Here is a 57,671-nt window from a genome sequence, read left to right on the forward strand (position 1 = left end):
CCCCACCTACTAGCTAATCCCATCTGGGTTCATCCGATAGTGAGAGGCCCGAAGGTCCCCCTCTTTGGTCTTGCGACGTTATGCGGTATTAGCCACCGTTTCCAGTGGTTATCCCCCTCTATCGGGCAGATCCCCAGACATTACTCACCCGTCCGCCACTCGCCACCCAAAGAGCAAGCTCTTTTGTGCTGCCGTTCGACTTGCATGTGTTAGGCCTGCCGCCAGCGTTCAATCTGAGCCATGATCAAACTCTTCAATTTAAGTTTGATGCTCAAAGAATTAAACTTCGTAATGAATTACGTGTTCACTCTTGAGACTTGATATTTTTAAAGTCCGTGGACTTTTTGATATCTGTCCTGCGAGTGCCCACACAGATTGTCTGATAAATTGTTAAAGAGCGGTGCAGTCAGCGGCCGAGCCTGCTGCTGCGAGGTGGCGTATATTACGCTTTCCTCCGTGTCAGTCAAGCGTTTATTTTCGCTTTAACCGACGGTGATTTTCATCACCTCAACACCGCATTCCGTAAGCCGTTGTGCCGTGTCGATGGAGGCGCATTATAGGGAGTCGTTCAGAGAGCGCAAGGGGCTTTTTTAAAGTTTTGTGTCGTTCGTCTGAATAATGCGCAAAACGCACGTTTTTAACGCTTCTTAATTGCCTGCGGCAGATCGGCGAGGCTGTTAATCACCCAGTCTGCTGCTGCTTCCCCTTCCGGCGTGACCGGTTTGCCGCTACGTACCAGCACACTCGTGCCTACGCCTGCCGCTTTGCCTGCCAGTACATCTTCGGTTTTATCGCCCACCATATAAGAAGCAGCCATATCGATATTGAGATGCTTCTGCGCAGAGAGCAGCATACCGGGATGAGGTTTACGGCAGTCGCACTGCTGACGATAGGCCTCAACCGGCGCGTCCGGCAGATGCGGACAGAAATAGATGCCGTCGAGATCCACGTCGCGGTCCGCCAGCGACCAGTCCATCCATTCCGTCAGCTGCATAAACTGATCTTCGGTGAACATGCCGCGGGCAATGCCGGACTGATTGGTAATCAGCACCAGCGCGAACCCCATCTTCTTCAGCTCCTGCAGCGCCTCGATAGTGCCGTCAATAAACTGGAAGTTGTCGATTTCATGGACATAGCCATGATCGATGTTCAGGGTGCCATCACGATCAAGAAATACAGCCGGGACTTTATTCGCCACTGGGAAAACTCCTGCTACTAAAGATGCTACTAAAATTGCCGCCTAGTATTGCATGATTGCAATAAAAGAGAGAATGGCAGATAAGAGGACTTTCATTGATTTAGACGTCTGGATGCCTTACCATCCACTCAGCTTTCGCACCGGGGTTCGGCGCGAAAGGTTCCACACCACGGACAACGCAAGACGATAATAAATAACCTAATGATTAAACTTGAAAATATTACCAAAGTGTTCCAGCAAGGCTCACGGACTATTCAGGCGCTCTCTGACGTTAGCCTGCACGTGCCTGCGGGACAAATTTATGGCGTTATCGGCTCGTCCGGCGCTGGTAAAAGTACGCTTATCCGCTGCGTTAACTTACTTGAACGTCCAACATCAGGCCGCGTGCTGGTCGACGGCCAGGATTTAACCGCCCTGAGCGAGCGTCAGCTGACCCAGGCGCGTCGTCAGATTGGCATGATCTTCCAGCACTTTAACTTGATGAACTCACGTACCGTATTCGGCAACGTGGCGCTGCCGCTTGAGCTGGGCAGCCTGTCGCGTGAAGAGATTAAGAAACGCGTAACGGAATTACTGGAGCTGGTCGGCCTGGCCGATAAGCGTGACGCCTGGCCCGCCAACCTCTCCGGCGGACAGAAACAGCGCGTCGCTATCGCGCGTGCGCTGGCCAGCAATCCCAAAGTGCTGCTGTGCGACGAAGCCACCAGCGCGCTCGATCCGGCAACAACCCGCTCCATTCTTGAGCTGCTGAAAGATATCAACCGCCGCCTCGGCCTGACCATTCTGCTGATTACGCATGAGATGGACGTTGTGAAGCGCATCTGCGATCAGGTTGCGGTTATCAGCCAGGGCGAACTGATTGAAAAAGACAGCGTCAGCGAAGTCTTCTCTCATCCGAAAACGCCGCTGGCGCAGCAGTTTATCCAGTCGACGCTGCACCTCGATATTCCTGAAGATTATCAGCAGCGCCTGTTGCCGCAGCCCGCAGCCGATCGCGTGCCGCTGCTGCGTCTTGAGTTCACCGGCAAATCCGTTGACGCGCCGCTGCTCTCTGAAGCCGCGCGCCGCTTCAATGTGAATAACAATATTATCAGCGCGCAGATGGATTACGCCGGTGGCGTGAAGTTCGGCATTATGCTGGCCGAAATGGACGGCGCTGAAAGCGATGCCAAAGCCGCCATCGCGTGGCTGCAGGAAAATCATGTAAAAGTAGAGGTGTTAGGTTATGTCTGAGGCGATGATGGCTTTACTGGCGCGCGGCGTCTGGGAAACGCTGATGATGACCTTTGTCTCTGGCTTCTTTGGTTTCGTGCTGGGCCTGCCAGTAGGCGTTTTGCTCTACGTCACCCGTCCGGGACAGATTCGGGAAAACCGCACCCTCTATCGCATCCTTTCTGCGCTGGTGAATATTTTCCGCTCTATTCCTTTTATCATTCTGCTGGTCTGGATGATTCCCTTCACCCGCGCCATCGTCGGCACCTCTATCGGGCTGCAGGCGGCTATCGTGCCGCTGACCGTCGGCGCCGCGCCTTTTATTGCGCGTATGGTGGAAAATGCGCTGCTTGAGCTGCCGACCGGGCTGATCGAAGCGTCACGCGCTATGGGCGCGACGCCGCTGCAGATCGTGCGTAAGGTGCTGCTGCCGGAAGCGTTGCCGGGTCTGGTGAACGCCGCGACCATTACGCTGATTACGCTGGTCGGCTACTCTGCCATGGGCGGCGCCGTCGGCGCTGGCGGCCTGGGGCAGATCGGCTATCAATACGGTTATATTGGCTATAACGCGACGGTCATGAATACGGTGCTCGTGTTACTGGTCGTTCTGGTGTATTTAATTCAGTTTTGTGGCGACCGCATCGTGCGTGCCGTGTCCCATAAATAAGTCAGCAATATCATTACGTCTCCATTAAGGAAGAGATATGACTTTTACATTTAAAAAGATTGCCGCTGTGGGTGCACTGATTGGCGCGATTGCGCTGGCAGGATGCGATCAGAAAGCCAAAGATCCGAACCACATTAAAGTGGGCGTGATTGTCGGCGCAGAGCAGCAGGTTGCCGAAGCGGCGCAGAAAGTCGCGAAGGACAAATATGGCCTCGATGTGGAACTGGTAACCTTTAACGATTACGTACTGCCGAACGAAGCGCTGAGCAAAGGCGATATCGACGTGAACGCGTTCCAGCATAAACCTTATCTGGATCAGCAGATCAAAGATCGCGGTTACAAGCTGGTGCCAGTCGGCAACTCTTTTGTTTATCCGATCGCGGGCTATTCCAAAAAAATCAAATCGCTGGATGAGCTGCAGAACGGCGCGCAGGTCGCTATTCCTAACGATCCGACTAACCTCGGACGCTCTCTGCTGCTGCTGCAGAAAGTCGGCCTGATTAAGCTGAAAGATGGCGTGGGTCTGCTGCCGACCTCGCTGGACATCGTTGAGAACCCAAAAAACCTGAAGATTGTTGAGCTGGAAGCGCCGCAGCTGCCGCGTTCGCTGGATGACCAGCAGATCGCGCTGGCGGTCATCAACACCACCTACGCCAGCCAGATTGGTCTGACGCCGGCAAAAGATGGCATCTTCGTGGAAGATAAGGATTCGCCTTACGTTAACCTGATCGTGAGCCGTGAAGATAACAAAGACGCTGAAAACGTGAAGAAATTCGTTCAGGCTTATCAGTCTGACGAAGTGGCGGAAGCCGCGAACAAGATCTTTAACGGCGGCGCAGTAAAAGGCTGGTAATTCCTTTACTGACTCTTCTGACCAGGGCGGCGCTTAGCCGCCCTTTCTTTTGCGCCGCACCTGGCGCGACTTGTTATTTCGCCTGGTCCTTGTTTCAATAACGCCACTTTTTACAACCTTGAGGATGTTGCCATGCGTTTATTACCGCTCTGCTTGTTAGCATTGATGCTGACCGGGTGCGTTCACGAATACCACCCGATAAGCAGCGCACCCGCTCATTCGCAGCCATCCCGCGAGCCGGCGCGTAAGCCTGCTCCGCGCCCCGCGCCGGTAAAAGTCTATACCGACGCCGCCGATCTGGTCAGCATGCCGTTCCGCGATCTGGGCGAAGTGGCTGGCGACGACTGTCAGAGCAGCCGACAGGATTCGCCGCCGAATATCGCCACCGCGCGCAAGCGCCTGCAGGTTAAAGCCTCTTACCTGAAAGCCAACGCCGTTCTGCTGCACAAGTGTGAAATCGTCAGCAGCACGCCGGGATGCTATCGTCAGGCGATCTGCCAGGGCTCCGCGCTGAAAGTGAATCAATGAGTTCTTTCGCCTTTGAGCAGATCGGCGTTATTCGTTCGCCGTGGAAAGAGAAATTCGCCGTTCCGCGTCAGCCTGGCCTGGTGCAGGACGGTCATGGCGAACTGCATCTGATTGCCCCCTATAATCAGCCGGAAGCGGTGCGCGGGCTGGAGAGTTTCACGCATCTCTGGGTGCTGTTCGTGTTTCATCAGACCATGGCGGGCGGATGGCGTCCCACGGTGCGGCCGCCGCGCCTGGGCGGCAATGCCCGCATGGGCGTATTCGCGACGCGCTCTACCTTTCGCCCGAACCCTATAGGCATGTCGCTGGTCGAGCTAAAGGGCATTCGCTGCGAGAAGAATCAGGTGATCCTGCAGCTCGGCAGCCTGGATTTGGTGGACGGCACGCCGGTAGTGGATATCAAACCCTACCTCCCCTTTGCCGAAGCGCTGCCGCAGGCGCAGGCCGGTTTCGCTCAGGAGGCACCTGCGGCCGATATGCCGGTGCGCTTCTCGCCGCTGGCCGAACAGCAGCTGGCGCAGCAGCAGAAACGCTATCCTCACCTGGCGCGTTTTATCCGTGACGTGCTGGCGCAGGATCCGCGTCCCGCCTACCGTAAAGGCGAAGCGCAGACGCGCGAATACGCCGTCTGGCTGCTCGATTTTAACGTACGCTGGCGCGTCGATGAAACGGGCACCGAGGTAACCGGCATCGACCCGCGCGAAAACGCGCTTTTGAGCCCGTGAGCTCGCTGGTACACTAGCCGCCAACAAAACTTTTGTCAGTGACTTTCCGTTCAACTGGAACCTTAATCAATGCGTACTACTCAATATCTGCTCTCCACTCTGAAGGAGACGCCCTCCGATGCGGAAGTGATCAGCCACCAGCTGATGCTGCGCGCCGGGATGATCCGCAAACTGGCTTCAGGTCTCTACACCTGGCTGCCGACCGGTTTACGCGTGCTGAAAAAAGTCGAAAATATCGTGCGCGAAGAGATGAACAACGCGGGCGCGATTGAGATCTCTATGCCGGTGGTTCAGCCCGCCGACCTGTGGCAGGAGAGCGGTCGCTGGGAACAGTACGGCCCGGAACTGCTGCGCATTGCCGACCGCCACGAGCGTCCTTTCGTGCTCGGTCCGACGCATGAAGAAGTGATTACCGATCTGATCCGTAACGAGCTCAGCTCCTATAAGCAGCTGCCGCTCAACCTTTATCAGATCCAGACCAAATTCCGCGATGAAGTGCGTCCGCGCTTCGGCGTAATGCGTTCTCGCGAGTTCATCATGAAGGATGCCTACTCCTTCCATATCTCGCAGGAATCGCTGCAGGAAACTTACGACGCGATGTACCGCGCCTACAGCAACAGCTTTAGCCGTATGGGCCTCGACTTCCGCGCGGTGCAGGCGGATACCGGCTCTATCGGCGGCAGCGCGTCGCACGAATTCCAGGTGCTGGCGCAGAGCGGCGAAGATGATGTGATCTTCTCAACCGAATCGGACTACGCCGCCAATATCGAGATGGCCGAAGCGGTCGCGCCGGCTGGTGATCGCCCGCAGCCGACTCAGGCGCTGGCGCAGATCGACACGCCGAACGCCAAAACCATCGCTGAGCTGGTAGAGCAGTTCCAGATGCCGATCGAGAAAACCGTTAAGACGCTGATGGTTAAAGCCAGCGAAGAGAGCGGCCATACGCTGGTCGCGCTGCTGGTACGCGGCGATCACGAGCTGAACGAGATCAAAGCGGAGAAGCTCGATATCGTCGCCTCACCGCTGGTATTCGCCACTGAAGAAGAGATCCGCGCCGCGGTTGGCGCAGGCCCGGGTTCACTCGGTCCGGTGGGTCTGGCGATGCCGATTATCGCCGACCGCAGCGTCGATAAGATGAGCGATTTCAGCGCTGGCGCAAACGTCGACGGCAAGCACTACGTCGGCATTAACTGGGAACGCGATCTGCCGCAGGCGATCGTGGCCGATATCCGCAACGTTGTAGAAGGCGATCCGAGCCCGGACGGCAAAGGCACGCTGCAGATCAAACGCGGTATCGAAGTGGGTCATATTTTCCAGCTCGGCACCAAATACTCCGAAGCGATGAAAGCGGCGGTTCAGGGCGAAGATGGCCGCAACCAGGTGCTGACCATGGGCTGCTACGGCATCGGCATCACGCGCGTCGTTGCGGCGGCGATTGAGCAAAACCACGACGATCGCGGCATTATCTGGCCTGCGGCGCTGGCACCGTTCGAAGTCGCGATTCTGCCGATGAATATGCACAAATCTTTCCGCGTGAAAGAGCTGGCGGAAGAACTCTACAACACCCTGCGCGCGAAAGGCGTCGAGGTGATCCTTGACGACCGTAAAGAGCGTCCGGGCGTGATGTTCGCCGATATGGAGCTGATTGGCGTGCCGCACACTATCGTCATCGGCGACCGTAACCTCGATAACGAAGAGATCGAGTACAAAGCGCGTCGCGCCGGCGAGAAAGAGATGATCAAGCAGAGCGAAATCGTCGACTTCCTGCTGAAAGCGCTTAACAAGTAATGCCCTTCTCGCCCCCGCTTTCGGGGGCGTTTTTTTACAGCACTTTTCCCCGCAGCGATTTTGTCGAGCTACGCCGCGCTTTCCCTTCCAGCCGTCTCTCTTTCGAGGCGCGCGTCGGTCGTGTGGCGCGACGGGCCTTCTCTACGCGAGTCAGCTCCTGAATCAAACTGACCAGCCGCTGAACCGCCGCTTCACGGTTCATCTCCTGGCTGCGGTACTCCTGCGCTTTGATAATCACCATGCCTTCCGGCGTAATCAGGTGGTGCTTTGCCGCCAGCATGCGCTGTTTGTGAAACGGCGGCAGCGACGACGCAGCGATATCGAAACGCAAATGAATGGCGGTGCTGGTTTTATTAACATGCTGCCCGCCTGCGCCTTGGGCGCGAATGGCGCTTAGCTCAACTTCGCTGTCGGGCAGCTCGACCGTACGTGAAACTTTAATCATCTGTCACCTGAGACAACGTCGCCTTGTTTAACCTGTTCATCGACTTAACCTTTTGTGCTTCCTGTTAATGGCGCGTAGCCAGCGGATTCTGTCACTTTAGCCTCTTTCGCCGCTCTGATCCTGCTTTGCCCTGGCTGAAATCCTGGAAATGCCTGTGATATAGTTCCTCGGGCAACCAGAGTATTCTTGCTCTGCTGAGGAGGTGAACGTGCAAAAATATTGTGAATTGGTTCGCCAGAAGTATGCCGAGATCGGCAGCGGCGAACTGGGATATGTGCCCGATGCAATCGGATGCGTTTTGAAGGCACTCGATGATATTGCCGCAAATTCTGCGCTAAACTCTTCTGTCAGGGAACAGGCAGCTTATGCCGCTGCAAACTTACTGGTGAGCGACTATGTTGACGAATGAAGCTTATAGACCCATCAACTGTGATGATTACGACAACCTGGAACTCGCCTGCACAAAACGCTGGACGCTTGAGCTGATCCTGAAAAACGGGGAAGCACTCAAAGCAAAAGCGACAGATATGGTTTCACGCAAAAACGTGGAATACCTCTCTATCGATCTATCCGGTGAAACACGCGAGTTGCGCCTCGATCACATCGCCAGCTTCAGCCATCCTGAGCTGGGCACCGTTGTCGTCAGCGAAGAGTAGCGACAACGCCTCGGGCGGGATATTCCCGCCCCCTTCCCCGTCTAGGGTTTCAGCGACCCGTAGTAAGCCGACAAATCTGCCATATCATCGTCACTCAATCCGGCCACAAAGGCTTTCATTACTTCTGCCTGCCCGCCGCTGCGCTCGCCTTTTTTATAGGCCTGCAGCGCATGGTTGAGGTAAGCGGCATTCTGTCCTGCCAGGTTGGGATAGAGCGGCACGCTGCTTTTCCCCTGCGCGCCATGACAGGCGGTGCAGGCGGCTGACTTCTGCGCGCCCGCGTTAACATCGCCATCAGCCATCACTGGCAGCGCCGCCGCCAGTAGCAGGGCGGACAGTAATCTCTTCATTTTTGCTCTCCAGCATTATTGTTATTTTGCCAGATCGCCTGCCAGCCATTCTCGTCAACGGCGGCGCCTTCCCGGGTAACCAACAGGCCGGGCGCGCAGACAAGCGTCTGATTGTAATAAATCAGCGGAATACGTTCACGCTGCCACGGCGGGATCGCCAGCTCCTGCCACAGCTTTTTTATCTCGCGCCCGCCGGAGCGGCCCACCAGATGAAAATAGCCCTGCGCATGGAAACGCACGCTGACGTGCTCATCCGCTTCAGGCTGGCGCAGCGCCGACGGCGCGCTTTGCGCACAGAGCACGCCGAGCTGCTGCGGCAGCAGCAGCGGCTTGCGGCGATCGCGCCACGGCAGCTCCTGTTCCCTTAACGACGCGTAGCGCGGCAGCCAGTAGAGCCGTTCGCGGTAGCGGCGCGCTTCCGCATCGCCAAAGCGCAAACATGGCTGCGCGTCTTCACGGCTCAGCATCACCTCCTGGCGCAGACGCGCCAGCGCGGCGCGCGAGGGCATCACCCCTCCCTGCCGGGCAATCCAGCGCCGCAACAGCGCATTCGCGCGCGTTTCACTCATCTGCAAAAGCGGTGGAAAATGCAGGCTGCCGTCAGGATGCGTCAGCCCGGCCAGCTGCTCCGCCAGCAGCTCGTCCAGCAGTTGTTCCTGCTCGCCGCACAATGCCGCGCTGCGCGCGCACGCTTCGGCAAAATGCGGCCAGCGCGCCTGCAGCGCAGGCAGCAGGCGCTGGCGCAGGAAGTTGCGATCGTAGCGCGCGTCCTGATTGCTTTCGTCTTCGATCCAGCGAAGCTGGTGCTGCTGCGCATAGGCTTCAAGCTGCTGGCGCGACTGATTGAGCAGCGGACGCAGCAGCACGCGACCATCGCGCACCCGCCGCACCGGCATTGCCGCCAGCCCGGCAGGCCCGCTGCCGCGCTTTAGCGCCAGCAGCAGCGTCTCGCACTGATCGTCGAGGTGTTGCGCAGTAAGCAGCCACTCATCAGGCTGCATCGCCGCCGTCAGCGCCTGATAGCGCGCCGCACGCGCCGCGCCTTCAACGCCCTGTTCGCGCGCGTCGACCTGCACGCGCAGTACCTCGCAGCCTAGCTGCCAGGCTTCGCAGATGGCGATGCAGTGCGCCGCCCAGCTATCGGCGTTGGGGCTTAATCCATGATGAACATGCAGCGCGCGCAGGCGCGCTTGCGGATGCGTCTGCCGCCAGCTGACCAGCTGATGCAGCAGCACCGTGGAATCGAGGCCGCCGCTGAACGCCACCACCAGTGCGGCATCGGCGGGCAACAGCGAGGCGAGATGAGACAAAGACATGACGCGTTCCAGAATCAGGGCCGCCGGATGCGGCCCTCCGCGCGCGCTATTTTACGCCTGATAAAGCTCCAGCGGCAAACCATCCGGATCGGCAAAGAAGGTGCACTGCTTGCCGGTCAGATCGTCGATGCGGATCGGCTCGCACGTCACCCCTTTTTCTGCCAGCGTCGCGACCGCCGCCGCTACGTCGGGCACAGTAAAGGCCAGATGTCGCAGGCCGCAGGCTTCGGGATGGCTGACGCGCGCTGGCGGAGAAGGAAACGAGAAAAGTTCGATCGTGTACTGGCCGTTCAGCGCCAGATCGCCTTTCCACGAATCGCGCGCCTCGCGGTAAACCTCGCTCATCAGGCTGAAGCCGAGCACATCGCAGTAAAAGGCCTTACTGCGTGCATAATCTGTGGCGATGATGGCGATATGGTGAACAGAAGATAACTGCAACATAAAAAGACTCCCTGACTGTTTTGCTTATCCTGAGACGTGCGGCAGCGGCTTGCAATGCGCAATTGTCTGAAGCCGCTGCATTTTTCCGTTATTTCAGCACGCGCACGCGATAATTCCCCTCTTCGGTCAGCGTCGCGCCGTGAATATCGGTCTCGAAGCCCGGATAGTGACGGCCAATAGTGCAGAGCATCAGCAGGAAATCGAGCACCGCGCGGCTCTCTTCGGTAATCATTTCACCCGGCATCACCAGCGGTACGCCTGGGGGATAGGGCAGGATCATATTGGCGGAAACGCGCCCTACCAGCTGGCTCAGATCCACCGTTTCCACCCTGCCCTGCACCTGCTGCTGGAACGCCTGATACGGCGTCATTTTCATCTCAGGCAGTACATCGAACGCCTTTAACATCAGGCGCGGCAGATCGTGCTGGCGGATCAGCTGATGGATCCCCTGCGCCAGCGTCTGGATGCGCATATTGCGGTAGAAGTCGGGATCTTCGGCGTAGAGATCCGGCAGCATGTTCTTTACCCGCAGATTAAGATCGTAGGCGCGCTTAAACTCGGTCAGGCCGCGCAGCACGCTCATCGCCCGGGTCTTATCGATGCCGATGCTGAACAGAAACAGCAGATTGTATGGGCCGGTCTTCTCTACCACGATGCCGCGCTCATCAAGGAATTTCGCCACCAGCGCCGCCGGGATCCCTTCGTCCGCCATCTCGCCCAGCTCGCTCATGCCTGGCGTCAGAATAGTCACCTTGATGGGATCGAGATACATATGATCGGCGTCCGCCTGGGTAAAACCGTGCCAGGCTTCATCGCCCGGCTGGATCGGCCAACACTCCGCTTCGTCCACATGCTCCGGCTGCCAGATATCGAAGAACCAGCTGTCGGACTCCTCCCGCAGGCGCTGGATCTCCCGGCGAAAATGCAGCGCGCGCTCGACCGAGCGGTTGATCAGCCGCTTGCCTGGATTGCCGCGCAGCATCGCCGCCGCCGTTTCAATCGACGATACAATCGCATAGTTGGGCGAGGTGGTGGTGTGCATCATGTAGGCTTCATTAAAGGTATGCTCGTCGTAGTCGCCTTTAATATGGATCAGCGACGCCTGCGAGAAGGCCGCCAGCAGCTTGTGCGTCGACTGGGTTTCATAAATCACCTTACCGGGCGTGCGCTCGCCGCTCATACCGCTTTTCCCCTCATAGATGGGGTGAAAATTGGTATAGGGCACCCAGGCGGAATCAAAATGGATCGACGGCACCTCCAGCGTCTGCTTGATGTACTGGGTGTTATAAAGCAGGCCATCGTAGGTGGAGTTGGTGATCACGGCGTGCACCGGCCAGCTGGCGCGCGCGGTATTCGCGACCTTCTGCTCAATGCTGGCGCGGGTAAACTCTCGTTTGGGGATACCGCCGAGAATGCCCAGCGCGTTACGCGTCGGCTTCAGCCAGATGGGCACCAGATCGCTCATCATTAGCAAATGGGTCAGCGACTTATGGCAGTTGCGGTCGATTAATACCGTACTGCCCGTCGGCGCCGCATACATGCCGACGATTTTATTCGAGGTCGAAGTGCCGTTGGTCACCATATAGCTCTGTTCGGCGCCAAAGGTTCTGGCGACATACTCCTCCGCTTCCAGATGCGGACCGGTATGGTCAAGCAGCGAGCCCAGCTCCGTTACCGAGATAGAAATATCCGCCTTCAGGGTGTTCGCGCCGAAGAAGTCGTAGAAGAGACTGCCGACCGGGCTTTTTTGAAAGGCGGTGCCGCCCATATGGCCGGGCGTACAGAAGGTGTACTTCCCCTCTTTCACATAGGTAAACAGCGCTTTGGTCAGCGGCGGCGTAATATGGTCGATGTAGTCGTCAGTGTACTGGCGAATATGCAGCGCGATATCGTCCGCGGCGCTCAGCGCGTATTCAAAGAAATGAAGCGCCATGCGCATCTCATTGATGCTGACATCCATCTGCGAATGGGTGTTGATAAAGGCGTAGAGCGGCAGGTATTCATTAAGCTGGTTAATATCCGCACAGAGCGCCGGGCTGTTATGCGCGTCCCAGTCAAAGATAACGCCGCAGATGCGCGGGTTGTGCTCTATCAGCTTCAGCAGGTCGTCGATACTGGTTGGATAAATAAGCTGAAAGCCCTGCTGCGTCAGCGCCGCTGTCAGTTCGCGCAGCGGCTCGTCTTTATAAAACATGCCGTGTGAACCCATCATCGCCAGAATATTCAATGCGCACCTCCCTTTTAATGTGGCATGGCTAATCATAGCGAAGGATAGCGGCGGCGAGCTGTCGGAATGCTCTCCTCTGTTGACGGCTGGCAAAATAAAGGCATAAAAAAAGCGGACCGGAGTCCGCTTTCTCAAAGGTTTGCGCTGTTAAGCGTAGCCGTAGCTCATCAGACGCTGATAGCGACGGTCGAGCAGCTCTTCGGTGCTCAGCGTGTCGAGATCGGCGAGATCGGCCAGCAGCTGGTTTTTCAGCGACAGCGCCATATCCACCGGCTGACGATGCGCGCCGCCCAGCGGTTCAGGGATGATTGAGTCAATCAGCTTCAGCTCTTTCAGACGGTTGGCCGTGATGCCCATCGCTTCTGCCGCCAGCGGGGCTTTATCCGCGCTTTTCCACAGAATTGAGGCACAGCCTTCCGGCGAGATCACCGAATAGGTGCTGTACTGGAGCATATTCACTTTGTCGCCAACGCCGATCGCCAGCGCGCCGCCGGAGCCGCCTTCGCCAATCACGGTACAAATAACCGGAATTTTCAGACCAGACATTTCGCGCAGATTGCGGGCAATCGCTTCTGACTGACCACGCTCTTCCGCGCCAACGCCCGGATAGGCACCCGGCGTGTCGATAAAGGTGATCAGCGGCATCTTGAAGCGCTCGGCCATCTCCATCAGACGCAGCGCTTTACGGTAGCCTTCTGGCGCCGGCATACCGAAGTTGCGGCGGATTTTCTCTTTGGTTTCGCGACCTTTTTGATGACCAATGATCATTACCGGGCGACCGTCGAGACGGGCGATACCGCCGACAATGGCTTTGTCGTCGGCATAGGCGCGATCGCCAGCCAGCTCGTCAAAGTCGTCAAAAGCGTTGCGAACATAGTCCAGCGTATAAGGACGCAGCGGATGACGCGCCAGCTGCGCGACCTGCCATGCGCCTAAATCGGCGAAGATTTTGCGTGTCAGCTCAACGCTTTTTTCGCGCAGACGCTGCACCTCTTCATCCAGATTAATGTGTTTATCATCCTGACGACCAATCGACGTAAGCGAATCAATTTTCGCTTCAAGTTCAGCGATCGGCTGTTCAAAATCCAGGTAATTAAGACTCATAATGTTCCTGTTTTAGTCAAACTCCAGTTCAACCTGCTCCGACCCTATCAACGAACGTAATTCGTTGAGCAGGCGATCGCTGGGCGAAATACGCCACGCTGCACCAAAGCGTAGCTTCGCTCGCGCGTCGGCTCTCTGATAGTAGAGATTCACCGGAATCGTCCCTGAGCGATGGGGCTCAAGAGACTGGCGGAGCCGGTTTAATAGCTGGTCATCAATTTGCCTGTCCGTCAGCGAGATAGCAAGTCCGCGCGCGTATTTTTCGCGCGCTTCGTCAATGTCCATGACTTCACGGGCGGTCATTTTAAGGCCGCCGCTGAAGTCATCAAAGCTGACCTGCCCGCTGACGATCAGGATACGGTCTTTCTCCAGCAGCTGCTGGTATTTGTCTAACGCATCGGTAAATAACATCACCTCCAGACGCCCGGAGCGGTCGTCCAGAGTACAGATACCAATTCGGTTGCCGCGCTTGGTCACCATCACGCGGGCCGCCACCACCAGACCGGCAGCAACGGTAATTTTACCACGCTCGGTAGGATGCATGTCCTTCAGGCGCATGCCGCCCACATAGCGCTCGATCTCTTTCAGGTACTGATTAATCGGATGGCCGGTGAGATAGAGTCCGAGCGTTTCGCGCTCGCCGTCAAGCTGCACCTGCTCTGGCCAAGGTGTTACGCTGGCGTAGGATTTTTCAACCTGCTCCGGCTCTTCCGCCAGCACGCCGAACATATCGGCCTGGCCTATCGCCTCCGCTTTGGCGTGCTGATCCGCCGCTTTCAGCGCGTCGCCGAGCGAACTCATCAGCGCCGCGCGGTGCGGGCCAAGACGATCGAAGGCGCCGGACATGATCAGCTTCTCCATCACGCGGCGGTTGATCTTTTTGGTATCGGTGCGCGCGCAGAGATCGAACAGCTCGCGGAAATAGCCATCCTGGTTGCGCGCCTCAAGGATCGCTTCGATCGGGCCTTCGCCGACGCCTTTGATCGCGCCGATGCCGTAAACGATCTCGCCGTCGTCGTTGACATGGAACTGATAGAGCCCGGAGTTGATATCAGGCGGCAGTACCTTCAGGCCCATACGCCAGCACTCATCCACCAGGCCGACCACCTTCTCGGTGTTGTCCATATCGGCGGTCATCACCGCCGCCATAAACTCAGCCGGATAGTGCGCCTTCAGCCACAGCGTCTGGTAAGAGACCAGCGCATAGGCGGCCGAGTGCGATTTGTTAAAGCCATAACCGGCGAATTTCTCCACCAGGTCAAAAATCTTCATCGACAGTTCGCCGTCGATGCCCATGCGCTCCGCGCCCTCTTTAAACACCGAGCGCTGCTTGGCCATCTCTTCCGGCTTCTTTTTACCCATTGCGCGGCGCAGCATATCCGCGCCGCCCAGGGTATAGCCGGAGAGCACCTGGGCGATCTGCATGACCTGTTCCTGATAAAGGATAATGCCGTAGGTAGGCTCAAGCACCGGCTTCAGGCTTTCATGCTGCCACTGAATGTCGGGATAGGAGATCGCTTCGCGTCCGTGTTTACGGTCGATAAAGTTATCCACCATGCCCGACTGCAGCGGGCCGGGACGGAACAGCGCCACCAGCGCGATCATATCTTCAAAGCAGTCCGGCTTCAGACGCTTGATAAGATCTTTCATGCCGCGCGATTCAAGCTGGAACACCGCCGTGGTTTCCGCGCGCTGCAGCATATCGAAGCTTTTTTTATCATCCAGCGGAATCGCGGCGATATCGATCGGCGGCAGGCCCTGCTTCTCCCGGCGCGGATTGATCATCTTCAGCGCCCAGTCGATGATGGTGAGCGTACGCAGTCCCAGGAAGTCGAACTTCACCAGACCGGCGTACTCTACGTCATTTTTATCGAACTGCGTGACCGGATGGTTGCCGTTCTCGTCGCAGTAGAGCGGCGCGAAGTCGGTGATCTGCGTCGGGGCGATCACCACGCCGCCGGCATGCTTACCGGCGTTACGCGTTACGCCTTCCAGCTTGCGCGCCATATCGATCAGCGCTTTGACCTCTTCGTCCGCGTCGTACATTTCCGGCAGCTGCGGTTCGACGGCGAACGCTTTTTCCAGCGTCATGCCGGGATCGGGCGGGATCAGTTTAGAGATGCGATCGACAAAGCCGTAGGGATGACCCAGCACGCGGCCAACGTCGCGGATAACCGCTTTCGCCGCCATGGTGCCAAAGGTGATGATCTGCGACACCGCCTCACGTCCGTACATTTCGGCGACGTGATCGATGACCTGGTCGCGCTTTTCCATACAGAAATCGACGTCGAAGTCAGGCATCGAGACGCGTTCCGGGTTAAGGAAGCGTTCGAACAGCAGGTCAAACTCCAGCGGATCGAGATCGGTGATTTTCAGCGCGTAGGCAACCAGCGAACCGGCGCCGGAGCCGCGTCCTGGCCCTACCGGAATGCCGTTATCTTTCGACCACTGGATAAACTCCATCACGATCAGGAAGTAGCCGGGGAAGCCCATCTGGTTGATAACGTTGAGCTCGATCTCCAGACGCTCATCATATTCAGGGCGCTTCTGCGCGCGCACTTCCGGATCGGGAAAGAGGAACTCAAGGCGCTCTTCCAGACCTTCACGCGACTTCATTACCAGGAAATCTTCGGTGGTCATGTCGCCGGTCGGGAACTGCGGCAGGAAATATTCGCCGAGGCGTACCGTGACGTTGCAGCGCTTAGCAATCTCTACGCTGTTTTCCAGCGCTTCCGGGATGTCCGAGAAAAGCTCGCACATCTCCTCTTCGCTGCGCATATATTGCTGAGGACTGTAGTTGCGCGGGCGCTTGGGATCGTCCAGCGTATAGCCGTCGTGGATCGCCACGCGGATTTCATGCGCGTCGAAATCCTCTTCATTAAGGAAGCAGACTTCGTTGGTGGCGACCACCGGTACGCCCTCGGCGATGGCGAGCTCAACCGCGGCATGGAGATAACTCTCCTCGTCGGCGCGGCCGGTACGCACCAGCTCAAGGTAGTAGCGATCGGGAAAGTGCGTCTGATAAAAGCTCAGGCACTGCGCAACCAGCGCGCTGTTGCCGCGCAGCAGGCTGCGGCCCACATCGCCGCAGCGTCCGCCGGAGAGCAGAATTAACCCTTCACCCAGCTCCGCCAGCCAGTCGCGGTCGATAACCGGACCGGCGATGCCGTAGCCGCGCTGATAGGCGCGGGAGATAAGCAGCGTCAGGTTCTGATAGCCGGTATTGTTCGCGGCCAGCACCGTCAGCTGCGTCAGCTCGTCGCCCATCAGCTCGCTGGCGACCTTAAAGTCCGCGCCAATAATCGGTTTGATCCCCGCGCCGTGTGCGCTGCCGTAGAAACGCACCAGCCCGCAAAGGTTGGTAAAGTCCGTGATAGCGAGAGCGGGCATGCCCAGCGCAGCCGCCTTTTTGACCAGCGGCCCGGTTTTCGCCAGGCCATCGATCATCGAGTAGTCACTGTGGACATGCAGATGTATAAAACGGGGTTCAGCCATATCAGTTTCCGGTTAAAACAGCGTCAGGCTATTAAAGCGTAGCTGGCTGGCCTGCGGCCAGAACTTCAGCGTCTATCAGGGCGTTGCGCACCGGCGCAAAGCTGCGGCGATGGTGCGGCGTCGCGCCGTGTTGCGTTAGTTTTTCCATATGCAGCGCGGTAGGATAGCCTTTGTGCTGCGCAAAGCCATACTCAGGAAAGAGCCGATCCAGCTCAGCCATTTCGCGATCGCGCGACACTTTAGCGATAATCGACGCCGCGCTGATTTCAGCCACCAGGCTGTCGCCTTTCACCACCGCCTGCGACGGCATCGGCAGCGCGGGAGTGCGGTTGCCGTCTACCAGCACGAAATCAGGCGTTATCGTCAGCCCCGCCACCGCGCGCTGCATCGCCAGCATAGTAGCGTGCAGGATATTGAGCTGGTCGATCTCTTCCGGCTCGGCGCGGCCTAAGCTCCACGCCAGCGCTTTTTCTTTAATCTCGTCGAATAACGCGAGGCGGCGTTTTTCAGAAAGTTTTTTTGAGTCGGCCAGACCCTGAATCGGATTGGCCGGATCGAGAATAACCGCCGCCGTGACGACCGCGCCGACCAGCGGACCGCGGCCCACTTCGTCAACGCCCGCAATCAGGCGGGCATTGGGATAGATAAAATCAGCCATTGGCGATCTCCAGTACGGCGTCCGCTGCCTGTTCATCTGCGTTCCAGCGAATCTGCTGATGCAGCTCGCTAAAGGTCGCGAGCAGCGCATCGCGTTGCGGACCGGCGTGCAGCAGCGGTTCCAGCGCCGCCGCCAGCGCGTGCGGTTCGCACTCCTCCTGCAGCAGCTCTTTCACCAGTTCGCGTCCCGCCAGCAAGTTAGGCAGCGAGACGTATGGCGTCTTCACCAGCCGCTTCGCCAGCCAGAAGGTCGAAGGCTTCATACGATAGCCGACTACCATCGGACATTTTGCCAGCATACACTCCAGCGCGGCGGTGCCGGATGCAAGAATCGCGGCGTCGCTCGCAATCATCGCTTCGCGACCCTGACCATCCAGCAGATGCATCGGCAATTCAGGGGCGATCTCGGCTTTGATCTGTTCGAACTGCGCACGACGTTTGGCGTTGACCAGCGGCACGACGATCTCCAGCGCCGGATAGCGCACGCGCAGCAGCTGCGCCGCGCGTAAAAAATCGGCGCTGAGCATCTCTACTTCCGCATGACGGCTGCCGGGCAGCAGCGCCAGGCAGAGCGCCTCGTCGCTAATACCCAGCGTACGGCGTGCGGCCGGTTTGTCCGGCTGCAGCGGCATCGCATCCGCCATGGTGTGGCCGATAAAGCGACACGGCACGTTAAAACGATCGTAGAAGGCTTTTTCAAACGGCAGAAACGCGAGCACCAGATTAGTGTTGCGGCCGATTTTAAACACGCGCTTTTGCCGCCACGCCCAGACCGAGGGGCTAACGTAGTGAATGGTGCGGATGCCATTGCGCTTCAGCCGCCCTTCCAGCGTGATATTGAAATCGGGCGCATCGATACCAACGAATACATCCGGCTTCAGTTCGGTAAAGCGCTGCGTCAGATCCCGGCCAATCTTCATCAGGCGCGGCAGGCGACCCAGCACTTCCACTATGCCCATCACCGCCAGTTCTTCCATCTCATACCAGGTTTCGCAGCCTTCAGCCTGCATGCGCGGGCCTGCCACACCAACGAAACGGGCATCAGGATGACGCGCTTTGAGCGCGCGGATAAGACCGGCACCAAGAATATCGCCGGAGGTTTCTCCGGCGACCAAGGCTATCGTAAGGGGACGCACTGACATGAATTAACGAATCAACCCACGCGTAGAACGAGCAAAGAAGTCGTAGAAGGGCTGCACTTCGCTATGCTGCTTCGCCAGCGCTTCAATTTCCGGCTTGGCTTCGTCCAGCGTTTTGTTGCTGCGGTACAGCAGTTTATAGGCGTTGCGAATGGCGTGCAACGCCTCTTTGCTGAAGCCGCGACGCTTCAGACCTTCAATATTGATGCCGAACGGCGTCGCGTGGTTGCCCTGCGCGATAACGTAGGGCGGCACATCCTGCGCGACGCCTGAACAACCGCCGACCATCACGTGCGCGCCGATAGTGCACCACTGATGCACTGCCGTCATGCCGCCGATAATCGCGAAGTCGTCCACGGTAACATGGCCGCCCAGCGTGGCGTTGTTGGCGAAAATGCAGCGGTTGCCGATCACGCAGTCATGCGCAATGTGCGCATTCACCATCAGCAGGTTATCGCTGCCGATGGTGGTGACGCCGCCGCCCTGCACGGTGCCGCGATGAATGGTCACGCTTTCGCGGATGCGGTTGCGATCGCCCACTTCAACGCGGGTCGGCTCGCCAGCGTATTTAAGATCCTGATTCACTTCGCCGATAGAGGCGAACTGATAGATCTGGTTATCTTTCCCGATACGCGTATGGCCATTGATGACCACGTGCGACTTCAGGACCGTACCTTCACCGATCTCCACATGCGCGCCGATAAAGCAGAACGGGCCGATGTGAACGTTGGGACCGATAACGGCCCCTTCTTCGATGACGGAACTGGCATGGATGGTGGCGGTTGGATCAATCACAGATTATGCCTCCCGGCTACGGGCACACATCATGGTCGCTTCACAGACAATCTTGCCGTCAACGGTAGCAACGCCTTTAAAGCGCGTCAAACCGCGGCGGGTTTTCTCGAAAGTCACTTCCATGATCATTTGATCGCCCGGTACGACCGGACGTTTGAAACGGGCTTCGTCGATGCCGGCGAAATAGTAGAGCTCGCCCGGCTCCAGTTTACCAACGCTTTTGAACGCCAGAATACCGGTAGCCTGCGCCATCGCTTCGAGGATCAGAACGCCAGGGAAAATCGGTTTACCAGGGAAATGCCCCTGGAAAAACGGTTCATTAACAGAGACGTTCTTAACGGCGCGCAGATACTTGTGCTCTTCAAACTCCAGCACGCGATCAACAAGCAGAAACGGGTAGCGGTGCGGCAGCAGCTCTAAAATTTCTTCAATTTTCAGAGTATGAGTTTCAGTAGTCAAAATACTCTTCCTGTCCTAAAAATCTGATGACATCAATAACACGGCCTGCACAGATCAAAACGATCCTCCGCAGGCCGAAATCGGTTCAATGGCGCCTGGCTTACCTGCTTAACATTTTTATTAGCAAGCCGGTCGCATGTGGGATGGCGTTTAGTCGTCTTTGCCGACCTTCCGCTCGATGGCTTTTAAGCGCTTGCTCATGTCATCGATGTTCATCACCAGCGCTGCAGTTTTGCGCCAGGTTTTATTGGGTTGTAGCGGAATGCCCGACGAGTATACCCCAGGCTCTGTGATAGGACGCATAACCATGCCCATACCGGTCACGGTCACCTTGTCACAGATTTCCATATGGCCGTTAATGACGCTGGCGCCGCCAATCATACAGTAACGTCCAATTTTCAAACTACCCGCCATGATCACACCACCCGCAACCGCGGTATTGTCGCCAATAACCACGTTGTGTGCGATCTGACACTGGTTGTCTATGATAACACCATTGCCGATCAGAGTGTTATCCAGCGCGCCACGATCGATAGTGGTACAGGCACCGATTTCTACTCGATCGCCGATAATTACAGCGCCAAGCTGCGGGATTTTCACCCAATTACCGCGATCGTTGGCGTAGCCGAAACCATCCGCGCCGATAACGGTGCCGGACTGAATCAGACAATCCTGACCGATTTCGATTTCATGGTAGACCGTCACGTTAGCCCAGAGACGGCTGTTGTTGCCGATGCGCGTCTTTTTACCGACGAAGCAGCCCGCGCCGATCACCACGTTGTCGCCCAGCACTACGTCGGATTCGATTACCGCGTTAGCGCCGACAGAGACGTTTTGCCCCAGCTTCGCGCTGGGATCGATTACCGCGCTGGGCGCGATATTTTGTGCAGGCTGCGGCGTAGTATCCAGCAGCTGAGCCATGCGTGCATAGGTCAGATAGGGATTTTTCACCACCAGCGCGGCCGTGTGACACCACTCCAGATCCGCTTCCGTCAGCACCACGGCCGATGCCTGACACTGGACGAGTTGCTCGCGGTAGCGGCTGTTGCTAAGAAATGTGATTTGGCCGGTTTGGGCGGATTGCATAGAAGCAATGCCGGAGATGGCGATATCGCCATCTCCGTGCAATTCTGCATCCAACTGCTGGGCTAAATCAGCCAGTCGAATTGATGACATCGATTATTTAACCTGTTTCAGCACGTCAGCAGTAATGTCTTTCGCGTTTGACGCGTAAGCCACAGCGTTGGCGTCGATCACCACGTCATAACCTTCGTCGCTTGCTACTTTCTTCACGGCGTCCTGAATACGGCTCAGCAGTTTGTTACGCTCTTCCATCTGACGACGGCGGTTATCCTGCTCAAAAGCCTGGGCTTTAGAAGAGAAAGCTTCGCGCTGCGCCATAACGTCTTTTTCCATGCGGCTGCGATCGCTGGCCTTCATGGTTGAACCGTCGCGCTGCAGGCGCTGCATTTTAGTCTGCAGGTCGCGTTCCTGGCTCTGCAGCTCGGTTGCGCGGCCTTTGAACTCGTTTTCCAGCTGTTTAGCAACGGTCGCACGTTGCGGTAACTGTTGGAAAATGCTGGACACGTTTACCACTGCGATTTTGTCAGCAGCCTGAGCGCCTGCGGAAACAGCTAAAGCAAGACCCAGTCCTGCGGCACACAACAACTTTTTCACTATAAACTCCTTACCATCAACGTTTGTGTCAGCGACACAGTGTTTGCTCCGAACCGCTATAGAGACCGCGGTTCGGTAGCAAGACTTCAGCTTATGCTTCCTTGCTCAGAACCTTACCAGGTTTTACCAATGTTAAACTGGAACTGTTCTGATTTGTCCCCTTCCACTTTTTTGACCGGCTGCGCATAAGAGAAGACCAGCGGCCCCAGCGGGGACATCCACTGCAGCGCAATACCGCTCGAAACGCGGATATTGTTTGGATCGCTATAGTCCGGGATGCCGGCGGCGCGGGTTTCATCCGTATTCTGCCACTTGGTATCCCAGACGGTACCCGCATCCACGAACAGCGAGGTACGTACCGAGTTTGCGTATTTCTCGCTCAGGAACGGCGTCGGGGTAATCAGCTCCAGGCTGGCCACCGCCATCGCGTTACCGCCTACTGCGTCGCTCGACTTACAGATGCCGTTCGGATCGGTCAGCGTACAGGTTGACGAGCCGTCGTTCAGGTAAGCCGCTTTCGGACCGATGGTATTGGAGCGGAAACCACGTACGGTGCTGGAGCCGCCCGCATAGAAGTTCTCGTAGAACGGCATCTCTTTGCCGCCCAGGCCATCGCCGTAACCGACGCGGCCGCGTCCTAACAGCACCCAGGTACGATCGCGGTTAAGCGGCACATACTGTTGGGTATCCAGCGTCGCTTTATAGAAGCTGTTGTCCGAGCCCGGAATAGTCACTTTACCGTTCAGGTTGGTACGGTTACCCGCGGTCGGGAAGAAGCCACGATCCAGGGTATTATAGGTCCAGCCGTAGTTGAAGGTGAAGTCATCCGCAGAGAAGTCGCCCTTGTCATTAAGCTCCTGCGGCTTACCGACAGAGTCGAGATAGCGCCACATCGCCACCTGCGGCTGCATGTTGGAGAGGTCGTTGTGCACATAGCCCAGACCAACGCGCAGCGTGTTGTTTTCATTGACCGGGAAGCCCAGGGTGCCGTCTACGCCATAACTTTTGTTGGTGTAGTCCGACAGATCCGCATCGTCCGCTTTAAAGTCGTTGTAGAAGACGCGACCGCCCAGGCTCACGCCATCCACCGTAAAGTACGGATCGGTCAGCGAGAATTCCGCGTAGGTCTGGTAGTCATTCTTGGTGCCGCTGATGCTTACCGTGTTACCGGTGCCCAGCCAGTTATCCTGGGTTACGCCGACCTGGAAGCTGACGCCGCTTTCGGTGCCGTAGCCGACGCCGAAGTTAAAGGTGCCGGTGTTGCGCTCTTTGACCTTGTAGACCACGTCTACCTGGTCCGGCACGCCCGGTACGCGCTGCGTATCGACATCGACCGTTTCAAAGTAGCCGGTGCGGTTCAGACGCTCTTTGCCCTGCTCAACCAGATCGCTGCCCAGCCATGCGCCTTCCATCTGGCGCATTTCACGACGCAGCACCGCATCTTTCGAGGTGTCATTGCCCTCGAAGCGCACTTTACGCACGTAGTAACGGTTGCCGGCGTCCACGCTGATATGCAGCTTCACCGTTTTATCGGCGTCGTTGATTTCAGGCTGCGTCATCACGCGCGGATAGGCGTAGCCATAACGGCCCAGCAGCTTCTTGATGTCATCTTCCATCTGGGTGACTTTGGTGCCGTTATACAGCTCGCCCGATGGAATTTGCGTCAGGTGTTCGATCTCTGCCGAGTGGCCCGCCATGCTGCCGTTGACGATCACGCCGGCGATTTTGTACTGATCGCCCTCGGTGATGTTAACGGTGATGTAGATGCCTTTTTTATCCGGCGTCAGGCTCACCTGGGTCGAATCAATATTGAAGCGCGCATAGCCGCGATCGAGATAGAAGCTGCGCAGCGTCTCAAGGTCGCCCGCCAGTTTTTGCTTCTGATATTTGCGATCGCCCACCACGTTCCACCACGGCACTTCGTCGCGCAGCTGGAAACGGGAGATCAGCTCGTCAGAGCTGAAGGCCTTATTGCCAACGATGTTGATCTGCTGAATTTTGGCGGAGACGCCTTCGGTGAAGACCAGTTTCAGATCGACGCGGTTGCGCGGCAGCGGCGTGACCACGGCCTTCACGTTAGCGGTGTATTTACCGACGCTGTAGTAGAAGTCCTCCAGCCCTTTCTCAATGGAAGAGATGGTGGTGCGGTCCAGAGCTTCGCCTACGCGTACGCCAGAGGCCTCAAGGTTTTGCTTGAGCTGATCCTCTTTCACCGCTTTGTTGCCGGTAAAGGTAATGCTGGCAATGGTAGGACGTTCTTTCACCTGAACAATCAGCGTAGTTCCGTCGCGCAGGACCTGAACATCCTCAAAGTTGCCGGTAGCAAAGAGCGAACGAATGGTATTTTTGACATCTTCGTCATTAACCGTATCGCCAACTCGTACCGGCATGCTCAGCAGAGCCGCGCCGACGGCGACTCGCTGCAGCCCTTCGAAATGAATATCCTTCACCACGAAATCGTCTGCACCGTAAACGGTGGCGCTGCTAAACAGCAGCGACGCTATGAGCAACTTTTTCATCGCCATCGTTATTATGCGTTTTCCTAACACATCCCGCGTCTGTCTGCGTTCCAGCTATTACAGACGTGAGAAATCATTGAAAAGTGCAAGCCCCATTAACAACACCAGCAAGATTGAGCCAATGCGATAACTGAAGTCCTGAACTCGCTCGGACACCGGTCCACCTTTGATCTTTTCGATCGCCAGGAAGAGCAAATGCCCACCATCTAACACCGGCAGTGGGAAGAGATTGATGATTCCGAGATTGACGCTAATCAACGCCAGAAACATCAGGTAGTAAATCATCCCGTATTCCGCTGACAATCCTGCACCCTGCGCAATCGAAATCGGCCCGCTCAGGTTGTTCAGCTTCACATCTCCGGTAATTAACTTGCCCAGCATGGAGACCGTCAGCTTCATCAGTTGCCAGGTTTTCGCGCTGGCCTCACCAATAGCGTCAAACGCGCCATACTGCCTTACCGTTTTATAGGCTTCAGGCAGCGGAATCACGCGCGGGATTACCCCGGCGAAACCTTCTGCTTTCGCGCCTGGCCTGGCTTCCGGCGTTAACGTCAACTGCACCGTCTCGCCGCCGCGATCAACTTCCAGGGCCATATTTTTGCCGGGGTTATCCCGTACCTGCATCACAAAAGTCTGCCATTGCGTTAACGGCTGACCATCGACTTTAACGATCCTGTCGCCCGCTTGCAAACCGGCAACGCTCGCAGGCGACTTTGCCTGCACTTCCGCCAGCGTGGTTTCGATTTGCGGGCCGCGCGGGCGAATGCCCAGCGCAACGACCGGATCCTCTTTGTCTGGCTCAAACTGCCAGTTGCGCAGGTCGACATCTTTCTGCTGCGTCGCCTCTTCGCCGAAGCGAGAAACGGTCAGCACCGTATGTGCGTCGCCGATTTTGCCAATCAGCGCCATACGCACGGCATCCCAGTCAGGCGTTTCGATGCCATCTACCGCCTTAAGTTCCATCCCGCTGGCAATTTGCGCTTCCGCCGCCACCGAACCGTTCACAATTTCGCCAACCACCGGACGCACGCCGGGCACGCCGTGAATAAATACGACCCAGTAGGCGAATATGGCGAAGATGAAGTTAGCGGTGGGGCCAGCGGCGATAATCGAGGCGCGCTGCCAGATGGCTTTATTGTTAAAAGCCTGATGACGCAGTTCGGCGGGCACGCTTTCCACGCGCTCGTCGAGCATTTTGACATAGCCCCCGAGCGGGATCAGCGCGATAACATATTCGGTGCCCTGACGGTCGCGGCGCTGCCACAGCGCCTTGCCGAAACCGATCGAGAAGCGCTCAACGCGGACGCCGCAGCGGCGCGCCACCCAGAAATGACCGAACTCATGTACGGTGATGAGCACGCCAAGGGCGACGATAAAGGCGACAAAACTCCATAATATACTCAACATCTACGCCTGTCCTCAGAGAGTGCGGAACACCAGCAACAGCAAACAGGCGAAAACCGGCACTGCGGCAGTCAGACTGTCGATACGATCGAGAATGCCGCCGTGACCCGGGATCAAGTTGCCACTGTCTTTGATACCCGCTTCACGTTTGAACATGCTTTCGGTCAAATCGCCCAGCACTGAGGCGAGAGTCGCCAGTACGGCGCAGACGATCAGCGTACCGGCGGAGACGCTCAGCGGCGCAAAGCTGGCGAACAGCCAGGCGAGCAGCGCAGAAGAGACCAGGCCGCCGAGAAAGCCTTCCCAGGTTTTCCCGGGCGACACTTTAGGCGCCAGCTTATGCTTGCCGAACATTTTGCCGAACATATAGGCGCCGGAATCGGCGCCCCATACCAGAAACATGACGAACAACAGCCACCATGCACCCGCATAGTGGTCACTGTCGTAGTGATACTGGCGCAGCGCCATCATGCCCCAGAAAAACGGCACCAGCGTGAGAACACCAAACACCAGACGCAGGGGACGCGAATTACGCCAGAGAGAGGCCGATGCCGGATAGAAGAGAACCAGAACCAGCGCCACAATCCACCATGCCAGCGACGCCCAGAGTGAAGCGGCGACCTGCGGCAGATGGACATCGCGCTGATAAGGAGGAAGGGTAAAGAGCATCCCCGCCAGCAGCAGTCCGCAAATTACAGAGAGCCAGATACGCTGTTGACGCGACGCCATGCCCGCAAGCTGGCCCCACTCCCAGGCGCCCAGCATGCAGATGATAATCGTCGTAATCGCAAAACCAACGGGCGGTAACCAGAAAAGCGCAGCAATCACCAGCGGAATGAGAATAAGCGCGGTAATCAGACGAGACTTCAGCAAAGGTTACCCCCTGTTTGCTCAGGCGCCGCCTGGTGCAGCGCCGCCATAACGACGCTCCCGCAGAGAGAATGCATTCAGTGCACCTTCAAAAACGTGTTCATCAAAATCAGGCCAGAGAACATCGGTAAAATAAAACTCAGCATAGGCGATCTGCCACAGCAGGAAGTTGCTAATCCGATGCTCTCCCCCGGTCCTTATCACTAAATCCACTGGAGCCAGCCCCTGCATGCACAAATGCGCAGACAGGTTCTCCTCGGTGATCTGGTCAGGACGCAATAAACCTTCCTGAACCTGTTCAGCGAGTTTTTTCACTCCCTGGATAATATCCCAACGTCCGCCATAGTTCGCGGCAATATTGAGAGTCAGTCCACTATTTTGCTGAGTCAGTTCCTCGGCGCGACGAATACGCTCCTGAATACGGTTACTGAAACGGCTCACGTCCCCGATGATGCGCAGACGCACGTTGTGCTTGTGCAGGCTCTTTACTTCACTGTCGAGCGCCCAGACAAACAGCTCCATCAGCGCAGTGACTTCCTGAGCCGGACGGCTCCAGTTTTCACTGCTGAAGGCGTAGAGCGTCAGCGCTTCAAGATTATTGCTGACGGCGAAGCTGACGGAGCGGCGCACCGCTTTTACGCCCGCTTTATGGCCGGAAATACGCAGTTTTCCCTGATTTTTAGCCCAACGACCATTGCCATCCATAATGATAGCCACGTGACGTGGGCCCGTTCCCTGTTGGTCATCGGTTTTGTTGTGATTATTGGACGACATAACGCGTAATTAATTCCTGTTGTCAGAAATGCTGTGGTTTCTGAATACATTGCGCCCGGTACTCTCCCGCCCAAAAGGGGCGAGGCGCATCTGATGCGATGCCATACACGGAAACGCGAGCGAGCGACTATACCATTTTCGCTACAGGCGAACAAATAGCGGCGCGCGTTAACGCGAGGTCGCGAAACGCGGCAGCATCTCTGTGGCTCTGGCGCGCGCGGCGCGGTCGATATCCAGTACGGCGTCCACTGAATCCGGCTCCGCAAACGCCTGCGCCGCCAGCACTTCGCTGTTGAGCGCCGCGATGTCGGTAAAGCGAATCTGGTTATCCAGAAAGGCCGCCACCGCAACTTCATTGGCCGCGTTTAGCGTAGTGGTCGCCGCCTGCCCTGCCTCGCAGGCATCTATCGCCAGTTTCAGGCAAGGGTAGCGGGCAAAGTCAGGTTCGGCGAACGTCAGCGCGGACATGCGGGTGAAGTCCAGCGGCGTTACGCCTGCTGAAATACGCGCGGGCCAGGCCATGCAGTGTGCAATGGGGGTGCGCATATCCGGTGAACCGAGCTGAGCCAGCACGCTGCCGTCGCAGTAGCGCACCATGGAGTGGATCATCGACTGCGGATGCAGGATCACCTCCATTTGCGCTGCGCTGGCGTTAAATAACCAGCGGGCTTCAATGTATTCGAGACCTTTATTCATCATGGTGGCCGAGTCGACGGAGATTTTACGTCCCATCGACCAGTTCGGATGCGCGCAGGCCTGCTCCGGCGACATGGTCGCAAGGTCGGCCAGCGGCGTGTCACGAAAAGGACCACCCGATCCCGTAAGGATAATGGACTCAATGCCATTTTCCCGCAGGTCAGCGTATCCTAACTGATGCTGGATGGAAGCGGGCAAACTCTGAAAAATGGCGTTGTGCTCGCTGTCGACGGGCAGCAGCTGCGCCTGATAGTGGTGCACCGCCTCCATAAACAAACGGCCGCAGGTGACAAGCGACTCTTTGTTAGCGAGCAGCACGCTTTTTCCGGCGCGGATCGCCGCCAGCGTCGGCAGCAGCCCGGATGCGCCGACAATCGCCGCCATTACCTGATCCACCTCGTCAAGCGCGGCCAGCTCGCACGCGGCCTGAACGCCGGAGAGCACTTCGGTTGAGACGTTGAGTGCTTTCAGTCGTTCACGCAGCGCCTGTGCAGACGCCTCGTCCGCCATCGCGGCGTAGCGCGGCTGGAACGTTTGACACTGCTCCGCCATCAGCGCGACATTCTGGCCGGCGACCAGCGCGGTAATTTGATAAAGCTCAGGATTAGCGCGGACCACCGCCAGCGTGCTGGCGCCAATGGATCCGGTGGAACCCAGCAAGGTTAATCGCTTCATTAAGCTGTCCCTGTGAAGACGTCGAATAACTCCGCTCGCGCGGAAGGCATAATGTAAAACGCCGCCAGAGCGCATTCGCAATGAACACAGCTCTGAACGGCGTTTTATACCCAAGGATATCGGGTATAGAAAGCAACTGATGGGATCAGAACTCCATCAGCTCCTTCTCTTTTTCAGCCAGCGCCGCATCTACGTTCTTGATACGCGCATCGGTCATTTTCTGGATCTCGTCCTGAGTACGACGCTCGTCGTCTTCGCTGATCTCTTTATCTTTCAGCAAGGCTTTGATTTTGTCGTTAGCGTCGCGGCGCACGTTGCGCACAGAGACGCGGCCCTGCTCGGCTTCGCCGCGCACAACCTTGATCAGATCCTTACGACGCTCTTCGGTCAGCGCAGGCAGCGGAACACGAATGTCGCTTCCCGCTGAGCTTGGGTTAAGGCCGAGGTCAGAAGCCATGATGGCTTTTTCCACTGCCGGGCCCATGGAGCGGTCGAACACGTTGATTTTCAGCGTGCGTGAGTCTTCTACGGTAACAGAAGCGAGCTGACGCAGCGGCGTCGGCGTACCGTAGTATTCGACCACGATACCGTCGAGCAGTGAAGGAGAAGCGCGACCGGTGCGCACTTTGCTGATGGTGTTTTTAAACGCTTCGACGCATTTGTCCATGCGCGTTTCAGCATCTTTTTTGATGTCGTTAATCACGTTGAAACCCTTGGATTCGGTTTGACCTGGCCATTCCGGCGGGGCCGGAAGCGGTATCGCTGTTGAGCGATAATCCTGAATGGTGCGCGGTGACGTTCACCGCGCCGACAGAATATACCTTATTTTATCTTGCGTCGGGTATTAATGCGTAATCAGGGTGCCTTCTTTTTCACCCATCACTACGCGACGCAACGCGCCAGGTTTGTTCATATTAAATACGCGGATCGGCAACTGATGGTCGCGCGCCAGAGTAAAGGCCGCCAGATCCATTACTTTCAGCTCTTTTTCCAGCACTTCGGCGTAGGAGAGCTGGTCATACAGCGTCGCATCCGGGTTTTTCACTGGATCGGCTGAGTAAACGCCGTCGACTTTCGTTGCCTTCAGCACCACGTCCGCTTCGATTTCGATGCCGCGCAGACAGGCCGCCGAGTCGGTGGTAAAGAACGGGTTGCCGGTACCGGCGGAGAAGATCACCACGCGGTTGTTGCGCAGCAGGCTGATGGCTTCGGCCCAGCTGTAGTTGTCGCATACGCCGTTAAGTGGGATAGCGGACATCAGGCGCGCGTTCACATACGCGCGGTGCAGCGCGTCGCGCATCGCCAGGCCGTTCATCACAGTCGCCAGCATGCCCATATGGTCGCCCACGACGCGATTCATACCCGCCTGTGCCAGCCCCGCTCCGCGGAACAGGTTGCCGCCGCCAATTACCACGCCTACCTGAATGCCCAGCTCGACCAGTTCTTTCACCTCTTGCGCCATGCGGTCAAGCACGCTCGCGTCGATACCAAAACCTTCGGCACCTTGCAGTGCTTCGCCACTCAGTTTCAGCAGGATACGTTGATATACAGGTTTTGCGTTGGTCGCCATGGTCGGTTCTTCCTGGAAGAGTTGAAAAGGAGAAGTTAAATCTGATGGATCATCCGCTTAGCGCGCGTAAATTACTATTGGGATGAGACTGAAAAGCGTCTGCTTAGCGCAGCAGACAAAAAAGAACCGCCTTTTGGCGGTTCCTTTAACAGCATTAAGACTGTTTGGACATAGCTGCTACTTCAGCAGCGAAGTCGCTTTCGACTTTCTCAATGCCTTCGCCCACTTCGAAGCGGATGAAGTTGATGACGTCAGCGCCTTTCTCTTTCAGCGCCTGGCCAACGGTTTTGCTCGGATCGATAACGAAAGCCTGGCCGGTCAGAGAGACTTCGCCGGTGAATTTCTTCATGCGGCCTTCAACCATTTTCTCAGCGATCTCTTTCGGCTTGCCAGACTGCATCGCGATGTCCAGCTGAACCTGGTACTCTTTTTCAACCACGTCAGCAGAGACGTCTTCCGGCTTAACGAATTCCGGCTTGCTGGCAGCAACGTGCATAGCGATCTGCTTGATCAGCTCTTCGTCAGCGCCTTTCGCGGAGATCAGTACGCCGATACGCGCGCCGTGCAGGTAAGAACCCAGCTGCTCGCCTTCCAGCACAGCGATACGACGGATGTTGATGTTTTCGCCGATTTTCGCTACCAGCGCTACGCGCTCTTCTTCGAATTTCGCTTTCAGCGCTTCAACGTCGGTGATGCGCTCTGCGGTCGCCGCGTCCAGCACTTTGTCAGCGAACGCCTGGAAACCAGCGTCTTTCGCAACGAAGTCGGTCTGGCAGTTGACTTCCAGGATCACGCCGTAGTTGCCGTCGATTTTGGTTTTGATCACGCCGTCAGCAGCTACGTTGCCTGCTTTTTTCGCCGCTTTGATCGCGCCGGACTTACGCATGTTCTCAATCGCCAGCTCGATGTCGCCATTCGCTTCGGTCAGCGCTTTTTTGCAGTCCATCATGCCCGCGCCAGTACGCTCGCGCAGTTCTTTTACCAGTGCAGCGGTAATTTCAGCCATTCCAGAATCCTCGGTTCGTACCCCTGTGCTTACGCACTAAGGCACCTGTTGCGGAAAATTTACTCTGTCCCGCCCGCCAGAAAGGAGGCGTGACAGACGGAGATAAAATAAAGGGGCCAAGACTGGCCCCTTAACAGATTACATCTGATGTCTAAGGGCTCTTTGTCAGAGCGAACCTTATTAAGCGTTTTCTAAAGACGCTTCTTCAGCCTGCTCAGCCAGGTCCTGTGAACGGCCTTCGCGCACGGTAGTGGCAACGGCAGTCAGGTACAGGCTAACAGCACGGATCGCATCGTCGTTACCCGGGATAACGAAGTCAACGCCGTCTGGATCAGAGTTGGTATCAACGATAGCAAATACCGGGATACCCAGGTTGTTTGCTTCTTTAATCGCGATGTGCTCGTGATCGGCATCGATAACGAACAGCGCGTCCGGCAGACCGCCCATGTCTTTGATACCGCCCAGGCTGTTTTCCAGCTTGGCCAGTTCGCGACCGCGCATCAGCGCTTCTTTCTTGGTCAGTTTGTCGAAGGTGCCGTCCTGAGACTGAGTCTCAAGGTCTTTCAGACGTTTGATAGACTGACGAACGGTTTTCCAGTTGGTCAGCATGCCACCCAGCCAGCGGTGGTTTACGAAGAACTGGTCGCAGCTCAGTGCAGACTCTTTTACCGCTTCGCTGGCAGCGCGCTTGGTACCGACGAACAGAATCTTGCCTTTACGGGCAGAGATTTTGTGCAGCTCAGCCAGAGCGTTGTTGAACATCGGTACAGTCTGCTCAAGGTTGATGATGTGAACTTTGTTACGCGCACCGAAGATGAACGGCTTCATTTTCGGGTTCCAGTAACGGGTCTGGTGACCGAAGTGAACACCAGCCTTGAGCATGTCGCGCATGGAAACAGTTGCCATGATTACCTCTAAATTTAGATTGGGGTTGGGCCTCCATGTATCCCATGCGACCGACCTCTTTCGAAGCACCCCGGCGCATGTGTCGATACATGTGTGTTTTAGTACACATAATGAGATTGTTGCTAACGGCGGCGGATGAGCACACTGGCTCTCATTTCGCTCACACATTATGCAATTCGCGCTTCCTGCCGGCCATTACGCACCTGACAGAGAATCGTCGGCGCGCTTTATACCACAACCAGGCTGCTGAAGCCAGAATTTGTTCAGTGCGGGGCCGCGCGACGCGAACTGTTTGGCTGCCTTGTTTTCGGCTGCTAACATGACAGCACATCGTTCATTATTGCTGAAATTTTCGGCAACTGCGGATTAATTTAATGGCAATTTCAATTAAAACCCCTGAAGAAATCGAAAAAATGCGCGTCGCGGGCCGTCTGGCCGCCGAGGTGCTGGAGATGATCGCACCGCACGTTAAACCGGGCGTTTCTACCGGCGAACTGGACCGCATCTGTCACGATTACATTACTAACGAGCAGCACGCCATCTCCGCCTGCCTCGGCTACCACGGCTTCCCGAAATCGGTCTGCATCTCGGTCAACGAGGTGGTGTGTCACGGCATTCCCAGCGACGATCGTCTGCTGAAGGATGGCGACATCATCAATATCGACGTTACCGTTATCAAAGATGAGTACCACGGCGACACCTCGAAGATGTTTATCGTAGGCAAGCCGACCATCCAGGGCGAGCGTCTGTGCTATATCACCCAGCAGAGCCTCTATCTGGCGCTGCGCCTGGTGAAGCCGGGCATCCGCCTGCGCGAGCTGGGACGCGCGATTCAGAAATATGTCGAATCCCACGACTTTTCAGTGGTGCGCGAATACTGCGGCCACGGCATCGGCAAAGGCTTCCATGAAGAGCCGCAGGTGCTGCACTACGACGCGGATGACGGCGGCGTGGTGCTGCAGGCGGGCATGACCTTTACCGTCGAGCCGATGGTCAACGCTGGCGACTACCGCATCCGCACCATGAAAGATGGCTGGACGGTAAAAACTAAAGATCGCAGCTTGTCCGCGCAGTACGAGCATACTATTGTGGTGACCGATAACGGCTGTGAAATCCTGACCCTGCGTAGCGACGACACCATCGACGCGGTGCTGGTCAACGAAGGGTAAACGTCCCCCACTGATAAAAAGCCGGCCCTGTGCCGGTTTTTTTATGGCTCAAGAAGAGAGAAGCGGTATGAGCGCGATCCTGACGGATGAGGTCATTGACGGCCTGAAAGACTCCCCGGCGCACTGGGATGATGCGCAGTTAACCCGCGACGTCCTGAAGCAGAAGCTGGAAACCTTTAATGCCTTTCTCTCCACGGCGTTCGACGCCGGCGAATCGGTTGAGGCCCTGATCGAGGCGCGCACGCTGTTTATCGACCGCCTGCTGCGTCGCCTGTGGCGCTTTTACGGCTTTGACGCCCTGCCCGCTATCGCACTGGTCGCGGTCGGCGGCTACGGCCGCGGCGAACTGCATCCGCTTTCCGACGTCGATATTCTGATCCTCAGCCGCGAGCCGCTCGACGACGCGAGCGCGCAGCAAACCAGCGAACTGCTGACGCTGATGTGGGATCTCAAGCTGGAGGTAGGCCACAGCGTGCGCACGCTGGAGGAGTGTCTGCTGGAGGGGTTAGCCGACCTGACCGTCGCCACCAACCTTATCGAGTCGCGCATGCTGACCGGTGACGTCGCCCTGTTTCTGGAGATGCAGAAGAATATCTTCAGCGAAGGCTTCTGGCCGTCGGCGACCTTTTACGCTGCCAAGATCGAAGAGCAGCAGGCGCGCCACCAGCGTTATCACGGCACCAGCTACAACCTTGAGCCCGATATTAAAAGCAGCCCAGGCGGCCTGCGCGATATTCATACGCTGCAGTGGGTGGCGCGCCGCCACTTCGGCGCCACCACGCTGGATGAAATGGTAGGGTTCGGCTTTCTTACCGAAGCCGAGCGCATCGAGCTTAACGAGTGTCAGGCGTTTCTCTGGCGCATCCGCTTTGCCCTGCATCTGACGTTGACGCGCTACGACAACCGGCTGCTGTTCGATCGCCAGCTCAACGTCGCGCAGCGCCTTAACTATCAGGGCGAAGGCAACGAGCCGGTCGAGCGAATGATGAAGGATTTCTTCCGCGTCACGCGCCGCATCGGCGAGCTTAACCAGATGCTGCTGCAGCTGTTCGACGAAGCGATTCTGGCGCTCTCCACGACGGAAAAACCCCGCCCGCTGGACGATACTTTCCAGCTGCGCGGCAATCTGATCGACCTGCGCGACGAAACGCTGTTTGAGCGCGAGCCGCAGGCGATTATGCGCATGTTCTACGTGATGGTGCGCAACGAGAATATTCGCGGCATCTATTCAACCACCCTGCGCCAGCTGCGCTACGCGCGTCGCCATCTCAAGCAGCCGCTGTGTCAGATCCCGGAGGCGCGTCAGCTCTTTATGTCGATTTTGCGCCATCCCGGCGCGGTCAAACGCGCCCTGCTGCCGATGCACCGTCACAGCGTGCTCTGGGCCTATACGCCGCTGTGGGGACATATCGTCGGACAGATGCAGTTCGACCTGTTTCACGCATACACCGTCGACGAGCACACCATCCGCGTGCTGCAAAAGCTGGAGAGCTTTGCCAGCGAGGCGACGCGCCCGATGCATCCGCTTTGCGTCGAGCTCTGGCCGCGCCTGCCGCAGCAGGAGCTGCTGTTGATGGCGGCGCTGCTGCACGATATCGCCAAAGGCCGCAACGGCGATCACTCTATTCTCGGCGCGCAGGATGCGCTGGAGTTCGCCGAGCTGCACGGCCTGAATTCGCGGGAGACGCAGCTGGTCGCCTGGCTGGTACGTCACCACCTGCTGATGTCGGTGACCGCGCAGCGCCGCGATATCCAGGATCCTACCGTCATCCAGCAGTTCGCCGAGGTGATGCAGAACGAAAACCGGCTGCGCTATCTGGTCTGCCTTACCGTGGCCGATATCTGTGCCACTAACGAAACCCTGTGGAACAGCTGGAAGCAGAGCCTGCTGCGCGAACTCTTTTTCGCGACCGAGAAGCAATTGCGGCGCGGCATGGAGAACAGCCCGGATCTGCGCGAGCGCGTGCGTCACCACCGCCTTCAGGCGCTGGCGCTGCTGCGTATGGATAATATTGACGAGGAGCGGCTGCACAATATCTGGAATCGCTGTCGCGCCGACTATTTCCTGCGCCACACGCCTAACCAGCTCGCGTGGCACGCGCGTCATTTAATGGAGCACGACCTTCGCCAGCCGCTGGTGCTGGTCAGCCCGCAGGCGACGCGCGGCGGCACCGAAATCTTTATCTGGAGCCCCGACCGCCCTTACCTTTTTGCCACCGTGGCGGGCGAGCTGGACAGGCGCAATCTCAGCGTGCACGACGCGCAGATTTTTACCAGCCGCGACGGTATGGCGATGGACACCTTTATCGTGCTGGAGCCGGACGGCAGCCCGCTGGCACCCGATCGCCACCTGATGATCCGTCAGGCGCTGGAGCAGGCGATTGCGCAGACCAGCTGGCACCCGCCGCGCATGCGCCGCGCGTCAGCGAAGCTTCGCCACTTCAGCGTTGATACCGAAGTCAACTTTTTGCCGACCCATACCGATCGCCGCAGCTATCTGGAACTGGTGGCGCTCGATCAGCCCGGCCTGCTGGCGCGCGTCGGCGAAGTCTTCGCCGATATGGGCGTCTCGCTGCATGGCGCGCGCATCAGCACCATTGGCGAACGCGTCGAGGATTTATTTATTCTGGCCAACAGCGAGCGGCGCGCGCTTGACGCGGAAATGCGCAAAGCATTGCAACAACGGTTGACAGAAGCCCTTAATCCAAACGATAAAGTGTGACCGCAATCGATTTACTTACTTATTCTTTGTGTCGGGAAGTGGCCCGACATGCACCAGACAGATCAGGAAAAAATTATGCAACAGTTACAGAGCGTTATTGAAACGGCCTTCGAGCGCCGCGCCGAGATTACCCCGGCGAGCGTAGACACCGTAACCCGTGAAGCCATCAACGAGGTCATCTCTCAGCTGGACAGCGGCGCGCTGCGCGTAGCGGAAAAGATCGAAGGTCAGTGGGTAACGCATCAGTGGCTGAAGAAGGCAGTTCTGCTGTCGTTCCGCATTAACGACAACCAGGTTATGGAAGGCGCGGAAACCCGCTTTTATGACAAAGTGCCGATGAAATTTGCTGGCTGGGACGAAGCGCGCTTTAAAGCGGCTGGCTTCCGCGTCGTGCCGCCTGCGGCGGTGCGCCAGGGCGCCTATATCGCACGCAATACCGTTCTGATGCCCTCTTACGTCAATATCGGTGCTTACGTTGACGAAGGCAGCATGGTTGATACCTGGGCGACCGTGGGTTCCTGCGCGCAGATCGGTAAAAACGTTCACCTCTCTGGCGGCGTCGGCATCGGCGGCGTGCTGGAGCCGCTGCAGGCGAACCCGACCATCATTGAAGATAACTGCTTCATCGGCGCGCGCTCTGAAATCGTGGAAGGCGTGATCGTAGAAGAAGGCGCTGTGATTTCCATGGGCGTTTATATCGGCCAGAGCACCAAAATCTACGATCGCGAAACGGGCGAAGTGCATTACGGCCGCGTACCGGCAGGCTCTGTGGTGGTTTCCGGCAACCTGCCTTCGAAAGATGGCAGCTACAGCCTCTACTGCGCGGTGATCGTGAAGAAAGTCGACGCGAAAACGCGCGGCAAAGTGGGCATTAACGAACTGCTGCGCACTATCGACTAAGCTTTCCCGGCGGGCCTTTCCGGCCCGTCATATTTTCTTTACACTTCCCCCTTCTCTGACCTGATTCGCGAACCGAATTAACAGGTGCGTTTACTTTTCACCCAGGTCATAATCCGCGCCAGTTATCTCCTGTCGCGCAGTGTTCAATCCGTTTTTTGTCTACAGTTATTTTTGTGCCATGAACACAGATGCGCGCTTCTCTCTTTTTGGTGGAAAAATCGCTATGTATGACAATCTTAAAAGCTTAGGCATTAATAACCCGGACGATATCGATCGCTATAGCCTGCGTCAGGAAGCCAACAACGACATTCTGAAAATTTACTTCCGCAAAGATAAAGGCGAGTTCTTCGCTAAAAGCGTGAAGTTCAAGTATCCGCGCCAGCGCAAAACCGTGGTAGCGGATAACATCAACCAGGGTTACAAAGAGGTGCAGGAGATCAGCCCAAATCTGCGCTACGTGATCGATGAGCTGGATCAGATTTGCCAGCGCGATCAGGTGGAAGTGGATCTGAAGCGCAAGATCCTTGCCGATCTGCGTCATCTGGAGAGCGTGGTTACCAATAAAATTAGCGAGATCGAGAGCGATCTGGACAAGCTGACCCGCAACAGCCGCTAATCGCGCCAGCGCCCCGCTTATCGTCAACCTGAAGGCCAGCTAATGCTGGCCTTTTTGTCGCCTTAACTCTGCTCGTCCAGCTGCAAAGCCACATAGAGCAGCAGACGATCGTCAAACTGGCTGAGGTTCAGCCCGGTCAGCTCTGAAATGCGGTTAAGCCGATACTCCAGCGTGTTGCGGTGAATAAAGAGCGCGCGCGCCGTGGCGCTGGGCTGCACGTTATGGGTGAACCAGGCGATCAGCGTGCGCCGCAGCAGGCCGTTATTGTCCATACTCTTCAGCCTCGCCAGCGGACGCGCCAGCTCGTTCGCCTGCCAGCCGCCGCGCAGGCTGTCGAGCAGCACCGGCAGCATTAAATCCTGATAGAAATAGCTGCGCAGCTCCGGCATACGCTGCTTGCCGACCATCATGGTGGTGCGTGCGGTGCGGTAAGAGCGCGCAATGCTGCCCGGCCCGGTGAAATAGTTGCCGAGAGCGATGCGCATCCGCACCTGCCCGCTCTCTTTCATACGCTGCAGCAGCTGTTCGACGCGCTTGCGATGATCGTCCTGATCGTAGCGCCCATGCGCATTGAGCGCCGGTTTCAGCACCACCATCTCCGTCAGAGAAACGATAGCGATCAGGTTATCGCGCTCCGGCGTGGTGAGCAGCGTTTGGAGTTGCTGCAGTTCAGACATGGCGCTGTCGACGCCCAGCTGGCCGCTGTCGACCTCCACCACCGCCGCGACGCGCGGTTGGTTAAGATCGATGCCGAGACGCTGCGCCCATTCGGTCAGCTGCGGCGTCAGGGTTTCGCTGCGGATCAGGTTCAGCACCAGCTCCTCACGCAGACGACTGTCCTGCGCCAGCATATGCAGCAGCCTCGTCTGCTCCAGCATCATCTCCGCCGTCATGCAGACCAGCTCGCCGTAGTGACGCAGCGCGACCGGATCGCCGGTCAGTCCAATCACCCCGACGATTTCACCGTCAATGCGCAGCGGCAGATTGATGCCTGGCCGCACGCCGTGCAGATGTTTCGCCACCGCCTCGTCGATGTCCACTACCCGCCCCTGCGACAGCACCAGCAGCGCGCCTTCGTGCAATTCGCCAATACGCTCGCGATCGCCGCTGCCGATAATGCGCCCGCGCGCATCCATCACGTTGACATTACTGTCAATAATCTTCATGGTGCGCGCCACAATATCCTGCGCGAGGCGCGCATCAAGATGATAGGTTGCCATCTGTTAATCCCGACAGAGAGTAGAAGAGACAGCATACGCATGGCTGCAGAGCCAGGCATTGTGCAAATGCACAGAGCAAGAGGGGGATTTACAGGTTTTGCGGCACTGGTCACACTCTGACCAGCATAAATAAAAAGGCGGACCGGAGTCCGCCTGAGAGGGAAAATAGCGTTACTGCATCAGCAGATAGATGCTGCTGTCGCCGCGCTTAACGTTAAGCGCCAGTACCGAAGGTTTAGTATCAAGAATTTTACGCAGCTCGCCCAGGTTAGTGACTCGCTGCTGGTTAACCCCAAGGATCACGTCGCCTTTTTTCAGGCCGATACGCGCCGCAGCGCTGTTGGGCTTAACGTTGTCTACGCGCACCCCTTTATCGCTGCCGCTGTCGTTGCTGAGATCGGCGCCTTCAATCCCGGTATAGATAGTGGCCGACTGCACTTTATCCTGCGTGCTCTGCTGCAGCTCAACGGTAACGCTAACCGGTTTGCCGTCACGCAGCAGGCCGAGCTGCAGTTTAGTGCCAATCGGCAGCGAACCGACTTCGGCGCGCAGCGCGGCAAAGCTGCTCAGCGGTTTGCCATTCATCGACACCACCACGTCGCCTGCTTTCACGCCCGCTTTCGCCGCGGCGGAGTTCGGCAGCACCTGGCTGACAAAGGCACCGCGCTGGGCATCGACCTTCATCGCTTTCGCCAGCTCTGAGTTAAGCTCAGCGCCGAGGATACCCAGCTCGCCGCGTTTTACCTGACCATACTCCACCATCTGGCCGGTCAGGTTTTTCACCATATTGCTCGGGATAGCGAAGCCGATGCCGATATTGCCGCCGTCCGGCGCGAGGATGGCGGTGTTAATGCCGATCAGCTCGCCGTTGAGATTCACCAGCGCGCCACCGGAGTTGCCGCGGTTAATCGCCGCATCAGTCTGAATGAAGTTTTCGTAATTTTCGACGTTAAGGCCGCTGCGGCCCAGCGCCGAGACGATGCCCGAGGTCACGGTTTCACCCAGGCCGTACGGGTTGCCGATAGCGACGGTGTAGTCGCCGACGCGCAGGTTATCGGAATCCGCGATTTTAATCGCCGTCAGGTTTTTCGCATCGATAAGCTGCACCAGCGCGATATCAGAGCGCGGATCCTTGCCAATCACTTTACCATCGTAGCGGCGGCCATCGCTGAGCTGCACCTGGATTTTGGTGGCGTTGTCGACGACGTGGTTATTGGTCACCACGTACCCTTTTTCAGCGTTGATGATGACGCCGGAACCCAGCGCGCGGAATTTTTCCTGCTGGGTATTGCCACCACCACCCGCGCCGCCCTGGCACATCGGCGAACTCAGGAAAGGCGATCCCTCCTGACAGAAGGGTGAATTATCGCCAAAGAACTGCTGAAACTGCTGCGGCAGACGCGGCGTTTTCACCGTGGTGCTGCCTTCAACGCTGATACTGACCACCGAAGGCATCACTTTTTCCAGCATCGGCGCCAGGCTCGGTAGTTGCTGACTGGTAGAAGAAGCCGATTCAGCGGCAAAAACGGCGGCAGGGCTTAACGCCAGGCCAAGACTGAGCGCCAGCGCGCTCAACGTTAAGGTGTTTTTTTTCATTCGTGTTAGTCTCATCCAGTAATTAACGTCAGACCCTTGCTGTGGTCAGTTATGAGATTTATCTTTTATCGCGAAGTTCCAGCAAAAGTTTGCGGCAAAAGTAAAAATTTATGCACGCTCTTTACAAAACTCCTGTTATTCCACCGCCATCAGTCGGCGATACTCATCCCACGCATAAAGATCGGTCATCCCGCTAATATAGTCCTGAATCAGGCGAAAGCGATAATAACGCTCCCATAGCAGGCGCTGATATTTATGCTCGACCGTCAGCGTCCGCATTTTTTGCTGATAGGCTTTACGGTGTTTACCGGAAAGCTTATGAAACAGGCGGGTTTCGATGGGGTGCTGACGGAGAAAATCTTCATTAATCAATGTCGTAAAAGCTTCAAAGGTTAGCGACATCAGAGGCTGATATATTTCTAACAATCCCTTAATAACACGATAACCTTGTAATTCCAGCTGCTCAACCTCGGCATGATTAAATACATGACGGCGCGCTACCGTTTTGAACATCTGCAATAAACGCCCCTCTTCGCCATCATCCTCTAATAGCGCATGATTAAAATCGCCATTGAAAATGGCGGACAAATTATCGACAAAACGCTTAACCGCGTGGCTGACCAGCACGCTCTGCACGTTAACGCGTAATGACATAAAGAACTGATCGCTTCTGCTACGACGCTTTTTGTTACAGGCTTCTCGCCAGGCATCGCCAACCGTTCGACTGAAGGCGTCATTATTTTTTATCGGCCCCCAGTTTTTACATAAATAGTCATAAAGAGCATCAATGTTAAATATATCTTTCTCGACGGCATCGTCCAGATCGGCAATACAGTAAGAGATATCATCCGCCGCTTCCATAATATAGGTCAGCGGAAAGCGATGGTGTTCGGCCATATTGGTCGCTTCGCGCAGTTCGGCAATATATTCCCGCTCGGAGAGATAAAAACCGGGCTTTTTCATCAGGGCGCTGAACTGCTCGGGCTTCTCGCCCTGCCACCAGGCGGGTGCGGTATATTTCAGGATGCAGGCGACCTGAGAGTAGCTCAGGTTAAGCTGCAGCAGAGTATGCACCATGCGGATCGCCTGCGCGTTGCCTTCGAAATGGCACAGATCCTGGCGGATCATGGCGTTCAGCCGCTCAAAATCGGCGCGCTGCTGGTCGCCTTCAACGCCTGCCACCAGCGGGTCGACCAGCTCCAGAGGAAGATGCTCTTCAAACCAGTCGTTGATGGCGGCTTCGCCGAAATGGCCGAAAGGCGGGTTGCCCACGTCGTGCAGCAGGCAGGCCATCTCCACCAGGCTTTCAAACGCCCCCTCCATCTCATCCAGCCCGTACTGCGCCAGGCCGCCCTGATTCTTCAGGGTTTGCAGGATCTCTTTGGCGATATAGCGTCCCGTCTGCTGCACTTCCAGCGAATGGGTCAGGCGCGAGCGTACCGCGGCATTGCGCTCCAGCGGAAAGACCTGGGTTTTTTGCTGGAGTCGGCGAATCGCCGCCGAGTTGATAATACGGCCACGATCGCTCTCAAAGTGGCGGGTAATATAGTATTCCCCTTCCGGCTCTTTGCGCGTGTTATAAGGGCGGGTAAAACTTATCTTCTTCCTGAAATTGACCGTCGCCATCGTTACCCCTTATTACTTCGTGAATCAATCCCCTGCCAGCCATGCTAGACTATGCCTCACTTTTTACGACTACTTCCACCACATTAGCGAGACTCTTTTATGAAAGCAGGCATTATTGGCGCGATGGAGCAGGAAGTTACCCTGCTGCGCGACAAAATCGAGAACCGCCAGACCCTGACGCTGGCCGGCTGCGAAATTTACACCGGCACGCTTAACGGCGTTGAGGTCGCTCTGCTGAAATCGGGTATCGGTAAAACCTCGGCGGCGCTGGGTACCACGCTGCTGCTTGAGCTGTGCAAGCCAGACCTGGTGATCAACACCGGATCGGCTGGCGGCCTGGCCCCTACCCTCTCCGTCGGCGATATCGTCGTCTCTGACGAAGTGCGCTATCACGACGCCGACGTCACCGCCTTCGGCTACGAGCCGGGCCAGATGGCGGGCTGCCCGGCAGCCTTTACCGCTGATGCGCAGCTGATTGCCGCCGCAGAGGCCTGCATCAGCGAGCTGAACCTGAACGCCGTACGCGGCCTGGTGGTTAGCGGCGACGCCTTTATCAACGGCGCTGAGCCGCTGGCGCGCATTCGTAACACCTTCCCGCAGGCGATCGCCGTAGAGATGGAAGCCACCGCTATCGGCCATGTCTGCCACCAGTTCAAGGTGCCTTTCGTGGTAGTGCGCGCCATTTCCGACGTGGCTGATAAGGCGTCGCATCTGAGCTTTGAAGAGTTCCTCAGCGTCGCGGCACAGCAGTCGTCGCTTATGGTGGAGAAGCTGCTGGCGCGCCTGGCGCGTGGCTAAGCTGCTCTGGCTGATCGGGCTGCTGTTTTGCAGCAGCCTGTTCGCCGCACCGCGCGTTATTACCCTCGCGCCGCATCTCACCGAAATGGCGTTCGCCGCAGGCATTACGCCGGTGGCGGTCAGCGCCTGGTCCGACTATCCGCCCGCCGCTAAAGAGCTGGAGCAGGTCGCCAACTGGCAAGGCATTAAAGTCGAACGTATTCTGGCGCTGAAACCGGACGTGGTGCTGGCCTGGCGCGGCGGCAACCCGCAGCGCCAGATCGATCAGCTAAAGCAGCTCGGGGTTAACGTCGAGTGGATCGATCCCGGCTCGCTGGATGAGATGGCGGATGCCGTGGCGGCGCTGCGGCGCTGGAGCCCGCAGCCGCAGCAGGCGCTAAACGCCGCGCAGCAGCTCAGGCAGCAAGTAACCTCTCTGCGCGCGCGCTACGCTGCGCTGCCTGCGGTGCCGCTCTTTCTTCAGTTCGGCCAGCAGCCGCTGTTTACCGCCGCACGCGATACCCTGCAAAACAACATCATTGCGCTGTGCGCCGGAAAGAATATCTTTGCCGACAGCCGCGTCAGCTGGCCGCAGGTCAGCCGCGAGCAGGTACTGATGCGTCATCCGCAGGCTATCGTTATCGGCGGCAGCGCCGCTCAGGCGCAAAACGTTTCCCGCTTCTGGCAACCCCAGCTAAACGTACCGGTTATCGCCATTGATGATGACTGGATCAGCCGACCCGGCCCGCGTATGCTGCTGGCGGCAAAACGGCTCTGCGCCGCCCTGCATCCGGAACAATAAACCAGCAGAAAGCGATTAAAGATCCCGCTAATTTTGCCGTTAATTAGGAAACGAGACGTTGATGCCACGTAAGCTCAGCGTCCTTTTATGCGCACCGCGCATTTTTTGCTACACCAGGAATCCAACATGTCCAGAGCCTTGCTGCTGGCCTTCGCGATCGCGATCGTCGCGCCCTTTGCGACTGCGTCGACCACGGGAACGATAGGCGTTCAGCTGATTATCTTTTCGCGCTGTGAAATTAACAGCCAGCCGCAACGGGCGCTGCCGCAGATCGATTGCGGTCGCCGCGCTAACGCGCAGCCGCGCGTGACGGAAAGCGTGCTAAAAAAGGATGCGATGCGTAAGGAAACGGCGAAGCTGATAACCGTAGAATGGTAATGAAAAGGCCGTCGCAAGACGGCCTTTTTGCATCAGATGCTGAAGGAGGAGCCGCAGCCGCAGGTGGTTTTGGCGTTAGGGTTGGTCACGATGAAACGCGATCCTTCCAGACCTTCGGTATAATCCACCGAGCCGCCAACCAGGTATTGCAGGCTCATCGGATCGACCACCAGCGCCACGCCCTGCTTCTCAATGGTCATGTCGCCGTCATTCATTTTGTCGTCAAAGGTGAAACCATACTGGAAGCCGCTGCAACCGCCGCCGGTGATATAGACGCGCAGTTTCAGATCGGGATTCTCTTCATCAGCAATCAGGTTTTTTACCTTGCTGGCCGCCGCATCGGTAAACTGTAACGGCAGTGCTGCAACATCATCACTCATTTCATACTCCGGTAAACGTCCAGGTCATAAAACGACCTCAATTGCCGTATTATCTTCCAGCGCGATAGCGCAATCAAGTTTTGCCCTTCGCACTGCGTGCCTCCGGCCTTCAGCTAAGGTAAGTATAGCGCGCCCTTTCCGCCCTTTCTTCATGTCGTTATCTTCCCGTAGAATGGCGCGAGATTTTTTATGAACCGCTGGAGCCGAATAAATGAGTAAGTCCGAAAACCTGTTTGCCGAAGCGCAACGCCTGATCCCCGGCGGCGTTAACTCGCCGGTGCGCGCGTTTAACGGCGTAGGCGGCACGCCGCTGTTCATCGAGCGCGCCGACGGCGCCTGCCTGTATGACGCCGACGGCAAAGCCTATATCGACTATGTCGGTTCATGGGGGCCGATGGTGCTGGGCCACAACAACGTCGAGATCCGCAACGCGGTAATTGAAGCCGCAGCGCGCGGCCTGAGCTTCGGCGCGCCCACCGAGATGGAAGTGAAAATGGCGCAGCTGGTGTGCGAGCTGGTGCCGAGCATGGATATGGTGCGTATGGTTAACTCCGGCACCGAAGCGACCATGAGCGCCATTCGTCTGGCGCGCGGCTTTACCGGCCGCGACAAGATCATTAAGTTTGAAGGCTGCTACCACGGCCACGCCGACTGCCTGCTGGTAAAAGCGGGTTCCGGCGCGCTGACGCTTGGCCAGCCTAACTCCCCTGGCGTGCCGGCGGATTTCGCCAGACACACCCTGACCTGCACCTATAACGATCTCGACTCCGTACGCGCCGCGTTTGAGCAGTATCCTGATGATATCGCCTGTATCATCGTCGAGCCGGTCGCGGGCAATATGAACTGTATTCCGCCGCTTCCGGCGTTCCTGCCTGGCCTGCGCGCGCTGTGCGACGAGTTTGGCGCGCTGCTGATCATCGACGAAGTGATGACCGGCTTCCGCGTCGCGCTGGGCGGCGCGCAGGAGTATTACAATGTGCGTCCGGATCTCACCTGTCTCGGCAAGATTATCGGCGGCGGTATGCCGGTAGGCGCCTTTGGCGGACGCCGCGAAGTGATGGACGCGCTGGCCCCGACCGGCCCGGTCTACCAGGCGGGCACGCTCTCCGGCAACCCGATTGCGATGGCGGCCGGTTTCGCCTGCCTGACGCAGATCGCTCAGCCGGGCACCCACCAGACGCTGACCGAGCGCACCACGCAGCTGGCGCAGGGCCTGCTGGCGGCGGCGCAGGCGGAAAATATTCCGCTGGTGGTGAATTACGTTGGCGGCATGTTCGGTATTTTCTTCACCGACGCCGACAGCGTTACCTGCTACGCCGACGTGACGAAGTGCGACGTAGAGCGCTTTAAGCGCTTCTTCCACCTGATGCTTGAAGAGGGCGTTTACCTTGCCCCTTCCGCCTTCGAAGCGGGCTTTATGTCGCTGGCGCACAGCGCCGAAGATATTGAGCGCACCGTTGACGCCGCGCGTCGCTGTTTTGCGAAGCTGTAAAAAAGAGAGTAAGTAAAAGACCGGCAGATGCCGGTCTTTTTTTTGCGGGTACAAAAGGCGTCAACGCGGACGCCACCTGTGAAAGCTTTTACCGGGAACGCCTTAATAGCCAGATAAAGTAAGGCGCGCCGAGGAAGGTCGCCATCAGTCCCGCCGGTATCTGATCCGGGAACGCCAGCATACGTCCGCACCAGTCGGCCAGCAGCATCAGGCCCGCGCCAAACAGCCCCGCCATCGTCATCTGCGGCAGCGCGCGGCGGAAGCCAAGCATGCGCGCGATATGCGGCGCCATCAGGCCGATAAAGCTCAGCGGACCGATCGTCAGCGTCGCGGCGGCGGTCAGCGCGGCCGCCAGCAGCAGCAGCGCCAGACGCGAGGCGTTCAGCGCCATGCCCGCCGAGCGCGCCGTAGCGGAACCCAGCGGCAGCAGCGTCAGCCAGCGGCTGGCGAGCGGCGCCAGCGCCGTCAGCACCAGCGCCAGCAGGGCGCTCTGCAGCGCCGCCTTTTCGCTGACGTTATAGGTTGAACCGGAAATCCAGCTCAGCAGGCCGCCCATGCGCGGATCGCCGCTCGCCAGCAGCAGCATCAGCAGCGTAACGAAGGCGCTGTTAAGAGCCATCCCCGCCAGCAGCATACGCTCCGGCGAAAAGCCGCCGCGGCTCGCCACCAGCATAATAATCAGCAGCGTTCCCGCTGCACCCAGCGCGCCCGCCGGCAGCAGAAACGCCAGCGCGTCGCCCGGCACGAAAAACAGCATCACTACCACGCCGAACGCCGCGCCGGAGCTGATGCCCAGCACCTCCGGGCTCGCCATTGGATTGCCGGTCAGGCGCTGGATCAGACTGCCCGCCACGCCGAGCATCAGCCCCACCGCCAGCGCTGCCAGCAGACGCGGCGCGCGCCACGGCAGTATCTGGTGGAAAAGCTCGCCGCTCGACCATAGCCAGCCGTGTGCGTCGCGGCCGAAGGCGAGCGCGGCCCACGTCAGCAGCGCAAGCAGCGCCAGGCCGAGTAGCGCCCAGCGCAGCACCGCGTGGCGTTCAGCCGGTACCTTATCCCCGCTGTCGAGCGCGGGCGGCACCGAGCCGGTGCGCAGGCGCGGCAGCAGCCAGAGCAGCAGCGGCACCCCCGTCAGGGCGGTCAGCGTGCCGGTGGAGAGTTCGCGCCAGTGCGCGGTGAGCCACAGCACGCAGGCATCCGCCAGCCACAGCAGCAGCGCGCCGATCAGCGGCGCCAGCAGCATGCGGCTTAACAGTCGACGCGCGCCCAGCAGCTTCGCCAGCAGCGGCGCGAACAGGCCAATAAAGCCGATAATGCCCGCCACGCTCACCAGCTGCGCGCTGAGCAGGATCGCCAGCGCCAGCGTGCCGACGCGCGCCATTGCCAGCGCCAGGCCGAGGTTCTTCGCTACGCCGTCATCCAGCCCCATCAGCGTCAGCGGACGCAGCAGCGCCAGCGCCAGCACAAAGGCGAGCAGCAGACGCGGCCAGAGCAGGCTGACGTTCTCCCAGCCCATCTGGTTCAGCGTGCCGGTGCTCCACAGGAACATATTCTGCAGCTGGTCGTGATTGAATATGGCGAAGATCTGGTTCACCGCGCCGCTGTAGAGGCTCAGCACCAGCCCGGAGAGGATCAGCGTGACCGGCGACAGCCGTTTGCCCCAGGCGACGCCGAATACCACCGCGCCCACTGCCAGCGCGCCGATCAGTGCCGCCAGCTGCGACGTCGCCGCGCCGCCCGGCAGCTGCCACAGCGTGGCGACGGTAATGCCGAGCTGCGCGCCAGACGAAACGCCCAGCGTCGTCGGCTCCGCCAGCGGGTTGCGCAGCGCCTGCTGAAACAGCAGCCCCGCCAGCCCCAGCCCGGCGCCGACCAGCAGCGCCAGCCCGAGCCGCGGCAGCAGGCTATAGTGAAACAGCATCTGATCGATGTTGTTCTGATCCGGCGACAGCAGACCCTGCGACCATTGCGCCGACGGCAGCGCCGCGCGCAGATTAATAATGCTCAGCAGCAGCGCCAGCACAAACAGCAGGCTCAGCAGCGCAGCAGGAAAATAACGATGGCGCATCAGCGCGTCTCCAGCGCGCGTTCCAGCACGCGAACAAAATGCAGCGCCGACAGCGTCGCGCCGTAGTACCACACCGCCGGAACCCGCTGAAAGCGTCCGGCACGAACAAACGGCAGCGCCTGCCACAGCGGGCTGCGCCCGAGCTGCGCCATATCGGCGTCGTTATCATGATCGAAGCAGATAGCCTCTGCGTCACGCAAATGCGCCAGCCGTTCGATGCCCGTGACCGCGCTGCCCCAGAAGTTGGTTTCGCCCTGCCACGCGTTGGTCAGCCCAAGCTGCTCCATCACTTCCAGAAACAGGCTGTTTTTGCCGAAGACCAGCGCATGACGGCTGTCCATCAGCGACATCAGCAACACCGGACGCTTCGCATAGGGCGCGAGCCGCTGACGCGCGGCGGCCAGCGCTTGATCCAGCTGCTGCAGATGCGCCTCCGCTTCCGCTTCACGACCGATACGCGCCGCCAGCGCACGCAGTGAATCACGCGCGGCTGAGAGCGGTTTGCCGTCGCCGCGATTAAGGTCGAAGCCCATGATCGGCGCGATGCGCTGGAGTTTTTGCGGCGACGGGCCGTAGCCGTTTGAACAGAGAATTAGCGACGGCTGCAGCTGCGTCATCAGTTCCAGATTGGGTTCGGTGCGCAGCCCTACGTCCACCGTATGCGGCGGCAGCGGCGGCTGGCCGACCCAGACGTTGTAGTTGCGGGTATCGGCGACGGCCAGCGGCGCGACGCCGAGCGCCAGCAGCAGCTCGGTCGGCAGCCACTCCAGCGCAATAATGCGCTGCTGCTCAGGCAGGGTCGCGGCGCGCAGCGGCAAGACGCTCAGCCAGGGCGAGACAGCCAGTGCCGCCAGCAGGCGACGACGCGTGATCTCCATGCTCAGGCCCTCAGTAGACAAAGCTAACCGCCGCCCCGCCCTGGGGGTGCGGCAGAATGCCCATAGGAATACCGTAAATCGCGCCCAGCACGTCGGGCTGCATAATGGCATCCGCCGCGCCTTCGGCGATAACTTTACCGCCGCGCAGCGCCACCAGATGGTCGCAGTAGCGCGCAGCCATATTGATATCGTGCAGTACGGCGATGACCGTCAGGCCGCGCTCGCGGCTGAGACGCTGGATCAGCGCCAGCACCTCGACCTGATGGGCGATATCCAGCGCCGACGTCGGTTCATCCAGCAGCAGACAGCGGCTGTTCTGCGCCACCAGCATCGCCAGCCAGGCGCGCTGACGCTCGCCGCCGGAGAGGCTGTCCACCAGGCGCGCGGCGAGCGGCTTCAGCCCGACCTGCGCGATCGCCTCCTCCACCCGAACGCGATCTTCCTGAGTAAAACGGCCCAGCGCGCCATGCCACGGGTAGCGTCCAATCGCCACCAGCTCGCGTACCGTCATGCCTTCGGCGGCAGGCAGCTGCTGCGGCAGATAGGCGACCTCGCGCGCAAAGGCTTTACTGTTCCAGGCTTCGACCGGCGTACCGTTGAGCAGTACGCGTCCCTCGCTGGCGGTCTGGTGCCGTCCCAGCATTTTTAACAGCGTGGACTTGCCGGAGCCGTTGTGGCCGATAAGCGCGGTGACTTTGCCAGGCGGAAAGGTTAATGAGAGCGGATGCAGCAGCGTGCGGCCGGGCACGTGAAAGCTGACATTATCCAGCGTAAAAGTGGCTGCGTCGTGCGGAGGCTGCATGGTCATCCCAGGTTAAACGGGCGCCGCGGCGCCCGGTTGCATCAGAAACGGAAAGTAGCGGTGCCGATGATTTGTCGCTCTGCGCCCCAGTAGCAGGCGTAGTCGCGGTAACAGCTGGCCACATAGTCGCGGTCAAACAGGTTTTTCACGTTGACGCCCACTGACGAGCCAGGCAGACCGAAACGGCCCAGATCATATTTCAGCGTCGCATCGACTGTGGTGTAGCCAGCGACATCGAAGTTCTGGTTTGAGTTCGCGCCGTTGCGCTCATTTTCCTCATACAATCCTTTGCTTTCGCCAACGTAACGCACGCCTGCGCCGACGGTGACGCCGGAGAGCGCGGTCTCATGGAAGGTATAATCCGCCCACAGCGACGCCATATGCTTTGGCACCTGCACCGGCGTGCGCCCTTTCAGCTGTGTATCGTGGGTATATTCCGCGTCGGTGTAGGTGTAGGCGGCCGTCAGGTCGATATTGGCGTTAACTGCCGCTTTCGCCTCCAGCTCTACGCCGCGCGAGCGGATTTCGCCGCTCTGCACGCTGAATAATTTATTTACCGGATCGGCCGTCAGGTTTTTAGTTTTGGTCAGCTGATAAACCGCAGCGGTCATGGTGATCGGGCGATCCTTCGGCACATATTTCACGCCCGCTTCATACTGTTTGGCGCGTGAAGGATCAAAAGCCTGACCTGCGTAGGTAGAACCAGAGTTGGGAATAAAGGCTTCGCTGTAGCTGAAGTAGGGCGCGATACCGTTATCGAACACATAATTCAGACCGCCACGCCAGGTAAAGGCCTGATCGTTCTGGCGATCGAAGGCTCCGCTAAAACGATTGTATACCGACGTCATGGCGTAATCGTAACGGCCGCCCAGCGTCAGCACCCAGCGGTTCCACGCCATCTGATCCTGCGCATAAAGGCCGGTCTGACGCTGTTTATCAAGGTGCTGGAAAGGATCGAACGGCGTAACGCTCTCATCGCCATATTGCGGGTTAACGGCGTTCAGGCTGCTGGCGCTGCCAAATTGCGCATTGATATCGTTACGCGTGCGCTGGAAATCCACGCCCAGCAGCAGCGTATGGTCCAGCGCGCCGGTGGCGAATTTAGCCTGCGCCTGGGTATCGACGGCGAACTGATTCAGCTCTTCCTCAGAGACCGCCGAACCGCGCGTAATTGACTGGGTAGCGGCATCAAAGCCGTTGCCGTAAATGCTGCGATAGTCGGTGCGCAGATCGGCGTAGCGCAGGTTCTGACGTACCGTCCAGGTCTCGTTGAAGCTGTGCTCGAAGTTGTAACCCACCATTTTGGTGTTGCGCGAGATTCTGTTGCTCTCTTCGCCTTCATCAAAATTAGTCGGCAGCTTGTATTCGCTGCCGTCTGCGCGCCTGATCGGCACTACCGTACCCTGACGCGGCAGCCAGCCGTAATAGCCGGTTTCCGGCTCGTTCTGGAAATAGGTCAGCAGGTCGAAGCGGGTATTTTCGTCCGGACGCCAGCTGAACGAGGGCGCAATGGTGTAGCGTTTCTCTTTATTCCGCTCCTGCTGCGCGTCGGCGCTGCGCGCAAGGCCGGTCAGGCGGTAGCTGTAGACGCCGTCGTCATCCAGCGAGCCGCCGAAATCGAACCCGGTAGAGAAAAGGTTGTCGCTGCCCATCTGGAACTGCACTTCGCGCAGCGTTTCCTGTGTTGGACGCTTGCTCACCAGCGCTACTACGCCGCCGGGATTGCTCTTGCCGTAGAGCACTGAAACCGGGCCGCGCAGCAGCTCGGCGCGCTCCAGGAAGTAAGGATCGATAGCGAATTCAGAATAGTTGTCGCCCTGCAGCTTCAGGCCGTCAAGATACTGGTTGGTGTTGGTTTCGCTAAAGCCGCGAATCGACAGCGCATCGATCACCTGCGAGCTGCCGCGGTTGCCGGTCAGGACGCCCGGCGTGTAGTTGAACGCCTCTTTTACCGATGTTACCTGACGCTTTTCCATCTCTTCGCGCGTCACCACCGAAACCGACTGCGGGTTTTTCTCAATCGGCGTATCGGTTTTGGTGCCGGTGGCGCTCTGTCTGGCGGCGATAGTCGGCGCCGGGCCCCATGCGCTCTCCTGCGCCGCGGCAGAAGCAGCATCTGACGAAACCACCAGCGTCTCCTCAGCCAGCGCGGAGGCGCTTACTGAGCCCAGAATGACGGCAATGCTCAAAGCCAGCGGACGGCGAGCAAGCGCGCCGCGCAGGTAACAAGGAAAAGTCGTTCGCGCATTCATAGTAGTGTCTCTTGAATAATGTGGGCAGGCGAATGGAAACGAGAATGATTATTATGCCGAATGGATTTTAGGCGAAACTCTTACTTTTCTGCAAGGGATAATCCCGCGCGCAGCGCCGTCTGGCGGGCATTCGCGCAGTATTGATCAGGCACAAAAAAAGGGCGCCGTAGCGCCCTTTTTAACCGACGTTTTAGTTACCGCCGAACATATCTTTAATCCAGCCGGCGACGCCGTCGCTCTCTTTCTGCTGCTGCTGCGGCTGTTGTTGCTGCTGCTGCATCTGCTGCTGATTTTGCTGCTGGTTCTGCTGCTCCTGCAACTGCTGTTGCTGCTGCTGGAACAGCTGTTGCTGCTGCTGGCAGAGCGCGTCGGGATCGAGCGCCCATACCGGCAGCGAACGCCAGGTGCTGCTGCCGTTGCCGCAAACGAAATTGCCCGCTGAGTCGATGTTCATCATGGAGACATCTTCCGGCGGCGTCAGCACCAGCGGCATTGGCGCCTGGTTGTCCAGGTAGCGACGATAGATCTGCATCGCGCCGCTTGCGCCGTACAGCTTGCTTGGCTGGTTATTGTCGCGGCCCACCCAGGTAATAGCGACCTCTTTGCCGTCGACGCCGGCGAACCAGCTGTCGATCAGGTCGTTAGTGGTGCCGGTTTTGCCCGCCAGATGCGCTTTGGGATAACGCGCGCCCAGCGCCCGCGCCGTACCGTGATCGGCTACCTGCTGCATCGTGTAGAGCGTCAGATAGGCGGCCTGCGCCGGCTCTACGCGCTGCGCCTGCGGGAAGCTCTGATAGAGCACTGTGCCGTCTTCCGCGATAACGGAACGCACCGCCGAGAGCGGCGCGCGGTTGCCGCCGCTGGCGATCGACTGGAACGCCTGCGCCACTTCAATCGGCGTCAGGTTCAGCGCGCCGAGCAGCATCGCTGGCACCGGGTTCAGCTGATCTTTCGGTACGCCCAGTTTGGTCCAGGTATCCACCACCGCGTCCAGCCCCAGCGTCATACCGAGGTTTACCGTCGGCACGTTCATGGAGTTGGTCAGCGCATCCACCAGCATCACCTTGCCGCTGAAGCGACGATCGTCGTTCATCGGTTTCCAGACGCTGCCGTTCGGCTGTTTCAGCGCGATAGGCTCATCGGCGATCCAGCTGTTAAGACGATAGGTGTTCGGCTGGCTGAGCGCGGTCAGATAGGTGGCCGGTTTCGCCAGCGAGCCAATAGAACGACGCGCCTGCAGCGCGCGGTTGTAGCCGGCGAACTGCGGATCCGCGCCGCCTACCATGGCGCGCACTTCGCCGCTGAAGCGGTCAACTACCACCATCGCGGTTTCCAGATCTTTCAGGCCACGCTGTTTTTTCAGCGCCGGGATACCGTCAAGCACCGCTTTTTCCGCTGCGTCCTGCGATACCGGATCGAGCGTGGTGAAGATCTTCACGCCGGAGAGATCTTTTACCTTATCGCCCAGCTTCGCCTGCAGCTCGTTGCGCACCATCTGCATAAAGGCGGGCTGCGGCGTGATCACGCCGCCCTTCGGCTGTACGCCGAGCGGACGCGCCGAGAGCATGTCATACAGCTCCTGATCGATCACCTTCTGCTGCTGCAGCAGACGCAGCACCAGGTTGCGTCGCTCCAGCGCCAGCTTCGGATTACGCCACGGGTTATAGAGCGAGGCGCCTTTCACCATGCCCACCAGCATCGCCTGCTGATCGAGGCTCAGTTCATCGACCGGACGGCCAAAATAGTAGAGGCTCGCCAGCGGGAAACCGCGGATCTGGTCGTTGCCCGCCTGACCGAGATAGACCTCGTTCAGGTAGAGCTCCAGAATGCGATCCTTGCTGTAGCGCGCATCCATAATGACCGCCATATAGGCTTCACGCGCTTTACGCCACAGCGAACGCTCGTTGGTCAGGAACAGGTTTTTCACCAGCTGCTGCGTCAGCGTACTGCCGCCCTGCACCGCTTTCCCGGCGGTGATATTGGCGAGGAAGGCGCGGCCGATAGAATAAGGGCTGATGCCGTCATGCTCGTAGAAATGACGATCTTCGGTGGCGATCAGCGTATCGACCAGCAGATCCGGGAAACCGGCGCGCGGCACAAACAGGCGCTGTTCGCCGTTCGGCGACTGCAACATGGTGATCAGGCGCGGATCGAGGCGGAAGAAGCCAAAATCGCGACCGGAATCGATGTTTTTAATTTCGCCCAGCTCATCACCGTCGAACACCATCTGCGCGTGCACCTGCCCCTCTTTGCTGTCCGGGAAATCAAACGGACGGCGCAGCAGATCGATGGTGTTGCCTTTTACCGAGAACTCGCCGGGACGCGTAATGCGCGACACCTCGCGATACTGCGTGCCTTCCAGCAGCGCAATCATCTCTTTTTTGTTGTAGGCCATGCCTGGTTCCAGGCTGACCATGCGGCCATAAACGGTCGCGGGTAGCTGCCACACTTTTCCGTCGATGCGGGCGCGGATCTCAGAGTCGAGGTAAACACCCCAGACGGCCATGACGATCACAAACACAAGGAACAGCCTGATAAGCCAGCTTAACCAGCGACGCTTCCCGCGCGGCGGACGCTTTCCTTTACTTTTACGCGGCACAGGCGCTTTCTCCTCAACCTCATCATCAAAATCATCATTATCAAAATCGTCTTCATCCCTGCGGCGACCCCGGCGCGTAGCGTTACGCGGCGGCTTGGGCTGTTTTCCTTTGCGCCCAATAGGTTCGCGATCGTTCCCAGACATTGGTTTCATTCTCCAGGCATTACGTTGGCTGCGCCGATACTCTAGCGGCTTTTACCTCTTCCGCATGGCGGAACCCTCTGAAATCGATCCAGCTGGCTCAACCTTGCGGGGAATATTTTTTGGTGCGCCTTGTGGGCAAGGCGCTGGCCGGATCGTCGGGCCAGGGATGTCGGGGATAGCGCCCTTTCATCTCTTTTTGCACCTCCGGGTACGCCCCGCGCCAGAAGGCGGCCAGGTCGCGGGTAATCTGCAACGGACGCTGCGCGGGCGATAACAGCTCCAGCACCAGCGGCACGCGCCCCTCCGCCACGGCGGGATTGCTCGCCTCGCCGAACATCTCCTGAATGCGCACCGCCAGCGCGGGCGGTTTGTCAGCATGGTAGCGAATGGGCAGTCGGCTTCCGGTCGGCACAGTGTAATGAGTTGGCAGCGCACTATCCAGCCGCTGACGTTGTGACCATGTGAGCAAATGTAATAGCGCGCTGACAAGGTTAACCGCCTGCAACGATTTCAGATCGCGCACCGCACCCATCTCCGGCAGCAGCCACACATCAAGCGTCGCCAGCAGCGTTTCATCATCTACGGCGGGCCACGTCTCCTCCGGCAGCCACTGCGCCGCGCACTGCAGCCGCACGCGTAGCTGTTCCGCTGCCTCGCTCCAGCCCAGCACCGCCAGACCCTTTTGCGCCACCCAGCGCAGCATCGCCGCGTGCAGCACCTCAGGCTGCGGACGCGCCATCGGCTGCGCCTTTAACACCAGCACACCAGCCTGTTCGCGGCGCAGCGCGCGCAGCGTGCCTTTCTCTTCGTCCCACTCGACTTCGGTACGCACCTCCACCAGCTCCGGGCGCGCCTGGCGCAGCGCGTCGATATCGACCGGCAGCGCCAGCAGCATGCGTGCGTCCGGCGTCGCGCTGCCCTGCAGCAAAGCGGGGGCGATCAGCCATTCGTAGCGGTTCAGCCCCTCTTGCGAATCGAGCATCGCCCCCAGGCCGTTGGCAAGCTGATAGCGGCCGCCGTTATCGCGGCGTCGCGCCAGCCGGTCGCCGAAGCCCGCCGCCAGCAGCGCAGGAAAGCGATCTTCATCGACGCGGCCGCCGCTGACACCGAGCCGCGACTGCCACTGCTTTGCGCGCCGCTGCCATTGCGGCTGCGGACGGTGCAGCGCTTCACGCAGATCGGGCGTGCCGCTGCGCGGCGGATCCTCAAGCACCGCCACCAGCAGCGCGGCGCTGGCGGCCGCATCGGGATCCTGCCCGGCGGCGCACAGCATCGCGCTCAGACGCGGCTCGCCGCCGAGCTGCGCCATGCGTCGCCCCTGCGCGCTCAGCTTGCCGTTCTCATCCAGCGCGCCAAGGCGGGCAAGCAGCTGCCGCGCCGCGCGCAGATGTTTTTCTGGCGGCAGGTCGAGCCAGGTCAGCTGATCCGGCTGGTTGCAGCCCCACTGCAACAGCTCCATCCAGAGCGCGGCGAGGTCACTGTGCGCGATCTCCGGCTCGCTCTGCGCGGCGGCTCGCGACGCCTGCTCTTCGGCGATCAGATGCAGGCAGATGCCGGGCATCAGACGACCGGCGCGGCCGGCGCGCTGCGTCATCGACGCCTGGCTGATACGCTGGGTCAGCAGCCGCGTCACGCCGCTGCGCGCGTCAAACTGCGCCGTGCGCTCCAGCGCGCTATCCACCACCAGACGGATGCCTTCGATAGTAAGACTGGTTTCAGCGATATTGGTGGCGAGTACCACTTTGCGGCGGCCGGGCGGCGCGGGCAGAATTGCGCGGCGCTGCGCCGCCAGCGGCAGTGCGCCATAGAGCGGCGTGAGGTCGACATCCTCCGCCACGCGCGGTTCCAGCTCGCGTTTAACCCGCTCAATCTCCGCCACGCCGGGCAGAAACAGGAGCAGCGAGCCGGTCTCTTCGCGCAGCAGCTGCGCCGTTTCGCGCGCCACCGCCTCTTCAAAGCGCAGCGTTGCGCTGAGCGAGGCAAAACGGCGCGTAACCGGGAAACTGCGTCCTTCGGAGACAATCAGCGGCGCGTCGGGCAGCAGCGCCGAGAGGCGCGCGTTATCCAGCGTCGCCGACATCAGCAGGATTTTCAGATCGTCGCGCAGCCCTTGCTGTACGTCGAGCAGCAGCGCCAGCGCCAGATCCGCCTGCAGGCTGCGCTCGTGGAACTCATCGAGGATCACCAGCGACACGCCGCTGAGTTCGGGATCGCGCTGCAGCATGCGCGTCAGAATGCCCTCCGTCACCACTTCCAGCCGGGTGGCCGGGCCGACGCAGTTTTCGCCGCGCATACGGTAGCCGACGGTTTCGCCGGGCTGCTCGCCAAGCTGCTCCGCCAGACGCTGCGCCACGTTGCGCGCCGCCAGCCGACGCGGCTCCAGCATAATAATGCGGCCCGACAGATTTGCCCGCTGCAGCAGTTGCAGCGGCAGCCAGGTCGACTTGCCCGCGCCGGTTGGGGCCGCCAGCAGAATTTGCGGCGCCGTTTCGAGCGCCTGCAGCAGGTCGGGCAGCACGGCGCTGACCGGTAAATCACTCACGGCAAACTCCCGTTCAGCCTGTGTTAAGATGGCGCGCATTGTAGCATTCATCCGCGAGGATTGCCGGAGACCGCCATGGAGACGCAACGCCTGTTTTTTGGCATCGGGCTGCCTGACGCGCTGCAGCAGCAGCTGGTGCGCTGGCGCGCCGATAACTTCGCCGACGACGCCGGCCGCCCTGTTGTTGCGGCCAACCTGCACCTGACGCTCGCCTTTCTCGGCGAGGTGAAAAGCGAGACCGCGCAAAAGCTGCAACAGCTGGCCGCGCGCATTCAGCAGCCCGCCTTCGATCTCGACCTGGACGACGCCGGCCACTGGCCGCGTCCCCGCGTGGTGTGGCTAGGCTGTCAGCGGCCGCCGCGCGGTCTGCTGCAGCTCGCCGATCTGCTGCGGGCCCAGGCGGCGCGCCACGGCTGCGCGCAGAGCGCCCAGCCTTTTCATCCGCACGTTACGCTGCTGCGCGACGCGGCATCGCGCATTGCGCTGCCGCCGCGCGGCTTTCACTGGCGCTTTCGCGTCGACCATTTTTCGCTGTTTTCGTCGCAGTACGCGCGGG

50 protein-coding genes and 1 rRNA gene (1 of these 51 running past the window's edge) are annotated in these 57,671 nt (G+C 58.6%); 17 read left to right on the forward strand and 34 right to left on the reverse strand.

What is annotated here, in order from left to right; translation table 11 throughout:
* Together MHZ89_RS10905 and gmhB are read right to left on the reverse strand one after the other, a co-directional pair.
* A 16S ribosomal RNA gene (locus MHZ89_RS10905) occupies positions 1-260 on the reverse strand; the annotation flags it as partial.
* Positions 261-637: 377 nt separating this feature from the next.
* Positions 638-1,198, reverse strand: a complete 561-nt coding sequence (gmhB, locus tag MHZ89_RS10910; protein ID WP_126690763.1) for a D-glycero-beta-D-manno-heptose 1,7-bisphosphate 7-phosphatase — start codon at positions 1,196-1,198, stop codon at positions 638-640.
* A 201-nt stretch (positions 1,199-1,399) separates the two neighbouring features.
* Here gmhB and metN point away from each other — a divergent pair, with 201 nt between their 5' ends.
* From metN to proS, 6 genes are all read left to right on the forward strand, one after another.
* A complete protein-coding gene (metN, locus tag MHZ89_RS10915) occupies positions 1,400-2,431 on the forward strand; it encodes a methionine ABC transporter ATP-binding protein MetN (RefSeq protein ID WP_311783027.1) in 1,032 nt (343 codons plus the stop codon).
* Positions 2,424-3,077, forward strand: a complete 654-nt coding sequence (locus MHZ89_RS10920; RefSeq protein WP_033749615.1) for a methionine ABC transporter permease MetI — start codon at positions 2,424-2,426, stop codon at positions 3,075-3,077. The genes metN and MHZ89_RS10920 overlap by 8 nt, the downstream gene beginning before the upstream one ends.
* Positions 3,078-3,114: 37 nt before the next feature.
* Entirely contained in the window at positions 3,115-3,930 is an 816-nt protein-coding gene (locus MHZ89_RS10925) for a MetQ/NlpA family lipoprotein (protein WP_311783028.1), read from the forward strand.
* A gap of 132 nt (positions 3,931-4,062) precedes the next feature.
* On the forward strand, positions 4,063-4,458 hold the full coding sequence (gene rcsF / locus MHZ89_RS10930) for an Rcs stress response system protein RcsF (RefSeq protein ID WP_311783029.1): 396 nt from the start codon (positions 4,063-4,065) through the stop codon (positions 4,456-4,458).
* The gene (gene tsaA / locus MHZ89_RS10935; protein ID WP_311783030.1) at positions 4,455-5,183 is read left to right on the forward strand and encodes a tRNA (N6-threonylcarbamoyladenosine(37)-N6)-methyltransferase TrmO; all 729 of its coding nucleotides are present in this window, start codon (positions 4,455-4,457) and stop codon (positions 5,181-5,183) included. Before rcsF ends, tsaA begins: the two co-directional genes overlap by 4 nt.
* A 69-nt stretch (positions 5,184-5,252) precedes the next feature.
* Positions 5,253-6,971 (forward strand): proline--tRNA ligase, encoded by a 1,719-nt coding sequence (gene proS / locus MHZ89_RS10940; protein ID WP_311783031.1) that lies wholly within the window; start codon positions 5,253-5,255, stop codon positions 6,969-6,971.
* A 34-nt stretch (positions 6,972-7,005) separates the two neighbouring features.
* Here the strand turns inward: proS and arfB are convergent, their stop codons facing one another.
* Positions 7,006-7,416, reverse strand: a complete 411-nt coding sequence (gene arfB, locus MHZ89_RS10945) for an alternative ribosome rescue aminoacyl-tRNA hydrolase ArfB (RefSeq protein WP_120455866.1) — start codon at positions 7,414-7,416, stop codon at positions 7,006-7,008.
* 208 nt (positions 7,417-7,624) lie between these two features.
* On the opposite strand from arfB, the gene MHZ89_RS10950 reads away from it, so the two are divergent.
* Complete coding sequence (locus tag MHZ89_RS10950; protein WP_033749608.1) at positions 7,625-7,825, forward strand: YaeP family protein; 201 nt, start codon at positions 7,625-7,627, stop codon at positions 7,823-7,825.
* Entirely contained in the window at positions 7,812-8,072 is a 261-nt protein-coding gene (rof, locus tag MHZ89_RS10955) for a Rho-binding antiterminator (protein ID WP_120455864.1), read from the forward strand. The genes MHZ89_RS10950 and rof overlap by 14 nt, the downstream gene beginning before the upstream one ends.
* Before the next feature lie 41 nt (positions 8,073-8,113).
* Here the strand turns inward: rof and MHZ89_RS10960 are convergent, their stop codons facing one another.
* The 21 genes from MHZ89_RS10960 to rpsB form a co-directional block, all read right to left on the reverse strand.
* Positions 8,114-8,422, reverse strand: coding sequence for a cytochrome c (locus MHZ89_RS10960; protein WP_311783032.1), 309 nt, complete (start codon positions 8,420-8,422; stop codon positions 8,114-8,116).
* Entirely contained in the window at positions 8,419-9,738 is a 1,320-nt protein-coding gene (tilS, locus tag MHZ89_RS10965; RefSeq protein WP_311783033.1) for a tRNA lysidine(34) synthetase TilS, read from the reverse strand. The genes MHZ89_RS10960 and tilS overlap by 4 nt, the downstream gene beginning before the upstream one ends.
* A gap of 51 nt (positions 9,739-9,789) precedes the next feature.
* Positions 9,790-10,179, reverse strand: coding sequence for a VOC family protein (locus tag MHZ89_RS10970; RefSeq protein ID WP_120455858.1), 390 nt, complete (start codon positions 10,177-10,179; stop codon positions 9,790-9,792).
* A gap of 88 nt (positions 10,180-10,267) precedes the next feature.
* Complete coding sequence (locus MHZ89_RS10975; protein ID WP_311783034.1) at positions 10,268-12,406, reverse strand: lysine decarboxylase LdcC; 2,139 nt, start codon at positions 12,404-12,406, stop codon at positions 10,268-10,270.
* Positions 12,407-12,553: 147 nt separating this feature from the next.
* Entirely contained in the window at positions 12,554-13,510 is a 957-nt protein-coding gene (gene accA / locus MHZ89_RS10980) for an acetyl-CoA carboxylase carboxyl transferase subunit alpha (protein ID WP_033749600.1), read from the reverse strand.
* Between the two features lie 12 nt (positions 13,511-13,522).
* Positions 13,523-17,005, reverse strand: a complete 3,483-nt coding sequence (gene dnaE / locus MHZ89_RS10985; RefSeq protein WP_311783035.1) for a DNA polymerase III subunit alpha — start codon at positions 17,003-17,005, stop codon at positions 13,523-13,525.
* A gap of 31 nt (positions 17,006-17,036) precedes the next feature.
* Entirely contained in the window at positions 17,037-17,663 is a 627-nt protein-coding gene (gene rnhB, locus MHZ89_RS10990; protein WP_311783036.1) for a ribonuclease HII, read from the reverse strand.
* Positions 17,656-18,804, reverse strand: coding sequence for a lipid-A-disaccharide synthase (lpxB, locus tag MHZ89_RS10995; protein WP_311783037.1), 1,149 nt, complete (start codon positions 18,802-18,804; stop codon positions 17,656-17,658). Before lpxB ends, rnhB begins: the two co-directional genes overlap by 8 nt.
* Positions 18,805-18,807: 3 nt before the next feature.
* Positions 18,808-19,596, reverse strand: coding sequence for an acyl-ACP--UDP-N-acetylglucosamine O-acyltransferase (gene lpxA / locus MHZ89_RS11000; protein ID WP_120455850.1), 789 nt, complete (start codon positions 19,594-19,596; stop codon positions 18,808-18,810).
* Between the two features lie 3 nt (positions 19,597-19,599).
* Entirely contained in the window at positions 19,600-20,055 is a 456-nt protein-coding gene (fabZ, locus tag MHZ89_RS11005; RefSeq protein ID WP_013507953.1) for a 3-hydroxyacyl-ACP dehydratase FabZ, read from the reverse strand.
* Between the two features lie 150 nt (positions 20,056-20,205).
* On the reverse strand, positions 20,206-21,231 hold the full coding sequence (lpxD, locus tag MHZ89_RS11010; RefSeq protein ID WP_120455848.1) for a UDP-3-O-(3-hydroxymyristoyl)glucosamine N-acyltransferase: 1,026 nt from the start codon (positions 21,229-21,231) through the stop codon (positions 20,206-20,208).
* A gap of 3 nt (positions 21,232-21,234) precedes the next feature.
* Positions 21,235-21,732 (reverse strand): molecular chaperone Skp, encoded by a 498-nt coding sequence (gene skp / locus MHZ89_RS11015; RefSeq protein WP_311783038.1) that lies wholly within the window; start codon positions 21,730-21,732, stop codon positions 21,235-21,237.
* A gap of 113 nt (positions 21,733-21,845) precedes the next feature.
* The gene (gene bamA, locus MHZ89_RS11020; RefSeq protein ID WP_311783039.1) at positions 21,846-24,257 is read right to left on the reverse strand and encodes an outer membrane protein assembly factor BamA; all 2,412 of its coding nucleotides are present in this window, start codon (positions 24,255-24,257) and stop codon (positions 21,846-21,848) included.
* Positions 24,258-24,308: 51 nt separating this feature from the next.
* Entirely contained in the window at positions 24,309-25,658 is a 1,350-nt protein-coding gene (gene rseP, locus MHZ89_RS11025) for a sigma E protease regulator RseP (RefSeq protein WP_311783040.1), read from the reverse strand.
* A gap of 12 nt (positions 25,659-25,670) precedes the next feature.
* A complete protein-coding gene (cdsA, locus tag MHZ89_RS11030; RefSeq protein ID WP_311783041.1) occupies positions 25,671-26,528 on the reverse strand; it encodes a phosphatidate cytidylyltransferase in 858 nt (285 codons plus the stop codon).
* A gap of 18 nt (positions 26,529-26,546) precedes the next feature.
* Positions 26,547-27,299: a (2E,6E)-farnesyl-diphosphate-specific ditrans,polycis-undecaprenyl-diphosphate synthase gene (gene ispU, locus MHZ89_RS11035; protein ID WP_120455841.1), complete on the reverse strand. Its 753-nt coding sequence runs from the start codon at positions 27,297-27,299 to the stop codon at positions 26,547-26,549.
* 168 nt (positions 27,300-27,467) lie between these two features.
* Positions 27,468-28,670, reverse strand: a complete 1,203-nt coding sequence (gene ispC, locus MHZ89_RS11040) for a 1-deoxy-D-xylulose-5-phosphate reductoisomerase (RefSeq protein WP_311783042.1) — start codon at positions 28,668-28,670, stop codon at positions 27,468-27,470.
* Positions 28,671-28,815: 145 nt separating this feature from the next.
* Positions 28,816-29,373, reverse strand: coding sequence for a ribosome recycling factor (gene frr / locus MHZ89_RS11045; RefSeq protein WP_120455838.1), 558 nt, complete (start codon positions 29,371-29,373; stop codon positions 28,816-28,818).
* A 141-nt stretch (positions 29,374-29,514) separates the two neighbouring features.
* Positions 29,515-30,240, reverse strand: coding sequence for a UMP kinase (pyrH, locus tag MHZ89_RS11050; protein WP_033793563.1), 726 nt, complete (start codon positions 30,238-30,240; stop codon positions 29,515-29,517).
* A 154-nt stretch (positions 30,241-30,394) separates the two neighbouring features.
* A complete protein-coding gene (gene tsf / locus MHZ89_RS11055) occupies positions 30,395-31,246 on the reverse strand; it encodes a translation elongation factor Ts (RefSeq protein WP_120455836.1) in 852 nt (283 codons plus the stop codon).
* A 180-nt stretch (positions 31,247-31,426) separates the two neighbouring features.
* Complete coding sequence (rpsB, locus tag MHZ89_RS11060; RefSeq protein WP_147402107.1) at positions 31,427-32,152, reverse strand: 30S ribosomal protein S2; 726 nt, start codon at positions 32,150-32,152, stop codon at positions 31,427-31,429.
* Positions 32,153-32,526: 374 nt separating this feature from the next.
* Here rpsB and map point away from each other — a divergent pair, with 374 nt between their 5' ends.
* From map to MHZ89_RS11080, 4 genes are all read left to right on the forward strand, one after another.
* The gene (gene map / locus MHZ89_RS11065) at positions 32,527-33,321 is read left to right on the forward strand and encodes a type I methionyl aminopeptidase (RefSeq protein ID WP_311783043.1); all 795 of its coding nucleotides are present in this window, start codon (positions 32,527-32,529) and stop codon (positions 33,319-33,321) included.
* 67 nt (positions 33,322-33,388) lie between these two features.
* A complete protein-coding gene (gene glnD, locus MHZ89_RS11070; RefSeq protein WP_311783344.1) occupies positions 33,389-36,043 on the forward strand; it encodes a bifunctional uridylyltransferase/uridylyl-removing protein GlnD in 2,655 nt (884 codons plus the stop codon).
* Between the two features lie 75 nt (positions 36,044-36,118).
* On the forward strand, positions 36,119-36,943 hold the full coding sequence (dapD, locus tag MHZ89_RS11075) for a 2,3,4,5-tetrahydropyridine-2,6-dicarboxylate N-succinyltransferase (RefSeq protein WP_311783044.1): 825 nt from the start codon (positions 36,119-36,121) through the stop codon (positions 36,941-36,943).
* A 223-nt stretch (positions 36,944-37,166) separates the two neighbouring features.
* Entirely contained in the window at positions 37,167-37,559 is a 393-nt protein-coding gene (locus MHZ89_RS11080; RefSeq protein ID WP_120455828.1) for a DUF3461 family protein, read from the forward strand.
* A 62-nt stretch (positions 37,560-37,621) separates the two neighbouring features.
* Here MHZ89_RS11080 and MHZ89_RS11085 read toward each other — a convergent pair whose 3' ends face one another.
* The 3 genes from MHZ89_RS11085 to dgt form a co-directional block, all read right to left on the reverse strand.
* Entirely contained in the window at positions 37,622-38,779 is a 1,158-nt protein-coding gene (locus MHZ89_RS11085) for a CdaR family transcriptional regulator (RefSeq protein ID WP_120455826.1), read from the reverse strand.
* A gap of 171 nt (positions 38,780-38,950) precedes the next feature.
* The gene (gene degP, locus MHZ89_RS11090; protein WP_311783045.1) at positions 38,951-40,375 is read right to left on the reverse strand and encodes a serine endoprotease DegP; all 1,425 of its coding nucleotides are present in this window, start codon (positions 40,373-40,375) and stop codon (positions 38,951-38,953) included.
* A gap of 135 nt (positions 40,376-40,510) precedes the next feature.
* Positions 40,511-42,001, reverse strand: coding sequence for a dGTPase (gene dgt, locus MHZ89_RS11095; protein ID WP_311783046.1), 1,491 nt, complete (start codon positions 41,999-42,001; stop codon positions 40,511-40,513).
* A gap of 99 nt (positions 42,002-42,100) precedes the next feature.
* Here dgt and mtnN point away from each other — a divergent pair, with 99 nt between their 5' ends.
* The 3 genes from mtnN to MHZ89_RS11110 all read left to right on the forward strand — a co-directional run bounded on the left by mtnN (position 42,101) and on the right by MHZ89_RS11110 (position 43,958).
* Positions 42,101-42,799 carry a 5'-methylthioadenosine/S-adenosylhomocysteine nucleosidase gene (gene mtnN / locus MHZ89_RS11100; RefSeq protein WP_311783047.1) on the forward strand — a complete coding sequence of 233 codons (699 nt, stop codon included), beginning with the start codon at positions 42,101-42,103 and terminating at the stop codon, positions 42,797-42,799.
* Complete coding sequence (btuF, locus tag MHZ89_RS11105) at positions 42,792-43,580, forward strand: vitamin B12 ABC transporter substrate-binding protein BtuF (protein ID WP_311783048.1); 789 nt, start codon at positions 42,792-42,794, stop codon at positions 43,578-43,580. The genes mtnN and btuF overlap by 8 nt, the downstream gene beginning before the upstream one ends.
* A 126-nt stretch (positions 43,581-43,706) precedes the next feature.
* Positions 43,707-43,958 (forward strand): hypothetical protein, encoded by a 252-nt coding sequence (locus tag MHZ89_RS11110; protein ID WP_311783049.1) that lies wholly within the window; start codon positions 43,707-43,709, stop codon positions 43,956-43,958.
* Positions 43,959-43,990: 32 nt separating this feature from the next.
* Here MHZ89_RS11110 and erpA read toward each other — a convergent pair whose 3' ends face one another.
* Positions 43,991-44,338, reverse strand: coding sequence for an iron-sulfur cluster insertion protein ErpA (gene erpA / locus MHZ89_RS11115; protein ID WP_033749565.1), 348 nt, complete (start codon positions 44,336-44,338; stop codon positions 43,991-43,993).
* A 211-nt stretch (positions 44,339-44,549) separates the two neighbouring features.
* Here erpA and hemL point away from each other — a divergent pair, with 211 nt between their 5' ends.
* Positions 44,550-45,830, forward strand: a complete 1,281-nt coding sequence (hemL, locus tag MHZ89_RS11120) for a glutamate-1-semialdehyde 2,1-aminomutase (RefSeq protein ID WP_311783050.1) — start codon at positions 44,550-44,552, stop codon at positions 45,828-45,830.
* An 88-nt stretch (positions 45,831-45,918) separates the two neighbouring features.
* Here hemL and fhuB read toward each other — a convergent pair whose 3' ends face one another.
* From fhuB to hrpB, 6 genes are all read right to left on the reverse strand, one after another.
* Positions 45,919-47,898: a Fe(3+)-hydroxamate ABC transporter permease FhuB gene (gene fhuB, locus MHZ89_RS11125; protein WP_311783051.1), complete on the reverse strand. Its 1,980-nt coding sequence runs from the start codon at positions 47,896-47,898 to the stop codon at positions 45,919-45,921.
* The gene (gene fhuD / locus MHZ89_RS11130; RefSeq protein WP_311783345.1) at positions 47,898-48,776 is read right to left on the reverse strand and encodes a Fe(3+)-hydroxamate ABC transporter substrate-binding protein FhuD; all 879 of its coding nucleotides are present in this window, start codon (positions 48,774-48,776) and stop codon (positions 47,898-47,900) included. Before fhuD ends, fhuB begins: the two co-directional genes overlap by 1 nt.
* Before the next feature lie 10 nt (positions 48,777-48,786).
* Entirely contained in the window at positions 48,787-49,578 is a 792-nt protein-coding gene (fhuC, locus tag MHZ89_RS11135; RefSeq protein ID WP_311783052.1) for a Fe3+-hydroxamate ABC transporter ATP-binding protein FhuC, read from the reverse strand.
* A gap of 41 nt (positions 49,579-49,619) precedes the next feature.
* Positions 49,620-51,830 carry a ferrichrome porin FhuA gene (fhuA, locus tag MHZ89_RS11140; protein WP_311783053.1) on the reverse strand — a complete coding sequence of 737 codons (2,211 nt, stop codon included), beginning with the start codon at positions 51,828-51,830 and terminating at the stop codon, positions 49,620-49,622.
* Between the two features lie 190 nt (positions 51,831-52,020).
* The gene (gene mrcB / locus MHZ89_RS11145; protein ID WP_311783054.1) at positions 52,021-54,573 is read right to left on the reverse strand and encodes a bifunctional glycosyl transferase/transpeptidase; all 2,553 of its coding nucleotides are present in this window, start codon (positions 54,571-54,573) and stop codon (positions 52,021-52,023) included.
* 97 nt (positions 54,574-54,670) lie between these two features.
* The gene (gene hrpB / locus MHZ89_RS11150) at positions 54,671-57,154 is read right to left on the reverse strand and encodes an ATP-dependent helicase HrpB (RefSeq protein WP_311783055.1); all 2,484 of its coding nucleotides are present in this window, start codon (positions 57,152-57,154) and stop codon (positions 54,671-54,673) included.
* A gap of 36 nt (positions 57,155-57,190) precedes the next feature.
* Here hrpB and thpR point away from each other — a divergent pair, with 36 nt between their 5' ends.
* Positions 57,191-57,671 carry the 5' portion of an RNA 2',3'-cyclic phosphodiesterase gene (gene thpR / locus MHZ89_RS11155; RefSeq protein ID WP_120455805.1) on the forward strand. Its footprint extends 44 nt past the window's final position, so only the first 481 of its 525 coding nucleotides appear in the window; it begins with the start codon at positions 57,191-57,193; the stop codon falls past the right edge of the window.

Source organism: Pantoea sp. ACRSB (assembly GCF_022346905.1).
Taxonomy (GTDB): domain Bacteria; phylum Pseudomonadota; class Gammaproteobacteria; order Enterobacterales; family Enterobacteriaceae; genus Pantoea; species Pantoea piersonii.

What these genes read in the sequence shown, in the direction of transcription:
- MHZ89_RS10925 (WP_311783028.1), top strand. Translation starts at nt 3,115, where the DNA reads ATGACTTTTACATTTAAAAAGATTGCCGCTGTGGGTGCACTGATTGGC.
- fhuC (WP_311783052.1), bottom strand. Translation starts at nt 49,578, where the DNA reads ATGCAGCCTCCGCACGACGCAGCCACTTTTACGCTGGATAATGTCAGC.
- fhuA (WP_311783053.1), bottom strand. Translation starts at nt 51,830, where the DNA reads ATGAATGCGCGAACGACTTTTCCTTGTTACCTGCGCGGCGCGCTTGCT.
- glnD (WP_311783344.1), top strand. Translation starts at nt 33,389, where the DNA reads ATGAGCGCGATCCTGACGGATGAGGTCATTGACGGCCTGAAAGACTCC.
- hrpB (WP_311783055.1), bottom strand. Translation starts at nt 57,154, where the DNA reads ATGCGCGCCATCTTAACACAGGCTGAACGGGAGTTTGCCGTGAGTGAT.
- mtnN (WP_311783047.1), top strand. Translation starts at nt 42,101, where the DNA reads ATGAAAGCAGGCATTATTGGCGCGATGGAGCAGGAAGTTACCCTGCTG.
- accA (WP_033749600.1), bottom strand. Translation starts at nt 13,510, where the DNA reads ATGAGTCTTAATTACCTGGATTTTGAACAGCCGATCGCTGAACTTGAA.
- dgt (WP_311783046.1), bottom strand. Translation starts at nt 42,001, where the DNA reads ATGGCGACGGTCAATTTCAGGAAGAAGATAAGTTTTACCCGCCCTTAT.
- tsf (WP_120455836.1), bottom strand. Translation starts at nt 31,246, where the DNA reads ATGGCTGAAATTACCGCTGCACTGGTAAAAGAACTGCGCGAGCGTACT.
- ispU (WP_120455841.1), bottom strand. Translation starts at nt 27,299, where the DNA reads ATGTCGTCCAATAATCACAACAAAACCGATGACCAACAGGGAACGGGC.
- fhuD (WP_311783345.1), bottom strand. Translation starts at nt 48,776, where the DNA reads ATGGAGATCACGCGTCGTCGCCTGCTGGCGGCACTGGCTGTCTCGCCC.
- degP (WP_311783045.1), bottom strand. Translation starts at nt 40,375, where the DNA reads ATGAAAAAAAACACCTTAACGTTGAGCGCGCTGGCGCTCAGTCTTGGC.
- MHZ89_RS11085 (WP_120455826.1), bottom strand. Translation starts at nt 38,779, where the DNA reads ATGGCAACCTATCATCTTGATGCGCGCCTCGCGCAGGATATTGTGGCG.
- erpA (WP_033749565.1), bottom strand. Translation starts at nt 44,338, where the DNA reads ATGAGTGATGATGTTGCAGCACTGCCGTTACAGTTTACCGATGCGGCG.
- MHZ89_RS10920 (WP_033749615.1), top strand. Translation starts at nt 2,424, where the DNA reads ATGTCTGAGGCGATGATGGCTTTACTGGCGCGCGGCGTCTGGGAAACG.
- ispC (WP_311783042.1), bottom strand. Translation starts at nt 28,670, where the DNA reads ATGAAGCGATTAACCTTGCTGGGTTCCACCGGATCCATTGGCGCCAGC.
- proS (WP_311783031.1), top strand. Translation starts at nt 5,253, where the DNA reads ATGCGTACTACTCAATATCTGCTCTCCACTCTGAAGGAGACGCCCTCC.
- rnhB (WP_311783036.1), bottom strand. Translation starts at nt 17,663, where the DNA reads ATGGCTGATTTTATCTATCCCAATGCCCGCCTGATTGCGGGCGTTGAC.
- lpxD (WP_120455848.1), bottom strand. Translation starts at nt 21,231, where the DNA reads ATGTCATCAATTCGACTGGCTGATTTAGCCCAGCAGTTGGATGCAGAA.
- MHZ89_RS11110 (WP_311783049.1), top strand. Translation starts at nt 43,707, where the DNA reads ATGTCCAGAGCCTTGCTGCTGGCCTTCGCGATCGCGATCGTCGCGCCC.
- rcsF (WP_311783029.1), top strand. Translation starts at nt 4,063, where the DNA reads ATGCGTTTATTACCGCTCTGCTTGTTAGCATTGATGCTGACCGGGTGC.
- pyrH (WP_033793563.1), bottom strand. Translation starts at nt 30,240, where the DNA reads ATGGCGACCAACGCAAAACCTGTATATCAACGTATCCTGCTGAAACTG.
- rpsB (WP_147402107.1), bottom strand. Translation starts at nt 32,152, where the DNA reads ATGGCAACTGTTTCCATGCGCGACATGCTCAAGGCTGGTGTTCACTTC.
- map (WP_311783043.1), top strand. Translation starts at nt 32,527, where the DNA reads ATGGCAATTTCAATTAAAACCCCTGAAGAAATCGAAAAAATGCGCGTC.
- dnaE (WP_311783035.1), bottom strand. Translation starts at nt 17,005, where the DNA reads ATGGCTGAACCCCGTTTTATACATCTGCATGTCCACAGTGACTACTCG.
- lpxB (WP_311783037.1), bottom strand. Translation starts at nt 18,804, where the DNA reads ATGTCAGTGCGTCCCCTTACGATAGCCTTGGTCGCCGGAGAAACCTCC.
- dapD (WP_311783044.1), top strand. Translation starts at nt 36,119, where the DNA reads ATGCAACAGTTACAGAGCGTTATTGAAACGGCCTTCGAGCGCCGCGCC.
- MHZ89_RS10970 (WP_120455858.1), bottom strand. Translation starts at nt 10,179, where the DNA reads ATGTTGCAGTTATCTTCTGTTCACCATATCGCCATCATCGCCACAGAT.
- metN (WP_311783027.1), top strand. Translation starts at nt 1,400, where the DNA reads ATGATTAAACTTGAAAATATTACCAAAGTGTTCCAGCAAGGCTCACGG.
- rof (WP_120455864.1), top strand. Translation starts at nt 7,812, where the DNA reads ATGTTGACGAATGAAGCTTATAGACCCATCAACTGTGATGATTACGAC.
- tsaA (WP_311783030.1), top strand. Translation starts at nt 4,455, where the DNA reads ATGAGTTCTTTCGCCTTTGAGCAGATCGGCGTTATTCGTTCGCCGTGG.
- fhuB (WP_311783051.1), bottom strand. Translation starts at nt 47,898, where the DNA reads ATGCGCCATCGTTATTTTCCTGCTGCGCTGCTGAGCCTGCTGTTTGTG.
- arfB (WP_120455866.1), bottom strand. Translation starts at nt 7,416, where the DNA reads ATGATTAAAGTTTCACGTACGGTCGAGCTGCCCGACAGCGAAGTTGAG.
- tilS (WP_311783033.1), bottom strand. Translation starts at nt 9,738, where the DNA reads ATGTCTTTGTCTCATCTCGCCTCGCTGTTGCCCGCCGATGCCGCACTG.
- hemL (WP_311783050.1), top strand. Translation starts at nt 44,550, where the DNA reads ATGAGTAAGTCCGAAAACCTGTTTGCCGAAGCGCAACGCCTGATCCCC.
- mrcB (WP_311783054.1), bottom strand. Translation starts at nt 54,573, where the DNA reads ATGTCTGGGAACGATCGCGAACCTATTGGGCGCAAAGGAAAACAGCCC.
- MHZ89_RS10960 (WP_311783032.1), bottom strand. Translation starts at nt 8,422, where the DNA reads ATGAAGAGATTACTGTCCGCCCTGCTACTGGCGGCGGCGCTGCCAGTG.
- rseP (WP_311783040.1), bottom strand. Translation starts at nt 25,658, where the DNA reads ATGTTGAGTATATTATGGAGTTTTGTCGCCTTTATCGTCGCCCTTGGC.
- MHZ89_RS11080 (WP_120455828.1), top strand. Translation starts at nt 37,167, where the DNA reads ATGTATGACAATCTTAAAAGCTTAGGCATTAATAACCCGGACGATATC.
- bamA (WP_311783039.1), bottom strand. Translation starts at nt 24,257, where the DNA reads ATGGCGATGAAAAAGTTGCTCATAGCGTCGCTGCTGTTTAGCAGCGCC.